47 protein-coding genes and 1 tRNA gene (2 of these 48 only partly in view) are annotated in these 57,671 nt (G+C 65.4%); 34 read left to right on the top strand and 14 right to left on the bottom strand.

Annotated elements, in window-relative coordinates; translation table 11 throughout:
• The 13 genes from G452_RS0106990 to G452_RS18510 form a co-directional block, all read left to right on the top strand.
• Window positions 1–356, top strand: partial view of an ABC transporter permease gene (locus G452_RS0106990; protein ID WP_022661549.1) — the final stretch only. 898 nt of this gene lie to the left of the window's left edge; the window shows 356 of its 1,254 coding nt (coding positions 899–1,254); its start codon lies off the left edge, out of view; it ends in the stop codon at window positions 354–356.
• Between the two features lie 19 nt (window positions 357–375).
• Entirely contained in the window at window positions 376–1,125 is a 750-nt protein-coding gene (locus G452_RS0106985) for an outer membrane lipoprotein-sorting protein (RefSeq protein WP_022661548.1), read from the top strand.
• 14 nt (window positions 1,126–1,139) lie between these two features.
• Window positions 1,140–2,522 (top strand): hypothetical protein, encoded by a 1,383-nt coding sequence (locus G452_RS0106980; RefSeq protein WP_027189090.1) that lies wholly within the window; start codon window positions 1,140–1,142, stop codon window positions 2,520–2,522.
• A gap of 146 nt (window positions 2,523–2,668) precedes the next feature.
• Window positions 2,669–2,743, top strand: a tRNA-Glu gene (locus G452_RS21415).
• Between the two features lie 120 nt (window positions 2,744–2,863).
• Window positions 2,864–4,069, top strand: a complete 1,206-nt coding sequence (locus G452_RS0106975; RefSeq protein ID WP_022661546.1) for an MFS transporter — start codon at window positions 2,864–2,866, stop codon at window positions 4,067–4,069.
• 78 nt (window positions 4,070–4,147) lie between these two features.
• Window positions 4,148–6,448, top strand: a complete 2,301-nt coding sequence (locus tag G452_RS0106970) for a xanthine dehydrogenase family protein molybdopterin-binding subunit (RefSeq protein ID WP_022661545.1) — start codon at window positions 4,148–4,150, stop codon at window positions 6,446–6,448.
• Window positions 6,445–6,948 (top strand): (2Fe-2S)-binding protein, encoded by a 504-nt coding sequence (locus G452_RS0106965; RefSeq protein WP_022661544.1) that lies wholly within the window; start codon window positions 6,445–6,447, stop codon window positions 6,946–6,948. The genes G452_RS0106970 and G452_RS0106965 overlap by 4 nt, the downstream gene beginning before the upstream one ends.
• Window positions 6,945–7,790, top strand: a complete 846-nt coding sequence (locus G452_RS0106960; protein ID WP_022661543.1) for an FAD binding domain-containing protein — start codon at window positions 6,945–6,947, stop codon at window positions 7,788–7,790. The genes G452_RS0106965 and G452_RS0106960 overlap by 4 nt, the downstream gene beginning before the upstream one ends.
• Before the next feature lie 585 nt (window positions 7,791–8,375).
• A complete protein-coding gene (locus G452_RS18515) occupies window positions 8,376–9,755 on the top strand; it encodes a sigma-54-dependent transcriptional regulator (RefSeq protein ID WP_051141999.1) in 1,380 nt (459 codons plus the stop codon).
• Between the two features lie 43 nt (window positions 9,756–9,798).
• Complete coding sequence (locus G452_RS0106950; RefSeq protein ID WP_022661542.1) at window positions 9,799–10,743, top strand: UDP-glucuronic acid decarboxylase family protein; 945 nt, start codon at window positions 9,799–9,801, stop codon at window positions 10,741–10,743.
• Between the two features lie 220 nt (window positions 10,744–10,963).
• Window positions 10,964–12,355, top strand: a complete 1,392-nt coding sequence (locus G452_RS0106945) for an undecaprenyl-phosphate glucose phosphotransferase (protein WP_022661541.1) — start codon at window positions 10,964–10,966, stop codon at window positions 12,353–12,355.
• A gap of 50 nt (window positions 12,356–12,405) precedes the next feature.
• Window positions 12,406–13,707, top strand: a complete 1,302-nt coding sequence (locus G452_RS0106940; RefSeq protein ID WP_022661540.1) for a B12-binding domain-containing radical SAM protein — start codon at window positions 12,406–12,408, stop codon at window positions 13,705–13,707.
• 18 nt (window positions 13,708–13,725) lie between these two features.
• Window positions 13,726–14,505, top strand: a complete 780-nt coding sequence (locus G452_RS18510; RefSeq protein WP_022661539.1) for a WecB/TagA/CpsF family glycosyltransferase — start codon at window positions 13,726–13,728, stop codon at window positions 14,503–14,505.
• Here G452_RS18510 and G452_RS0106930 read toward each other — a convergent pair.
• Both G452_RS0106930 and G452_RS0106925 read right to left on the bottom strand, forming a co-directional pair.
• On the bottom strand, window positions 14,502–15,380 hold the full coding sequence (locus G452_RS0106930) for an endonuclease/exonuclease/phosphatase family protein (RefSeq protein ID WP_022661538.1): 879 nt from the start codon (window positions 15,378–15,380) through the stop codon (window positions 14,502–14,504). The two genes, G452_RS18510 and G452_RS0106930, sit on opposite strands and share 4 nt — an antisense overlap.
• Before the next feature lie 10 nt (window positions 15,381–15,390).
• Window positions 15,391–16,296, bottom strand: a complete 906-nt coding sequence (locus G452_RS0106925) for a tetratricopeptide repeat protein (RefSeq protein WP_155887581.1) — start codon at window positions 16,294–16,296, stop codon at window positions 15,391–15,393.
• A 347-nt stretch (window positions 16,297–16,643) separates the two neighbouring features.
• Here G452_RS0106925 and G452_RS0106920 point away from each other — a divergent pair, with 347 nt between their 5' ends.
• From G452_RS0106920 to G452_RS0106880, 9 genes are all read left to right on the top strand, one after another.
• Window positions 16,644–17,354: a PilZ domain-containing protein gene (locus tag G452_RS0106920; RefSeq protein WP_081650522.1), complete on the top strand. Its 711-nt coding sequence runs from the start codon at window positions 16,644–16,646 to the stop codon at window positions 17,352–17,354.
• 4 nt (window positions 17,355–17,358) lie between these two features.
• Window positions 17,359–17,952, top strand: a complete 594-nt coding sequence (locus G452_RS0106915; RefSeq protein ID WP_022661535.1) for a cysteine peptidase family C39 domain-containing protein — start codon at window positions 17,359–17,361, stop codon at window positions 17,950–17,952.
• Window positions 17,953–17,988: 36 nt separating this feature from the next.
• Window positions 17,989–18,681, top strand: a complete 693-nt coding sequence (locus G452_RS0106910; RefSeq protein WP_022661534.1) for a hypothetical protein — start codon at window positions 17,989–17,991, stop codon at window positions 18,679–18,681.
• 122 nt (window positions 18,682–18,803) lie between these two features.
• Complete coding sequence (locus G452_RS20505; RefSeq protein ID WP_022661533.1) at window positions 18,804–19,880, top strand: polysaccharide biosynthesis/export family protein; 1,077 nt, start codon at window positions 18,804–18,806, stop codon at window positions 19,878–19,880.
• A 3-nt stretch (window positions 19,881–19,883) separates the two neighbouring features.
• Window positions 19,884–22,091, top strand: a complete 2,208-nt coding sequence (locus G452_RS0106900; protein WP_022661532.1) for a GumC family protein — start codon at window positions 19,884–19,886, stop codon at window positions 22,089–22,091.
• 4 nt (window positions 22,092–22,095) lie between these two features.
• The gene (locus G452_RS18500; protein ID WP_022661531.1) at window positions 22,096–22,872 is read left to right on the top strand and encodes a tyrosine-protein phosphatase; all 777 of its coding nucleotides are present in this window, start codon (window positions 22,096–22,098) and stop codon (window positions 22,870–22,872) included.
• Between the two features lie 16 nt (window positions 22,873–22,888).
• The gene (locus G452_RS0106890; protein WP_022661530.1) at window positions 22,889–25,102 is read left to right on the top strand and encodes an O-antigen ligase family protein; all 2,214 of its coding nucleotides are present in this window, start codon (window positions 22,889–22,891) and stop codon (window positions 25,100–25,102) included.
• An 88-nt stretch (window positions 25,103–25,190) separates the two neighbouring features.
• Window positions 25,191–26,603: a lipopolysaccharide biosynthesis protein gene (locus G452_RS0106885; RefSeq protein ID WP_155887579.1), complete on the top strand. Its 1,413-nt coding sequence runs from the start codon at window positions 25,191–25,193 to the stop codon at window positions 26,601–26,603.
• A 50-nt stretch (window positions 26,604–26,653) separates the two neighbouring features.
• A complete protein-coding gene (locus tag G452_RS0106880; RefSeq protein ID WP_022661528.1) occupies window positions 26,654–28,138 on the top strand; it encodes a hypothetical protein in 1,485 nt (494 codons plus the stop codon).
• Here G452_RS0106880 and G452_RS18495 read toward each other — a convergent pair.
• From G452_RS18495 to G452_RS0106820, 11 genes are all read right to left on the bottom strand, one after another.
• A complete protein-coding gene (locus tag G452_RS18495) occupies window positions 28,095–28,871 on the bottom strand; it encodes a substrate-binding periplasmic protein (protein WP_022661527.1) in 777 nt (258 codons plus the stop codon). The two genes, G452_RS0106880 and G452_RS18495, sit on opposite strands and share 44 nt — an antisense overlap.
• Before the next feature lie 291 nt (window positions 28,872–29,162).
• Window positions 29,163–30,464: a (Fe-S)-binding protein gene (locus G452_RS21080; RefSeq protein ID WP_081650519.1), complete on the bottom strand. Its 1,302-nt coding sequence runs from the start codon at window positions 30,462–30,464 to the stop codon at window positions 29,163–29,165.
• A 7-nt stretch (window positions 30,465–30,471) separates the two neighbouring features.
• The gene (locus G452_RS18490; protein WP_022661526.1) at window positions 30,472–31,824 is read right to left on the bottom strand and encodes a (Fe-S)-binding protein; all 1,353 of its coding nucleotides are present in this window, start codon (window positions 31,822–31,824) and stop codon (window positions 30,472–30,474) included.
• Window positions 31,825–31,921: 97 nt separating this feature from the next.
• On the bottom strand, window positions 31,922–32,869 hold the full coding sequence (locus G452_RS0106855; protein ID WP_022661525.1) for a universal stress protein: 948 nt from the start codon (window positions 32,867–32,869) through the stop codon (window positions 31,922–31,924).
• 4 nt (window positions 32,870–32,873) lie between these two features.
• Window positions 32,874–33,821, bottom strand: coding sequence for a CoB--CoM heterodisulfide reductase iron-sulfur subunit B family protein (locus tag G452_RS18485; protein WP_022661524.1), 948 nt, complete (start codon window positions 33,819–33,821; stop codon window positions 32,874–32,876).
• Entirely contained in the window at window positions 33,818–34,354 is a 537-nt protein-coding gene (locus G452_RS0106845; RefSeq protein ID WP_022661523.1) for a 4Fe-4S dicluster domain-containing protein, read from the bottom strand. Before G452_RS0106845 ends, G452_RS18485 begins: the two co-directional genes overlap by 4 nt.
• Window positions 34,354–37,854 carry an FAD-dependent oxidoreductase gene (locus G452_RS18480; protein WP_022661522.1) on the bottom strand — a complete coding sequence of 1,167 codons (3,501 nt, stop codon included), beginning with the start codon at window positions 37,852–37,854 and terminating at the stop codon, window positions 34,354–34,356. Before G452_RS18480 ends, G452_RS0106845 begins: the two co-directional genes overlap by 1 nt.
• A gap of 18 nt (window positions 37,855–37,872) precedes the next feature.
• A complete protein-coding gene (locus G452_RS0106835; protein WP_022661521.1) occupies window positions 37,873–39,018 on the bottom strand; it encodes a 4Fe-4S dicluster domain-containing protein in 1,146 nt (381 codons plus the stop codon).
• A gap of 17 nt (window positions 39,019–39,035) precedes the next feature.
• Complete coding sequence (locus G452_RS0106830; protein WP_027189086.1) at window positions 39,036–39,470, bottom strand: hydrogenase iron-sulfur subunit; 435 nt, start codon at window positions 39,468–39,470, stop codon at window positions 39,036–39,038.
• Between the two features lie 85 nt (window positions 39,471–39,555).
• Complete coding sequence (locus tag G452_RS18475; protein ID WP_022661519.1) at window positions 39,556–41,592, bottom strand: CoB--CoM heterodisulfide reductase iron-sulfur subunit A family protein; 2,037 nt, start codon at window positions 41,590–41,592, stop codon at window positions 39,556–39,558.
• Window positions 41,593–41,605: 13 nt separating this feature from the next.
• Window positions 41,606–41,875, bottom strand: coding sequence for a transposase (locus tag G452_RS0106820; RefSeq protein WP_022661517.1), 270 nt, complete (start codon window positions 41,873–41,875; stop codon window positions 41,606–41,608).
• A 627-nt stretch (window positions 41,876–42,502) separates the two neighbouring features.
• Between G452_RS0106820 and G452_RS0106815 the strand changes: the two genes are divergently transcribed.
• Complete coding sequence (locus tag G452_RS0106815) at window positions 42,503–43,897, top strand: sigma-54-dependent transcriptional regulator (RefSeq protein WP_022661516.1); 1,395 nt, start codon at window positions 42,503–42,505, stop codon at window positions 43,895–43,897.
• An 86-nt stretch (window positions 43,898–43,983) separates the two neighbouring features.
• Window positions 43,984–44,583 carry a molybdenum cofactor guanylyltransferase gene (mobA, locus tag G452_RS0106810; RefSeq protein ID WP_235619591.1) on the top strand — a complete coding sequence of 200 codons (600 nt, stop codon included), beginning with the start codon at window positions 43,984–43,986 and terminating at the stop codon, window positions 44,581–44,583.
• 5 nt (window positions 44,584–44,588) lie between these two features.
• Here the strand turns inward: mobA and mobB are convergent, their stop codons facing one another.
• Window positions 44,589–45,098, bottom strand: a complete 510-nt coding sequence (mobB, locus tag G452_RS0106805; protein WP_027189084.1) for a molybdopterin-guanine dinucleotide biosynthesis protein B — start codon at window positions 45,096–45,098, stop codon at window positions 44,589–44,591.
• 126 nt (window positions 45,099–45,224) lie between these two features.
• On the opposite strand from mobB, the gene fdhD reads away from it, so the two are divergent.
• The 10 genes from fdhD to G452_RS0106750 all read left to right on the top strand — a co-directional run.
• Window positions 45,225–46,007 (top strand): formate dehydrogenase accessory sulfurtransferase FdhD, encoded by a 783-nt coding sequence (fdhD, locus tag G452_RS0106800; protein WP_022661514.1) that lies wholly within the window; start codon window positions 45,225–45,227, stop codon window positions 46,005–46,007.
• Between the two features lies 1 nt (window position 46,008).
• Window positions 46,009–47,304 carry a molybdopterin molybdotransferase MoeA gene (locus G452_RS0106795; protein WP_022661513.1) on the top strand — a complete coding sequence of 432 codons (1,296 nt, stop codon included), beginning with the start codon at window positions 46,009–46,011 and terminating at the stop codon, window positions 47,302–47,304.
• A gap of 191 nt (window positions 47,305–47,495) precedes the next feature.
• On the top strand, window positions 47,496–48,380 hold the full coding sequence (locus G452_RS0106790) for a formate dehydrogenase accessory protein FdhE (RefSeq protein WP_022661512.1): 885 nt from the start codon (window positions 47,496–47,498) through the stop codon (window positions 48,378–48,380).
• A gap of 23 nt (window positions 48,381–48,403) precedes the next feature.
• A complete protein-coding gene (locus G452_RS0106785; protein ID WP_022661511.1) occupies window positions 48,404–49,285 on the top strand; it encodes a transposase in 882 nt (293 codons plus the stop codon).
• A gap of 193 nt (window positions 49,286–49,478) precedes the next feature.
• On the top strand, window positions 49,479–49,712 hold the full coding sequence (locus tag G452_RS0106780; protein WP_022661510.1) for a hypothetical protein: 234 nt from the start codon (window positions 49,479–49,481) through the stop codon (window positions 49,710–49,712).
• A 34-nt stretch (window positions 49,713–49,746) separates the two neighbouring features.
• Entirely contained in the window at window positions 49,747–52,800 is a 3,054-nt protein-coding gene (gene fdnG / locus G452_RS0106775; protein ID WP_022661509.1) for a formate dehydrogenase-N subunit alpha, read from the top strand.
• 10 nt (window positions 52,801–52,810) lie between these two features.
• Entirely contained in the window at window positions 52,811–53,533 is a 723-nt protein-coding gene (locus G452_RS0106770; RefSeq protein ID WP_022661508.1) for a 4Fe-4S dicluster domain-containing protein, read from the top strand.
• Window positions 53,534–53,735: 202 nt separating this feature from the next.
• Window positions 53,736–53,969 (top strand): hypothetical protein, encoded by a 234-nt coding sequence (locus tag G452_RS21410; protein WP_155887577.1) that lies wholly within the window; start codon window positions 53,736–53,738, stop codon window positions 53,967–53,969.
• A gap of 34 nt (window positions 53,970–54,003) precedes the next feature.
• Window positions 54,004–57,021 carry a formate dehydrogenase-N subunit alpha gene (fdnG, locus tag G452_RS0106755; RefSeq protein WP_081650517.1) on the top strand — a complete coding sequence of 1,006 codons (3,018 nt, stop codon included), beginning with the start codon at window positions 54,004–54,006 and terminating at the stop codon, window positions 57,019–57,021.
• A 10-nt stretch (window positions 57,022–57,031) separates the two neighbouring features.
• Window positions 57,032–57,671 carry the 5' portion of a 4Fe-4S dicluster domain-containing protein gene (locus G452_RS0106750; protein WP_022661506.1) on the top strand. The gene runs 92 nt beyond the window's last position, so the window shows 640 of its 732 coding nt (coding positions 1–640); it begins with the start codon at window positions 57,032–57,034; its stop codon lies off the right edge, out of view.

Raw genomic sequence — 57,671 nt, 5'->3', positions numbered from 1 at the left:
TCAACGTGATGCTGATGTCGGTCTTCGAGCGCGTACGGGAAATCGGAACCATTGCCGCCATGGGGACATCCCCCGGAACGATCATGTCGCTTTTCGTGGCCGAGGGCGTGCTCCTGGGCGTGCTGGGGACGGCGCTCGGCCTGATTCTGGGCGTGGGCGGTTTGTTGGCCTTCAAGGCGGCGGGAGTTGCCTTCTCCTTCGGACGGATGGACAACCTGATCGTGCGCCCGGACATCAACCCCGGCGAAATGCTCTTTTTGTCGGCCATCGTCCTGGTGGCATCCGCCCTGGCCGCGCTGCAACCCGCGTGGAAGGCGAGCCGGATGGAACCCGTCGATGCGCTCGGCCACGTATAACCCCATGAGGATACCGCATATGCACTCTTTGAAATATGTTCTGTTCGTTGCTGCCGTCTGCCTCGTTTTGGGCGGCGGCAATCAGGCTTCCGCCATGGATGCAGGGGAAGTGCTCCTGGCCGTGGACCGCAACCTGGCCCCAGTCAGCTACGAATCCTACCGCAAGCTCATCAACATCGAGCCGGACGGGAGCAAAAGGGAATACGTCCTCTACACCATCAAGAAAGGCCAGGATATGGTGGCCTCCGTCTTCCTGGAGCCTTCCAGCGACAAGGGGCGCGGGACCTTGCGCCTGGGCGACAACATGTGGCTCCACATTCCGAGCGTGGCCAAGCCGGTCAGGATAACCAGCCTCCAATCGGTGACGGGTGGCATCTTCAACAATGCCGATATCATGCGCCTAGACTACAGCGCCGAATATACGCCCGAATCCTTGGAGGAAAGCGGTGACGCCTATTTGCTTCGCCTGAAGGCGAAGACCAACGAGGTTGCCTACGACAGGCTGGAGATGCTGGTGGCCAAGGACCGGTTGGTTCCGACAGAGATCAAGTGTCTCGCGGCGTCCGGGATGCTGATCAAAACCCTGCATTTCAAGAAGATGACCGACTTCGGCGACGGATTCGCCCGTCCGGCCATTGTCGAGACGGACAGCCCGCTTCACAAGGGGTACCTCTCGGTGATGATTTTCGCCGCGATGAAGGCCAGAGACTTTTCGGATGAAGTCTTCACCCTCAACTACCTGCCCCGGATAGAAACCCTTCGTCAGTGATGGCGGGAAACGGAATGACGAAAGCCGGTACATGGCTCGGGCCGTTCTTCTGCTTGGCGCTCATCCTGGCTGCCTCGGCTTCGGCCCTTGCCCAGGATGAGCCCCTGTATGATGCGGACTTTGACATTCCTGCAGCGGATGAACAGCACTTCGAGTTCTGGGGACAGGCCGAGTTCCGGATGTACGAACGGCTCCTGAATAGGGATTCTGCGGTCTACGCGCAACGCTTCTACAACTCCCGGCAGGATGAACTCCAAGCGGACATGCTGCTCCAAATCAAGCCCGAACTCTCCGTGAAATACGAAACGTTCGGGTTCTATGCCCGCCCGCGCGCCGACGTCGGATGGAGCCAGTTGCCCCTGTCGGCGGCCAGTGAGCCGGACGAACCGTCGGAACGGTATTTCAAGGACGACAAGCATTGGGCCGGGGAGGTCATGCTTGAGGAAGGCGTGGCCGCCTGGAGGCCGGACCCGAGATTCACGCTGGAAGCCGGGAAAAAGGTTCTCAAATGGGGCAAGGGATATGCCTGGAACCCCGTGAGCTTCGCCAGCCGTCCGAAGGATGTGGACGATCCGGACCAGACCCGAGAGGGCTACGTCATGGGCGTTGCCGACGCCATTTTCAGTTTCGACGGCCCGTTGCAGACGTTGGCGTTCACACCGGTGGTCGTTCCTGTGTGGGAGCGGGCGAACACGGGATTGGCATCGGACGAAAGCGTTCTCTACGGAGGAAAGCTCTACCTCCTGCTGTCCGATGTGGACGTGGACGTCATGGCCATGGCTGGCGATCATTACGATACGTCCCTCGGTTTCGACTTTGCCGCAAACATCACCGACAATTTCGCCATCCACGGCGAAACCGCGGTCCGGCTGGGCCATGAGAAGACTGTGTTCCACGATGACGGAACCCGCAGCGTCCACACATACGACGCCTGGAGCTTTCTTCTTGGCGCACGATACCTGACAGAGGACGAAACGACCTACCTCCTTGAATATTACCACAACGGGGAGGGGTACACCGCTTCACAACTGGAAACCTACTACGACTATGTCCACACGGCGTACGACACGTATCAGACCACGGGAAACGCCGCCGATCTTAACAAAAGCAAAAAGGTGTCGTCCGAATACAACCGGAGCAGCGTCGGACAGGACTATCTGTATTTCCGCGTGTCCCAAAAAGAACCTTTCGACATCCTCTACCTGAACACGACAGCGACCGTGATCATGAACCTCGGGGATCGAAGCCTCTCCCTCAACCCCGAAGCGTCCTACATGCTCACGTCCGACATTGAGTTGAGGCCCCGGCTCATCCTGCCGCTCGGTTCCTCCGACACCGAATTCGGCAACAAGCTCAACGCAGCCAGGGGCGAACTCCGGTGTGTGTACTATTTCTGAGCCGAACACCAAATTGTTGAGCTTGCACCAATTCCCCCCCCGTTTCTCTTTCCGGCAAATTTTGCGTGTCACCCAAGTGTCATTTTCAACGGCAACTATGGTTTTTGTGGTGAATATGGCGTTTTCAACCCATTGAAATAACGGAGGTAAGCGACCTTCCGGTTGATTGTTTACGGCCTTTCACGCCGTTAACAGGGGTTCAAATCCCCTTGGGGACGCCACGTCGATTCGAGGAGCCGCTTTTGCGGCTCCTTTTTTTTGCCGCGGCCGCGTGCCCGGTTCCGCCGTTCCTGCTGGCAATGCGCCGCGATCCGGCGTAGGGGAAGCGTAGAGGAAGGCCCATGACCGACACGACCGCGCCGCGACCGCCCCTGTTCACCTACCCGTTCCTGACGCTCAGCCTGACCACGCTGATCGGCTTCGCCAACATCGCCGTATTCTATGGATTTTATCCCTACCTGATCAACATCGGCATTCCGCCGTTCTGGGCGAGCCTGCTGCTGGCCCTGGAACCCATGACCGCGTTCTTCCTGCGGCCGGTGATCAGCCCCCGGCTGTCCGCCTCCAACGCCCTCTCCGTCATGCGCGGGAGCATGGTTGTCATCGCCCTGGCCCTGCTCGCCTACCCCTGGGCCAAGACGGTGCCCCTGCTTCTGCTCCTGCGCGCCGCCCACGGCGCGGCCTTCGTGCTGCTCGTCTCGGCCACGACCGCCCTGCTGGTCCATTTCGTCCCGCCCGCGCGCAGCGGCCAAGGCTTCGGCATCTTCACCCTGGCCACGCTGCTGCCCTTCGCCTGTGTGCCGCCGATCATGGAGCTGCTGCTCCGCGTCCTGCCCTCGACCGCGCACGCCTACGCCTGGATGTCCGTCCTGTCCCTGCCCGCGCTGCTGCTCATGTCCCTGCTCGGCCCCCATGCGCGCCGGGCCGCCGCAGCTGCCCCTCCCGCCGGGAAGAATTCCGGCCTGTCCGAAATCAAGACCGCCCTGCGCGCGCCCGGAGTGCGTCGGACCCTCGGCGTGGCCCTCTGCGTCTTTTTCTCTTCCTCCCTGCTGTTCTTCTTCATGAAGGGCTTCGCCCTGGGCATCGGCATGGCCAACGCGGGCCTGTTCTTCACGGTGAGCACGGGCGCCACCATCGCGGTACGTCTGCTCGGCAACAGCTTCTTCGACCGCGTGAACAAGAAGCGCGCGCTGGTGCTGAGCCTGCTCTTTCTGGCGGGCTGCTACGGCTCCTACTCCCTGGTGCGCGCCCCCCTGCCGTTCCTGCTGGCCGCCGCGGGATTCGGCGCGGCCATCGGCGTGGCCCTGCCCCTGCTGCAATCCACGCTCTTTCTCCAGTCCGACCCCGGCAAGCGGGGGCTGACCACCAACCTGTTCCTTTCGACCATGGACGCGGGACTCTTTCTCGGCCCCTACATCGGCGGACTGCTGCTCGACGCGGGCCTGTCCCATTCCGGTCTGTTCCTGATTTCCGCCGGGCTGGCCCTGGTCGGCGGCGGCCTGGTCGGACGCAGCCGGATTCCGCTTCCCGCCGCCTGCGCGAACTGACCTGCCGCGCTCGTGTTGACACAAGGGCCGGGGCCGCGCACAAAGAAGGTATCCATCCCAACATCCAAGGAAAGTTTCATGCGCAATGCGCCCTACGAAATCGGCACTTCGAGCGCACGCCTGGACGCACTCTCCAAAGCCACGGGAGAGGAACGCTTCGCAGCGGACCTGTTCCCGCCGGATACGCTCTGGGCCGGAGCCAAGCGCGCCGGGATTCCCCACGGCGAACTGCGGGAACTGGATGTGGACGCGGCCCGACGCCTGCCAGGAGTGCATGCCGTGCTCACGCGAGCGGACGTGCCCGGCTCCAACCGCCAGGGCATCGTCCACAAGGACATGCCCGTGCTCTGCGGATCGCGCATCCGGCACGCGGGAGATCCCGTGGCCCTGGTCGTGGCCGGGAGCCGTGAGATCCTGCGCCGCGCCCTGGACCTCATCCAGCCGCGCATCGAGCCGCTGCCCGTAATCGCGGACCTGGACGCGGCCCTGGCCCAGGACGCCCCCCTGGTCCACGAAGCGCACGGCTCCAACGTGCTCCTGGCCGCGCGCATCAACAAGGGCGACGCCGAATCCGCGCTCAAGGACTGCGCCGTGGTCCTGGAGGAGACGTTTCACACCCCGGCCCAGGCCCACGCCTTCCTGGAAACGGAAAACGGCACCGCGCGCCTGGACGAAAACGGGATTCTGCACCTGACCGTCTCCTCCCAGGCTCCGTTCCGCGACCGTTTCGAGGTGGCCCACGCCCTGGGGCTGTCCCCCTGGACCGTCCACGTGGTCAGCCCGTTTCTGGGCGGGGGCTTCGGCGGCAAGGACGGCGCCACCGTGCAGTGTCTGCTGGCGCTGGCGGCCCTGCGCCTGCCGGGGCGGACCATCAAGATGTGCTGGGATCGCGAGGAGAATTTCCTGGCCGGATACAAGCGCCACGCGGCGCGCATGCGCTACCGCCTGGGAGCGGACGCGGACGGAGCCCTGCGCGCCCTGGACTGCCGCCTCTGGTTCGACACCGGAGCCTACGCCCATCTCGGCGGCGAGATCATGGAACTGGGCATGGAACACGCGGCCGGTCCCTACAACGTGGAGCACGTGGATTGCCGGGGCTGGTGCGTCTACACCAACAATCCCATCGGCGGGGCCTTCCGCGGCTTCGGCGTGGCCCAGGCCAGCTTCGCCTTCGAGGGCATGATGGACCGGCTGGCCCGCAAACTGGGCCGCGACCCGCTGGAACTGCGCCGCCAAAACGCCCTGCACCGGGGCGACCGCAACGGCGCGGGGGTCAGCCTGACCACGTCCACGGGCCTGGACGAATGCCTGCGCACGCTGCGCGACAGCGAACTCTGGACCGGGCGCAAGGCCTGGAAGGACGCGGCTCCAGCCTTCACCCGCCGGGGAGTCGGCCTGGCCGCGGTCTTCAACGGCATGGGCTATGGCCGGGGATTGCCGGACAACGCCATCGCCCGCATCGAGCTGACGGAACAGGGCCGGTTCCTGATCCGCAGCGCCGTGCCGGACATGGGCCAGGGCAATGCCGCGACCTTCGCGCAGATCGCAGGGGAAATGCTCTGCCAGCGCGCGGAGCGGCTCGAAGTGGCCCAGCCCGACACCGATTCTTCCCATCCTTCGGGATCGGCCTCTGCCGGGCGCACCACCTACACTTTCGGCAAGGCCCTGATCCAGGCCTGCGAAATGATGACGTCCAAGCTGGTGCGCCGCGCCGCGCTGATGCTCATGGTCGACGAGCCGGACGGCTTCGCCCTGGTGCCCGGAGCGGTGCGGCACCTGCCCACGGGCCGCGACCTGCCGCTGGAAGCGCTGGCGTCCATGCTTCCCCGCGAAGACCGCATCTGCGTGTCCGAATATCTCATGCCCGTGACCCGCGAGGTGCCGGACACGGGCAAGGAATTCGCCCTGGGATTCCCGCACCTGATCTTCGCCTATGCCGCGCACCTGGTCCGCGTGGAGGTGGACGAGCTGACCGGGCTGGTCCGGGTCTGCGACTATCTCGCGGCCACGGACGGCGGCAGGGTGCTCAACCCGCAGAACTACCACCAGCAGATCGAGGGCGGCGTGGCCCAGGGCCTGGGCTTCGCGCTCATGGAAGGCCTGGAGACCTCGGAGGGCCGCCTGCTGACGAAGGATCTGTCCACCTATCTGATCCCGGCGAGCATGGACCTGCCCGACACGCGCTCCCTGGCCGTGGAAACCATCGAGCACAGCGGTCCCTTCGGGCTCAAGGGCGTGGGCGAGGTGGGCATGAACGGCCCGCTGCCCGCCGTGGCCTCGGCCCTGTCCGACGCCCTCGGCGTCCATGTGAACCGCGCGCCCGTCTCCCCGGAAACCGTATTGCGGATGCTGCAACCCCGCTCCGGAGCCAGAACATGATCATCCGATTCGAACTCAACGGCCAGAGCACGGAACTGGACGTGCGCGGCGACGAGCGCGCCGTGGACCTTCTGCGCGAGCGCCTCGGCCTGACCGGAACCAAGGAAGGCTGCGGCACCGGGGAATGCGGGGCCTGCGCCGTGCTCCTGGACGGGCGCGCGCGGCTCTCCTGCCTGACCCTGGCCGCCCAGTTGGACGGCAGAAGCCTGACCACCATCGAGGGGCTGGGCACGGCCAAGGCCCCCCACGCGCTCCAGGCCGCCTTTGCCGAGCACGGAGCCGTGCAGTGCGGCTTTTGCTCGCCGGGCATGATCGTGGCCGCCGCCGACCTGCTGGAACGCAGCCCCGACCCCTCGCGCGAGGAAATCCGCGAGGCGCTTTCCGGGAATCTCTGCCGCTGCACCGGGTACGGCCGGATTCTCACGGCGGTGGAACGGGCGGCCGCCGAACGCGGGGAAGCGCCGCTCCCTTCCCGGCCCCAAAGCGGAGGCGAGGCATGAGCGTGCATCTGCCGACCTCTCTTTCGCAGCTCTGGCCCCTGCTGGCCGAGCCGGAAGCCAAGGCCATGGCCGGAGGCACGGATCTGCTGGTGCGGCGGCGAGCCCGCAGCGAATCCGGTCCGATCTGCTGCCTGGAGCGAATTCCGGAATTGCGCGGCGTGGAAATCGTCGCGGACGCGCAGGGCGAGGCGCTGCGCATCGGCGCGGCCACGCCCCTGACTGCGCTGCTGGACGAGGAAGCCGTTTCCGCGCGCCTTCCCCTGCTGCACCAGGCCCTGCGCCAGCTCGGCTCCCCCTTGATCCGCAACCAGGCGAGCCTGGGCGGCAACCTCTGCACGGCCTCCCCGGCCGGAGACGGCCTGCCCCCGCTCCTGGCCCTGGACGCCGTGCTGGAGCTGGCCTCCGAACGCGAAACGCGCACGCTGGCCACGGAAGAGTTTCTGCTCGGACCGGGCCGCACGGCCCTGAAGCAGGGCGAAATCGTGCTGGCCGTGCGCATTCCCCTGCCGCCCGAAGGGACGCTCCAGCGCTTCGAGAAGGTCGGCAAGCGCCGCTCCCTGGCCATTGCCGTGGCCTCCCTGGCCGCGTGCCTGCGGCTTGAGAACGGGCTGGTCGCCGAAGCGCGGCTGGCCTTCGGCAGCGTGGCTCCCACGGCCATGCGCTGCCGCGCGGCAGAGGCCGAGCTCGCAGGGCGGCCCCTGGGACGCGAAACGCTGGCGGCGGCGGCCCGGCGCGTGCGCGAAGCAGTGCGCCCCATCAGCGACGTGCGCGCATCCGCCGAGTATCGCAGGGAAGTGGCTGGAAACCTCGTGCTCCGGCTGGAAGCCGCGCAGAAGAGCTGAGCCCAGGCGCTGCCGCGCACAAATTCCGCACGCCCCCCAACCGGGAAAGCCCCCCGGTTTCCCCCTGGGATGAGGGCATTCCACAACATCCCGAATCCATGGTCAATTCCATGGCTTTCCCGTATTCGACCGACGAAATCCCCCCTCGCACAACAAAATCTCATTTGAACCTCGGGACAGAATCCCGATTTTGCTCCTCCTTCTTCTCGACGGAATTGGGGGAAGCCCGGATTGACCTTGCCGACCGCCGATGCTTGTATACGATCTTATGCACCTTATTCTGGATTTTCCAGAATGTATGAAAAAACAAGACTGCGTGAGGACGACCTTTTGTAACGCCACAGGCATGAGCGGTACTTCGGATATGTCGGCGAGCAAAGGAGAATAGAAACACGTACATTACCGCATACCATTTCAACAGCTCCGTACAACGAAGCGTTTTCGAAGGACAACGGCTCCGCAGGTCGAACACCTTCCGAAAGCCGGAACAGGCAACCCTATGGCACAATTCCTGATCATAGAAGACGATGCCGAAAGCGGCGCCTCCATACGCTCCCTGCTCGAAAGGCAAGGCAACGTCTGCATGTGCTGCGAAACGCTCCACGACGGATTCGCCACGGCCCGCGACAGCCGCTTCGACATGGTCTTCATCAAGCCGTTCCTGCCGGACGGCAACGCATCGACCAGATTCCCGACCTGCTCTCCCTGCCCAGCCATCCCCAGGTCATCGTCATTTCCGACAGCAAGTCCGCGGACCACGCGGAATCCGCCATCATGCACGGAGCCTGGGACTACCTCATCAAGCCCTGCTCGAACCGCCAGATCGAAATCACGGTCACGCGGGCCATGCGCTACCGGGAAACCAAGAACGGCAACGGTTCTTTCGGCAAGAGCTGCAAGTTCGAGCGGTTCGGCATCATTGGCGACAGCCTCAAGCTCGAAACCACCCTGGACGCGGCGGCCAAGGCGGCCAGCGGCAAGATCAGCGTGCTCATCAGCGGCGAAACCGGCACGGGCAAGGAGCTGCTCTCGCGGGCCATCCACGGCAACAGCCCGCGCAAGGACGGTCCCTTCCTGGTCATGGACTGCACGAACATTCCGGACACCCTGGCCGAAAGCATCATGTACGGCCACGTCAAGGGGGCCTTCACCGGCGCCACCGAGGCGCAGGAAGGCCTCTTCAAGCTTGCGGACGGCGGCACGCTCTTCCTCGACGAAGTCGGCGAGCTCAAGCCCTCGCTCCAGAAATCCCTCCTGCGCGTGCTTCAGGACCGCCGCTTCCGCCCTGTCGGCTCGGCCAAGGAATACACCAGCGACTTCTGCCTGATCTCGGCCACCAACCGCGACCTCAAGGCCATGGTGGAGAAGGGCAAGTTTCGCCAGGATCTCTACTACAGGCTCACCGGGATCAGCATCAACATCCCGCCGCTGCGCAGCCGCCCCTCGGACATCAACGCGCTGCTGGACCATTACATCCAGCGCGTCTGCGACGAGCGCAAGGGCCAGTGCAAAACCGTTTCCAATTGCTACCGCAAGGCCATGACCAACTACCCTTGGCCCGGCAACGTGCGCGAACTCATCAACGCGGTCTATTATTCCATCGAAAGCGCGCTGCACGAGGACGTGCTCCTGGTGCAGCACCTGCCGCTCGAAATCCGCGTGCACAACGTCCGCAACAACGTGACGGACCCGCATGTCCGCATGGACGCGATTCTCCCCGACGGCAGGGAGTCCGGGACGCTCGGCATCGACATTTCAGACATCCTCGCGGACAAGGAATCCCTTCCGGACTACAAATACACCCGCAACGTGACCGTGGAGCGGGTCGAGGATCATTATTTCAAGGCGCTCATAGAGGCGAGCGAGGGCTCGCTGGAAAAAGCATGCGAAATATCGGGGTTGTCCAAGGCGCGGCTGTACGAGCTGCTCAAGAAGCACGACATGAGACTCAAGGCCAGGGTTTGAAGCCGGGCCGGCGACCAGGGCGGCGACGTCCGCAGGAGAGGAAATGAAGAAGCGTATTCTCGTGACCGGGGGCGGCGGCTTTCTCGGTTCTCACCTCTGCGAAACGCTGCTGGAGCAGGGGCACGAGGTGCTCTGCGTGGACAACTTCTACACCGGATGCAAGAAGAACATCTCACACCTGCTGTGCAACAATGAGTTCGAGTTCATGCGACACGACGTCACGTTCCCGCTGTACGTGGAAGTGGACGAAATATACAACCTCGCCTGTCCTGCATCGCCGATACATTATCAGACGGATCCGGTGCAGACGACCAAGACCTCGGTGCACGGCGCCATCAACATGCTCGGCCTGGCCAAGCGCGTGAAAGCCCGCATTCTCCAGGCGTCCACCTCCGAAGTCTACGGCAGCCCCACCGAACACCCCCAGACCGAAGCCTACTGGGGCAACGTCAACCCCATCGGGCCGCGCGCCTGCTACGACGAAGGCAAGCGCTGCGCGGAAACGCTCTTCTTCGACTACCATCGGCAGCACAGGCTGCGCATCAAGGTGGCCCGCATTTTCAACACCTACGGACCGCGCATGGCCCTGAACGACGGGCGCGTCGTCTCCAACTTCATCATCCAGGCGCTCAAGAACGAGCCCATCACGGTCTACGGGAACGGAAAGCAGACCCGCTCCTTCTGCTTCGTGGACGACCTGGTGCGCGGACTGATCCGGCTCATGGACACGAAGGACGACTTCACCGGGCCGGTGAACCTCGGCAATCCCGGCGAATTCACCGTGCTGGAACTGGCGGAACGCATCATCGCCCTGACCGGCTCCTCGTCCAGGATCGAGCACCTGCCCCTGCCGGAAAACGACCCGACGCAACGCAAGCCGGACATCCGGCTCGCCAGGGAGGTCATGGGCTGGGAGCCGACGGTGAATCTCGAACAGGGACTGGCCGTTACCATCGAATACTTCAGGCGGATGCTCGGAGCGATGTAGAATCTGGCGGTACGGAAAAATCGAACTCCATTGTCGGAGAATTTCGATCTCTCCGAGAATTTCAGAATGCACAGGGAGGAACGGAGCGTTTAGTAACAGCAGCAATACGACATAACAGCGGCTTATGAGAATATAATTTAATCGCCAGCAACAAACAACTGGCACAGTAGTTGCTCATTCCATGTATGATGCAAGCGCATTACACAGGGGGGAATGAGTAATGCTCAAGAGAAATAAAGATGTAATATCGTTTTTGAATTACATGCACAAGGTTTTGGAAGGCTCTATTGCCATAGTGACATACTTTGCCATCACATATTTATATCTTGGAAGATCCAGCATACCGAACCAGACGGCAATGCTCTTGCTCATCTTCTTCGTCGTCCCGATCACGCTCGACCTTGTCGGAGCGTATCGCATCTGGCGCGGCACACCGCTGCTCGCGGAATACAAGAACGTCTGCTTCGGCTTTCTCCTCAGCTGCCTTTTCTTCATCGTCCTCGGATTTTCCTTCAAGATTTCGCATGAATACTCGCGCGTCGTCTTCTACAGCTGGGCCTTGACCACGCCGGTTCTGCTCTGCCTGGAGCGCTTCGCCAAGCGAATGACGCTCCGCTGGCTGCGGCGCAACGGCAGGAACATGCGGACCGCCGTGATCATCGGCGCCGGAGACATCGGATCGCGCCTCGGCAAGTGGGTCACGGGCAACGCCTGGCTGGGCATCGCCCTGCGCGGGTTTTTCGACGACGAGAAGAACGAGTCCAACGGGTTCAGCTATCTCGGCAGCACGGACGAGGCTCTGGACTATATCCGGAAGAACGGCATCGACATCGTCTACCTCGCCCTGCCCATGACCGCGGGCGAAACGATCAAGAAGCTGACCGCCGGACTGAGCGACACCACGGCTTCGGTCTTCTTCGTGCCCGACGTGAGCTGCTTCGCCCTGCTCATTTCCGGCCGGGGCGTGCACCTGGGCGACATTTCGGCCATCGCCCTCTGGGAGTCACCGCTCGTCGGCGTGAACCTGGCCTTCAAGCAGCTCTTCGACTTCATCATCTCCCTGACCATGCTCATCCTGCTTTCGCCCCTGCTGCTCGTGGTCGCCCTGCTGGTCAAGCTCTCCTCGCCCGGCCCCGTGCTCTTCAAGCAAATCCGCTACGGACTCGACGGCAAGACCATCAACGTCTTCAAGTTTCGAACCATGCGCAACGACCTCTGCGACACGGGCGACGAGTTCCGGCAGGCCACCAAAGGCGACCCGCGCGTGACCCGGATCGGCGCGATTCTGCGCAAGACGAGCATCGACGAGCTGCCGCAGCTCTTCAACGTGCTTCAGGGGACCATGTCCCTCGTGGGGCCGCGCCCGCATCCCATCAAGCTCAACGAGCATTTCCGCACCCGCATCAACGGGTACATGCTCCGCCACAAGATCAAGCCCGGCATCACGGGCTGGGCCCAGGTCAACGGCTACCGCGGCGAAACCGACACGCCCGAAAAGATGGAAATGCGCATCAAGTACGACCTGGAATATCTGCAACGCTGGTCCCTGGCCCTGGATTTCAAGATCATTTGCAGGACCGCGGTCTGCATGATCGGCAGCAACGCGTATTGACCGCGTATTGACGGGGCGGGTTTAGACGCGCGCCGAACAAAGGGTGAAACATGAAAATCCTGCTCATCAACTCCGGCGAACCGCAGGTCCGCTCCAAGAAGACCACGCTGAAACAGGCATTCCCGTTCCTGGAGAAGTTCAAGCCTTACAGCGTGCTCATGCCCCGGCCCGTGATCGACGGCGTCATCGGCGGTTTCGGCATGTCCGAAAAGCGCTTCCCCGTGGGCCTCGGCTACCTCTCCTCCATGCTGAAAAACGCCGGGCACGAAGTCGAGCTGCTGGACCGTTTCTGCGACAACACCGCCATGGTCGCGGACTTCTCCGAATTCGACTTCATCGGCATCTACGCCAGCACGCCCTGCTTTTCCGACACCCTGGCCCTGGTGGAGGCCATCGACGCTTCCGGATTCCAGGGCAGGATCTCGGTGGGCGGCCCCCATGCGACGCTGTTTCCCGGCTCCATCCCCGACAGCGTGCATTACGTTGTCCAGGGCGAGGGGGAATACGTCATCAACGACGTCGTCGAAGGCAAGTATCCCTCCCACAGCATGATCCGCACCCAGCGCATCAAGGATCTCGACCAGCTTCCCCGGCCCGACTACGAGCTGTTCCTGGACAGGCCCCGCCCCTACAACTACGGGTTCAACTTCGCGGGGGTCAGCAAGGTCTACAACATGAACACCTCGCGCAGCTGCCCCATGAGCTGCTCCTTCTGCTCCGTGCGGGACATCTGGGGCAACCTCTGGACCCACCATTCGGCCGAGCGCGTCGTGGACGACATCCACTACCTGCAACGGACATACGGGGTGGACGGCATCTACTTCCGCGAGGATTTCTTCCCCGCGAGCAAGAAGCGCCTCGTGGAAATCTGCGAGCTGATCATCCGCGACGGGCTGAACATTTCCTGGGCCTGCGAAACGCGGGCGGACACCACCTCGGACGAGGAGATCGTCCGGCTCATGGCGCGGGCGGGCTGCGTCGGGCTGTACATCGGCGCGGAAAGCGGCAGCGACAAGATGCTCAAGGTCTTCAACAAACGCATCACCAGCCGGAACATCGTCCGCACCTGCGCCAACGCCCACAAGTACGGCATCGCCATCGCCATGTCCCTCATCGTGGCCCACCCCGAGGAAACCTACCGGGACAAGCTGGACACCTTCTCCGTGATCCGGACGACGAAACCGGAAACGCTCTACATCAACGTCTACCGCGACGAATTCGCGCGGCACGGGATGCTCGAAGGCGACCGGCCCTGCACCCGCAGGATCTACAACGAGGAGTACGCCAACGGCACCTGGGCCGCCCAGCGCGACCGTTTGCGCGTCTTTTCCACCCAGGACGCCGTCAACTAGTCGAAGGCGGCGATCCACATGCCCGAATCGCGCGACATTTCCATCCTCGGCGTCAAGATCAGCCTCTTGCGGGGCGAAGAGCTTCTCGAACGCATCGGCGAGAGCGTCCGGACCCGCTCCCGGCTCCTGGTCGCCTCCGGGAACGTGCAGTCCCTGAACCTGTGCTGCTCGGACAAGGCCCTGCGCGAAACCATCAACGCCGCGGAAATCGTCCGGCTGGACGGAGCCGGCGTGGCCCTGGCCGCCAAGATTCTCGGCCATCGCCCCACGGAGCGGCTGACCTGGGCGGACTTTGGGCACAGTCTGGCCCGCTTCTGCGCGCGGAAAGACTTCTCGCTCTATCTGCTGGGCAACGCGCCCGGCGTGGCCCGCAGCGCGGCGGACGTGCTCCACGCGGCCAATCCCGGCCTGAAGATCGCGGGAACCCGGCACGGCTATTTCCAAAAGGAAACCGACTCGCCGGAAAACCAGGACGTGGTCCGGGAAATCAACGCCAGCGGCGCGGACATCCTCGTGGTCGGCCTGGGAATGCCCTTGCAGGAGCGCTGGATCGCCGAGAACCGGGACGCGTTGCAGCCTCCGGTGATCATGACCGCCGGGGCGGCCTTCGAATGGATCGCGGGCCTCAAGCCGCGCGCCCCGGAATGGATGCGCGAGAACGGCATGGAGTGGCTCTGGCGACTCCGTCTGGAGCCCCGGCGACTGTTCCGGCGCTACGTGCTCGGCAATCCTCTTTTCCTGCTGCGCGTGCTCGGCGAAAAGATCGGCCTTTCCCGAAGCGGCCGAGCCGGAGCCTAGGGACCGGTCCGGTAGAGGACCGCCCGCACGGGATAGTGGTCGCCGGGCGATGCGCCCAGGATGGAGGATTCCCGGCAGCGCCAGTCCCGGGAATGAAAGATGAAGTCGATGCGCGGCTTGATGGGAAAATCGATCTTCCGGAACGTCCCACCCAACGCCTCCAGGCCGTAGCCCAGGGTGTCCTCGTACTCCTCGCGCACGGCGCGGATGGTCCGCGACGGCCCGATGGTGTTGAAGTCCCCTCCCAGGATCACCGAGGACGCGCCGGACTCGCGGATCAGTGCGAGAATCCGGCGGATCGAGGCGGTGCGGTGCGTCTCCCGGAACAGCTCGCCCCAGATCAGCCGGAAAAGGCGGACGAAGTCCGTTTCCACGACCTGGTCCGCGCCTCTCTGAAACGCGGCCACGTGCTCCAGATGCACCGAGCAGGCCAGGCACGGCTCCCCTTCGATCTCCAGCAGGGCGCAGGTGGCCACGTCGCGCCCCTCGAACGTGCCGTCGAAGGGCACGCCCCAGACCTTGCGCACGGGGTAGTCCGTGAGCACGGCCGGGCTCCAGTAGGCGGGCTCGCCGGAAGCCCCCACCACGGCGTTGCCGTAGCCGTAGAAACGGCGCATTTCCCCGGCGGTCATGCGCGGCTCCTGAAGGAACACGATGTCCGGCCGCCCCTGCCCGCGCAGGATCTCCCGCACAGCTTCATAGGCGCTGGTCTCGGAATTGCCGTCCCCGCAATTCATGGTCACGATCTTGATGGTCATGTCGGGATACAGGGTCGCACGCAACGGCACCAGCAGCAAGACCAGCGCCAAGACGCCGGACAGCCGGAAAAGCGCGCGGCCTCGCGCCGCTCCTGTCCACGCCTTGCGGTTTTCCACTTTGGGACGCTCACTCCCCTTCCATGAATTCGCCTTCCACGATGATGCCCGCGTTCATGATTCCCGAACAGCGCGTTATCTGACCGTTGCTTTGCGAGCGGAAGGAAAGCGTGCCCCGGCCCGTGGCAAACCCCTCGGCATCGCAGATCCCGTCCCAGCGGACGAATTCGTCGCCCTGGGGTTCCTGAAACCAGATCAGGCAGGTGCTGAACGGATCCACGACCCAGCGCGACTGGCGCGTCAGTCCCGAATTGAGCTGCTCGGCCAGCCTGCGGCGGCGCGAGAGGATCTCGCCGTGGTTCCCGTCGCTGCCCGTTTCCGGCGCTCCCGCGCCCTGCATGCGTTCCGCGTAGTCGGAACGCAGCACTTGCAGCAGCAGAACCTCCTCCTCGGACAAGCGCACGCGCGCGTTCCCGTCCCTGCTCCAGGTTCCCGCGGTGTGTTGCGTTTCCGCAAGTCCGGAGTGCTCGGAATTGACGAGACGGGCTGCCCAGAGCGCGGCCTTCCCCGGATCAGGGGGCCGAAGTCCGGTTCCATGCGAATAGATATGCGTCAGGAGCAGAAAAGCCGGAGCGAACCCCTGCTCGGCCGAGCGTTGCAGCCAGTAGATGGCCTGGGCCTCGTCCTGCGCGCCCCATTGGCCGGAAAGATGCAGGCTGGCGATCTCGAACTGGGCGCGTCCGTCCCCGGCCCTGGCCGCCGCCAACCAGGCCGAGGCGGTCCCCGGAGGTGCAGAGGCGTCCCGCTCGGCGCATTGCCCAGGCAAAACCGCCGGACCAATCCATGCGGCGGCCACCAGCGCCGCCAGGACGCACAGAACCCCGCCGCGCGCGGCATACCTCCCCGGAGGCCGGGAAGCCTGCGCCCCCCCTGCCTCAGAGCGCATCTTCGCCACCATGATGACCCGAAAAATCATGCGCTTGCCGTGGAGCAACCTTGCGGAAACCGCAACCGCCCCGTTGAGGGTCCGATTTTCCCGGACGCGTTCGACAATTTCGGAACGCTGAAAACCGCTGCATAACGGGAGGTTGCATCCGATACTCCGGCATCTGCGAATTATTCCTGTTTTTTCGTCTTGCGATTACGAGCTCAAATCCGAGGATACGTAAGGACATCCCAAAGGTTGACCCCCCTGAAACAGGCGTCTCGCAAGGGTTCGCCGCCGGCTTCGCTTTCCGCCCCCCCTGCCCGGTCCGCCCGGAACAGCTCTTGCTTATCTTACCGTAAATTGAACGGCGCATCTGTTCAGGGATCGAGATATTCATGCGGATCACGACATCGCCTTACGCAAGGACCATTCCAACCCTGCCCGCGCTCCTGAAAAAAGGGGCGTGGATTCTCTTGGCCGTTGTCCTGCTTTCGGGCGCGCCCGCGCAGGCGCTGGCCCAGGGCAAATCTTTCGACCCGGCCGAGCTTCAGCAGCTGGAGCAGATGGAGCAGCAGAATCCCGTTTCTTCGGTTTCCGGCGGGGATTACGCGCTGACCCCGCACATTCTCAGCACGCTGTTCCAGATCGCCTTCTTCCTGTTGCCGCCCTTCGTGCTCGGCTACGCCGCGGCGCGCCGCCGGTCCATCGTCGAGACGGTCAGCAGGATCGCCGCCCAGGTCTGGCGGCCGGACGGCCGACGTTTCGCCCGGATCACGACCGCCCCGGACACGGCCAAGGTCAGCCTGCTCGGCGCGGACAACCAGGTCGTCTGCGAAGGCTGCCTGGTGGACATCAGCAAGGGCGGAATCGGCATCAAGCTGGCCAAGGGACAGGCTCCGCCGCCGGAAGTGACGCGCCTTTCCCTGGAAATAGAGGTCAACGGCAAAAAGAAAATGCAGCTGTCGGAAATCCCGGCGGCATTGTCATGGATGGTGGGCGACAAGATCGGGCTTCAGTTCGAGCGCGCGCTGAGCTTCAGCCAGGAAACCCTGGCCGAGCTGTTCTCCCCGCGCGAGCTGGCCATGGCCACGGTTCGCAGCAGGTAGGACGATGCGCGGCGCCGTCCCCAAAACCGCCCTGCTCTGCGTCCCGGCATTGCTGCTGGCCCTGCTCTGCCTGGCGTCCACGGACGGAATCGAACTCGCCTTTCACAAGCAGGTCGAGAGCTACAGCTGCGGGGCGGCCTGCCTGCAAAGCCTCCTGGAATACTGGGGGGTGGAGGCGGACCAGCGGACCATCCTGGACAAGACCCCGCCCCGCAACCGGAGCACGGGCTACACGGTCGGCGAGCTCAAGGACATCGCGGCCGGCACCGGGCTCCAGGCGTTCGGCATTACGGGGAACATCAACTTTCTGGAGGGACAGCTGACGAAAAAGCGCCCGGTGATGGTGCCGATCATGATCAGCTACAACGAGTACCGCATGCAGTTCGCGGCCCGCGCGCCCCTGGTGGGGCCGGCCTACGAGACCCTGAAGAACGTCGCCATCCTCGAATACAGCCACTTCGTGCTCGTGATGGAGGTGGACGAGGACTCCGTCCGGGTGCTGGACCCCATGTACGGCAAGGTCAGGATTCCGCGGCCGAGGTTCGAACAGATGTGGGCCAAGCGGGAGAACGCCATGCTCCTGGTGGCGTCGAGATAACTACGGAACGAGCCATTCCTCAAAAGGAGGGAATCCATGCATCATAAGAGAAAACGGATCAGCGCCACGACGGCCTTCGGCGTCGTCCTGCTGCTGCTCTTGTTCACGGGGGCGGCCCTGGCCGCGACCCAGGCGGAGGTGGACAGCGCCGTATCCGCCGCGCAGCAGGCCGTGAACAACGCAGCCGTCTCCGTGGAAGCGGCCCAGGCCGCCGTGGACAGCGCCGTTGCCGCCGGAGACGCCATGGCCGCCGAAGAGGCGCAGGCCGCTCTTGATTCCGCCAAGGCCGCCATGGCCGCCGCGCAGAGCGAACTCTCCACGGCCCAGGGACTCGCGGCTTCCATGGCCGCCGCGACCACCCCCGAAGAAGCCGCTGCCATAGGCGACGCGGCCGTGGCCCACGCTGCCGCAGCCCAGGCCAGCGCCGTTTCCGGCCAGGGCTTTGCGCAGGCAGCCGGAGGATTCGCCAGCGCCACCACCCAGGCCGAAGTGGACGCGGCCACCGTGGCCAGCTTCTCCGCGGACGCCATGGCTTCCATGGCCCAGGCCGCTGCCAGCCAGGCCGCCCAGGCCTCGGCCAGCCTCGGAGCCGGTGATTTCGGCGCCGTCGCCGCCGCCAGCCAAGCCGCCCAGGGCTCGCTGGCCAACGCCCAGGCCGCCGCGTCCATCGGCGGCACCAACGTGGCCGGCGCTGGTCTCGGCGCCCCCGGCGGGACGAGCGGAGGCTAGACCATCCCGGTCGCCGCCCGCGCATGGGGAAAACGCCTTCCCCATGCGCGGACTGTTCCGCCGCGTCCGCTTCGGCTCTCTTTTTCTTTTCAACGGCACCACAAGATCATTGGATGCGTACGATGAACATTGCCCGCCTGCTGATCCTCTCCGCGACTTTGCTGATCCTGCCCGGGATCATCGCCTGTTCCGGTCCGACGCTCAAAGTCCTCAAGCCCTCGGACTCCTCGCTCGCCGCCCTGGACCCCGCCGAATGGGAAGAGGTCGAACGCATCCGCCAATCCCAGGGAACCGACGACGCCATGCCTCCGCAGGTGCGGAGCTTCGTGGCCAAGGCCGTGCCCATGACCGCGCTGGAATACGTCAATTCCGACTATTACAGCCACACCGTCGTGGAGGAGAACTACCGCGTGGGCGGCAACGACGTGCTCCGGGTGGACGTCTACGAGGAGCCGGACCTCTCCCGCGAGACCGTCCCCGTGACCTCGGACGGAACCATCACCCTGCCGCTGCTGGGCCAGATCAAGGTGGCCGGGCTGACCACCCCGGAGATCGAACGCAACCTGGAAGGCCTCTACGTGCAGCGCGGCGTGCTGGTGGACCCGCAGGTCAGCGTTTCCGTAGCCGAATATCTCAGCCAGCACGTCCTTGTGCTGGGCAAGGTGCCCTCGCCGGGGCGCTACCCTCTGACCAGTTCCGTCAAGCTGCTCGACGTGCTGGCCGAGGCGCGCAAGAACGCCTACCAGCAACGCGACGCGCACGACATCTTCAAGGCCACGCTGATCCGCAACGCCGACGCCTTCCAGCCCGGCCTGCGGCTGGCCATCGACATCGACGTGCGCCGCCTGGTTTCCGGGCAGGATCTCTACGCCAACTTCCCGCTCCAGGACAACGACATCATCTACGTGCCCAAGCCGGACAAGATCTTCGTGCTCGGCCAGGTCAACACGCCCGGAGAATACGTGCTCGAGGAGCCCGAGCGCCGGATCACCATCGTGGAAGCCATCGGCATGGCCGGGGGCTACACCTACAAGGCCGAGCCGAACCGCTCCACCATCGTGCGCCTGCAGGACGGCAAGCAGGAGGTGCTGCGGGTCCGCGTCGGCGACATCGCGGAAAAGGGCTACGACGGCGGCGACATCTTCATCCGGCCCAACGACATCATCCTCGTTCCGGCCTCCTACACGAGCAGAAGATAGTCCATGAGCACAGAAGTATTCAACGATTTCAATATTCTTGAGCATTTCCTCGTCCTGCGGAAACGCCGCAGGCTCATCGCGATCACCACGCTCTTCGTCGTGGTCGTCGTGACCTTCCTCTCCTTCGCCATGACCCCGGTCTACAAGGCCGTGACGCGCATCGTCATCGAGAAGGACAACCCCAACGTGGTCTCCTTCGAGGAGATCATGTCCGTGGAAGGAAGTTCGAGCGACTACTACCAGACCCAGTACGAGATCATCCGCAGCCGGTCCGTGGCCCGGCAGGTGGCCCGGCAGCTCGACCTCTACCACAGCGAGGAGTTCTTTCCGGACAAGCTCGTGGACTTCTCCAAGATCAGGGATTTCTTCAACTTCAGCATGACCGAGGCGGAAAAGACAGCGGCCAGGCTCGCGCGGGTGGAAGAAGACCTGCTGGAAGCCATGGAGGACAACCTGGACGTGTCCCCGATCCGCAACAGCCGCATCGTGGACATCGGCTTCGTGGCCAAGGATCCCAAGGCCGCGGCGGACATCGCCAACGCCTTTGCCCGGGCCTACATCGACCATAACCTCGGCGTGCAGCTCGAAGCGGTCAACGACGCCGTGAACTGGCTGAACCAGCGCATCCAGGAAGAACGCGACAAGGTGGACGAGGCCCAGAAACGCTTTCAGGCCTTCCGCGAAAAGCACGACATCATCACCGACTTCACCGAGGACGAGGAAAACGTCACGGCCCAGAAGCTCGCGGAGATCAACACCCAGGTCATCGAGGTCCAGGGCCTGCGCGTCGAAGCCCAGACCCGCTACGAGCAGACCCGGCTGGCGCTCGAAAAGGGCACGCCCATCGAAGCCATTCCCGAAGTGCTGAACAACGACTTCATCCAGTCCATCAAGGAAAGCGAAGTCGAGCTGGTCAAGACTCTTTCGGAACTCTCACAGAAAAAGGGGCCGAACCATCCCCAGATCAAGGCCATCAAGGCCGAGCTGAGCAATCTGCGCTCGCGGATGCGTCTGGAAGCGCAGCAGGTGGTCGCCTCGCTGAAGAGCGAATACGACGCGGCCCTCGCCCGCGAACGCTCGCTCATCGAGGCGCTGGACAAGCAGAAGATGGCCGCCTTGGGGCTGAACAAGCTCTCCACCGAGTACAACGCGCTCAAGCGCGAGGTGAAGACCGCCGAGGAAATGCACGACCTGCTCATCAAGCGCTTCAAGGAGGCCTCGCTCGAAGAGAGCATGAACACCGGCAACATCCGCATCGTGGACAAGGCCGAGGTTCCCCAGGAAATCCACCGGCCCAAGAAACTCCTGAACATGGCCCTGGGCCTGATTTTCGGCCTCTCCCTCGGCGTGGGGCTCGCATTTTTCGCCGAATATCTCGACGACACATTGAAGACCCCGGACGACGTCAAGGACGTGCTCAAGATCCCCTTCCTGGGACACATCCCCGCCTTCGAGATCGATCCCCTGCTCGACGGTCCGGAACCGCTGATCACCATCACGGAACCGCGATCCGTATGCAGCGAAGCCTACCGGGGCCTGCGCACGAGCATCCTCTTCTCCAAGGCCGAGGTCGCGCCCAAGGTCATCCAGGTTTCCAGCTCCTCGCCCGGCGAAGGCAAGTCCACCACCTCGGCGAACCTCGCGGCCACCTTCGCCCAGACGGGCGCGCGCACCCTGCTCATCGACTGCGACATGCGCAAGCCGAGGCTGCACCGATTCTTCCAGCAGCAGGCCCCCCAGGGGCTGACGAACATCCTGACCAACATCCAGGGGCAGAAGACCGTCAGCTTCGCCACGGAGCAGGAAAACCTCTTCTTCTGCCCGGCAGGGCCGATTCCCCCGAACCCGACGGAGCTGCTCAGCTCCCCGCGCATGGCCCAGTTCATCGAATACGTGCGCCAGCGCTACGACAGGATCATCATCGACACGCCCCCGGTCACGGCAGTGGCCGATGCCGTGATCCTCGCCGCCCAGGCGGACGGGGTCATCCTGGTCTGCCACGCGTTTGAGACCAGGCGCGGCCCAGCGCGAAACGCCATAGAAAAAATCCGCGAATCCGGAGCCAACATTCTCGGAGCGGTCCTAAACAACGTGGATCAGACGCAAGGCGACTACTACTACAACCACTACTACTATTATTACTACGGAGACTCCTCCGGGGATACGGAACGTGGCGGACCAAAGAAGACACACTACATCACACGAATTTGACGGCATGATAGACCTGCATTCGCATATCCTTCCCGGCGTGGACGACGGCCCCTCCGACATGGAGGAGAGCCTGGACATGTGCCGCCGGGCCGAAGCGGACGGCATCACCACCATGGTGGCCACGCCGCACTGCTTCGACGGCATCTACGGCATCAGCAGGGAGGCCGTGGGCGAGCGCGTCCGGGAGCTGAACGCACGGCTCGACGCCGAAGGCATCCGCATCACGGTGCTGCCCGGCGCGGAAAACCACGCCTGCACGGAGCTGCCGCTCCTTTTCCGCGAAGGCGGGCTGTCCACGATCAACGACACCAATTACGTGCTGGTCGAATTCCCCGTTTTCGGGATTCCTCAGGGCTTCGACGCGCTCTTCTTCGAGCTGCGCCTGCTCGGCGCGCGCATCGTCATCGCGCATCCCGAACGCTATCACGAGGTCCAGCGCAATCCGGAGGCGCTCCGGACCCTGGTGGATCTCGGCGCGCTGGTCCAGGTCACGGCCTCCAGCCTTTGCGGCCAGTTCGGCCGACCGGCCAGGAAATGCGCCCAGTCCCTGCTGCGCAGGCGCATGGTCCACCTGCTCGCCTCGGACGCCCACTCGCGGGACGGCAGGCCGCCGGAGCTGCTCCGGGCCGTGAACGAAGCCGCCGCGCTCCTGAAAAGCGAGGAGGAAGCCTGCCTGCTCGTCCGCGACAACCCCCTGGCCGTGCTCCTGGGCGAGGAGCTGCCGCAGAACCGCGGCGCGCCCGCCAAGGCCGCGGGCAGCCCGATCCGTCTTGCGGTCTGAGCAGGGTCCAGACACGATGTCCGCCCCGCGCCGAACCCGCAGACACGTCGCCGCGCCGCGCCCGCCGCTGCCGCTCGTTCTCGCCGACTCTCTGCTGTTTTACGGAATGCTCGCCATCCTGGCATTCAACCAGCTGGCCTTCGGCGGCGTCTACCTGAACGCGCAGACGCCCACCTCCATCGGCTGCGCCGCGCTTCTGCTGGTCCTGTTCGCCTCGCGCTGCTGGATAGCGCGGCTGCCCGACGAAAGAGCCGTCGTCTTCCGGCCCGTCGTCGTGCCCGCCAGGCTGGCCGTGCTGCTCCTGCTCTTCGGCCTTCTGCCGCTGCTCCAGCTCGTGCCCCTTCCGCCCTGGCTGGTCCGGGCGCTCTCCCCTGCCGGGGCAGCCCGCTGGGATCTGCTGACGCTCAACGGCGTCACGGACGGGCCCGGCTGGATTCCTCTTTCCATCGACCCGCAACGCACGCTGGACGACATCGTCAAATACGCTCCGGCGCTGTTTCTCTTCTTCATCGCCTGCGCCACGCTGCGCACCACCGAGCGCGTCCGGACCCTGGCCTTCTGCATCGTGGCCATGGGCCTCTTCCAATGCTTTTACGGCACCTACCAGACCTTCGGTCCGCGACAGAGCATCTGGTGGTGGGAAAACACCCTGCATCCCGGCTTCGTCACCGGAACATACCTGAACCGGAACCATCTCGCGGGGTTCCTGGAACTCTGCATCCCGGTTTCCCTGGCCCTTGCCGTCTGGCTGCGGGGCCGCGTCCGGCACAAGGCCCGCGCCCGCTCGCGAAACGGCGTGCCGCTGGTGGTGCGGCTGCAAGCCGACGCCGGATTCCTGGTTCCCGTCCTGCTCATCACGACCCTCTTTCTGACGGGTTCCAGGGGCGGCATGATCAGCGCGCTCCTGGCCGGAGCCGTCCTGGCCCTGGCGGGCGCGGCCGCCCGCTCCCGCATCCGGGTCACGCGGTTCGCGCTCCTCGGCTCCATCCCGGTGCTGCTGGCCCTGGCCTTCATCGGCACGAGCCACGTCCTGCAACGCTTCGTCAGCTTCGAGGAGCTGAAGATGCGCCTGGACATCTTCAGCTCCAGCCTGCCGCTGCTCCGAGACAACCCGCTCACGGGCGTGGGCCTGGGCAACTTCAACGAAGCGTATTCCGCCGTGGCCATGCCAAAATTCGCAGGGCTGACGAACCTCTTCTACACGCACAACGACTGGCTTCAGATCGGCATCGAACTCGGTCTGCCCGGCCTTCTCCTGGCCGCCGCCCTCAGCGCGGCGCTCATCGCCGCGTGCTTCCGGTCCTGGGACATGCCCAGCCGCGCCTTGAACCGGGGCATGGCCAGGGCCGTGTCCTTCTTTTTCGTGAGCATCGCCCTGCACAACCTCGTGGACTTCAACTTCCACGTCCCGGCGAACCTCTTCTGCTTCGCGGCGGTCTGCGCGCTGCCCCTGCTCTTTCTCACGGCTCCGCTCCAGAGCGCGGAGGAAACCGCGCCGGACCAAGGCCGCAGCGCCCGGCGGGGACGCGCGCTACTCCAGCCGGGCTTGGCCCTCGGGCTGCTGGCCCTGGCCTCGGTCTGCGCCTGGCAGGCCGATCTTCGGCTGCGGGCGGAGACGCTCCACCCCGTGCGGGAAAACATGACCAGACCCCTGGCCGTGCTGCCCAAGGAGCGCCTGACCCGCTCCCTGGAGGTCGAACCCGGAAACCCGAACCGCATCCGCGAACTGGGCAAGCTCTACCTCTTCGCCGCGTCGGGCGACCCGCGCCTGGACGCCTTCACCCTGCGCACCGCCGCAGGATACTTCAAGCAGGCGGCCCGGCTCCAGCCGAGCAACGAGGAGAACTGGTTCTATCTCTACCTCTGCGCCATCAACGCCCCGGACCTGCTCTATGAGGAATACAAGGCCGCGGAGCATTATCTGGACACGGTGCTGATGCTGGCCCCGCGCAATCCGCAGATATTCTTCTCCCTGGCCCTGGCCAACTACGCCCTGGAGGAGCGGGCCTACTTCGAGGAAGACAAGCGGCGCTACCACGCCGCGGCCTTCGCCTATCTCCGGCGCGCGGCCGCCGGGTCCGAGGAATGGAAGGATCTGGGAATCTGGCGGGACCACAGGAACATGCTTCCCGCGCTGGTCCGAACGGACCGGGAAAGAGCGGAGCTGACAGAGGCGGCGGAGCACGAGTGGCTGGTGCGCTCGCTGAGGCATTGGTTCAGGGCGCAATGAACCGGCCTTGGCCCGGCCGGGCAAAACCGCCGCAGGCACGGAACAAAAATCGAACAGGCAGGGCAGCCGCAGGGAACAAGCCGAGAGCATGCACAGAAACTTTCTTCTCTATTTCCTGGGACGCGCCCTGCCCTCGGCGTGCGGCCTTCTGCTCATCGTCTTCTACACCCGGCTGCTGAGCCCGGAGGAATACGGCCGCTACACCTTCATCGTGGCCGTGATCTTCTTCGGCAACGCCCTCTTCTACCACTGGATCCGCATCGCGCTGCTGCGCTTTTCCCTGAAGGGAGCCGGAAACCGCAAGGTCAAGCGCATCGCGGCCAAGGCCTTCGTCCTCTCCAGCCTGATCTCCCTGGCCTACACCGCGCCCATCTGCCTGGTCTCCCTGGGGGACTATTCCCTGCCGACCCTGCTGCTGATTCCCCTGCTGCTGATGCTGCACGCCTGGTTCGAAACGCATCTCGAACTCCTGCGGGCCTCGATCCGCCCGCTGGAATACAGCGCCATGAACCTGACCAAGTCCCTGCTCGGTCTTCTCCTGGGCACGCTGCTGGTCTACTGGGGCTACGGCGTGGCAGGAGCCCTGGTCGGGCTGTTCGGCTCCCTGGCGGCCATCGCGGCGATCTCGATCTTCCGCCACTGGCGGCCGCGCGAGGTGCTGCGCGGCATTTCCGGCACGGCGATCCGCCACATCTTTCTGCTGACCTTTCCCATGTCCTGCGGGGTGGTCTTCACCTTCTTCATCATCTGGCTGGACAGGTCGCTGCTGATCTACTTCCACGGCGAGCAGGCCAACGGGCTCTTCTCCGCCGTCCACGACCTGACCCGCTTCTCCATGAACGTCATCTTCGTCTCGGTGCAGCTCGTGGGCTTTCCCCTGGCCATCAACGCCTTCCGCAAGCACGGGCTGGACCGCTCCAACGAGCAGCTCAACCTCAACCTCGACCAGCTCCTGCTGTTTTCCATCCCCATGTTCTTCGGCATCGTGGCCCTGCGCAGGGAAATCTGCTTCGTGCTGCTCGGACCGGAATTCGCGGCCTTCGGCGCGTCGCTGATCTCCCTGGTGGCGGTCAGCTCGTTCCTGGAACAGCTCAAGTCCCAGTATGTGGACATCCGTTTCCTGATCCAGAAAAAACCCAGGGAATTCTTCAAGGCGTTCCTGGTCCTGGTGCTCGTGGCCCTGGTCTGCAAGCCCCTGTTCATCAGCCGCTGGGCCGGGCTGGGCGCGGCCCTCTCCACCATCGCGATGCACGCCCTGGGCCTGGGCATCAGCTTCGCATTTCTGGGCGCGCGCCTGGGGCTGCGGCTCGACCTGCGCAGGACCGCGGCCTATCTCCTGGCGGCCGGGGCCATGTACGCCACGATTCAGGCGCTGCCCGGAGGCGGAGGAGCCGTCCGGCTCGGGCTGCTGGTCGCGGCGGGCGCGGCCGCATATTTCGGGACGCTCGCGCTGCTGTTCATCTCCAACAGGCAGGCGCGCAAGCGCACGCGCTGCCGATAGGCCGGGATTCCCGGAAAGAAACGCACGGCTCCAAGGCCGGGGCAGGAAGGATGCAAAGAACCGTCTCCGTCAACATCGCTGCGCTCATGGCCTTCTGCGGCCTGCTGATCACCGCGTTCACGGCCGTGAACATCTTTTCCGGCCCGCTCGGCATCGCCGTGACCTGCTTCGCCGTGACCATGCTCTTCTTCGTCAACCTGACCTCCTCCGTCATCTTCCTGCTGATCTGCATCATCTTCCAGAACCTGCTCTATACCTTCCTCTCGCCGTTCATCTCGACCAAGGCGGACCTGACCCTGCTCCAGGGCGTGCATTTCGCCATCATCGCCATCATCGGAACCCTTTCCCTGGCCGTGGTCGCGCTCAAGGGCATCCTGGACCGGAAAACCCTGCTCTACATCCTGGCCACGCTGGCGATCCTCTGCGTCTACGGCGCCATCGGAACCTCGCGTTCCTCCTTCTCCTCCGCGGCTTCCTACTTCCGCTACTACGCCAACGGAATCTTCCTCTTCTGCATCGGCGCGCTCTTCGGGGAGAAGCATCCTTTCGAGTATCTCGTCCGGATTCTCTACCGGCTCCTGCTCGTCTCCCTGTTCATCTGCCTGCTGGAGCTGCTGCTGGACAACGCCTGGTACGAGTTCAGCTCCTCCTACGAGTTCCTGAAGGTCAAATACGTGGACTGGGAATTCGGCACGGACGTTTCGCAGTGGCTGCATTTCCGCTTCATGAACCTGCCGGGAATCCACGACATCTATTCCAGACGGCTGCTTGGGACCGTCATGCACCACGTCAGCCAGAGCTACCTGCTCTCGCTGCTGGCCCTCATCGCGGTCTACCTGCGGCGCCATGCCCTGGCCGCGCTGGTGCTGCTCCTGGCCGTGGTCACGGGGGTCAAGGGCGCGATCATCACCACCTTCTTCGCCTTCGCGCTCGTGGGGTGCAGGCGCGCGCTCGGCCAGCGCCACTTCCCGCTCTCCTTCGCCCTGCTGGCGGGATACGTGGTCGCGGCGGTGATCTACGGCACCGCCGTCAAGGACTGGCACGTCATCGGACTGACCACCTCCCTGAAGATGTTCCCGCAGCATCCGCTGGGGAACGGCCTCGGCCTGGGGGGAAACCTGTCCCAGCAATACATGCTCATCAAGAAGTTCGGGATGCCGGGCTGGTCCGCCTGGCAGGATCTGGGCAGGGCGGACTTCGCCCTGGAAAGCGGACTGGGAGTGCTGCTCTATCAGGTGGGGGTCTTCGCCGGGGTCTTCGTGGCCTTCTACAGGAGGGTCGCCGTCGAGCTGCACCGCCTTCTGGAAACGGCGGGCGGAGCGCTGCGCGAATACGTCTTCATTCTCGCGCTGGTGGTCATCCTCGTCAATTCCCTCTTCCAGGAGGAGGCCTTCTCCCCGTATGCGAGCGGCCTGCTCTTCCTGCTCGCCGGGTGCCAGTACCAGGCCCTGGCCCGGCGCGGCAGAGAGGAGCCCGCCGCGCAACACTCGCCTAATCCCCATCCGGCGGCTGCTCCCGAAGGTACTCGGCCTTGAGCCGTTGGCGGGCTCCCTCGGCCAGCAGTTCGGCCATGACCTTGTTGAACTCCTCCAGGCGTGGAGCGAACCGCGACTTTTTGGAAAGGACCACGTGCACCTCCTGCGATTCCACGTGCACGTACTCGGCCTTGCCGATCTCGGCCTGGAAGCCGTCGGCGGCGACGCGGTAGTCGCCCACCTCCTCGTTCATGGCCACCGCGTCCACGCGGCCCGCGATCAGACGCTTGAAGTTCATCAATCCGGCGCGCACCGCGTCCTTGTCCAGGCGGGCATCCGCATCGAAGCGGGGATAGTAGCGCACGTCGATGCCCGTGCCGATCCTCAGGCCGTAAAGATCCTCGTGGCGGCGGATGCGCCCTTCCTCGCCCTTGCGCACGTAGAACGCCGTGGACACGCTCTTCTGGTAGGGCGGCTGCACGAAAAAGAGATATTTTTCCCGCTCCGGACGGCGCAGCACGCCGATCATCAGATCGATCTCGCCGGTTTCCATGAGCCGCAGGCCGCGCGAAAACGGATAATGGTGGTATTCGATCCGCAGGCCGAGACGCTCGGCGAGCAGTTCCAGCAGGCGGATGTCGTAGCCCTGGGGATTGCCGTCGGCGTCCACCGTGACCGCGGGCGGATAGGGGTTGAAGGAGACCTGGATCGTTTCCTGCGCCTGGGCCGGAGAGGAACAAACGAAAAAGACCAGGACAGCGGCAAGAACCGCAATCGAGACAAGATTACGCAAAACAGCTCCGAAGATTGTTGGAGAACACACAAAAAAAGCCACCGCATCGCCAGGAACGGCTGTGCAGCGGAAAAGAAGTCCGGCGTTTCGAAAAACGGCGATACAGCAATATCGCCGCCAAGGGAAGCGCCCCGCCCCCTCTGAAACGGCGTTCACACCCTGCTTGATTTCCCGGATGAAGGCAACCCCCCGTACACATGCGCGAAAAAAAATGCTCATCCCCGCCGGAAAACCGAGCACGAAAAGGGCCGGTTCCGAAGAACCGGCCCTTGGACGCACAGGGGAGCCGTTCTACAGCCCGACCTCGGCCAGGTCGTCGCCGAGATAGCCGCGCTCGTTTTCACCCAGACAGCCCATGGACAGGCAGATCAGGGTCCAGAGGTGGACCACAGGGAAATGCCGCCCGGAGTGCTCCGAGAGGTCGTGAATCTGGGAGTGGCAGTTGTGGCAGGGCGCGATGCAGTAATCCGCCTTGGTTTCCAGAATCTGCCGCAGCTTGCGGTCGCCGTACTTGCGGCGCTCGTCCGTGAACCCGGACTGGAGATACCCGCCGCCCCCGCCGCAGCAATAGTTGTTGGACCTGTTCGGGGCCATGTCGATGAAGTGCTCCTCGCCCACGACGGACTTGACCACGAAGCGCAGGTCGTCGGCCACGGGGTCGCCGTAGCCCTTGCGCACGAGCTGGCAGGGATCCTGGACCGTGAAGGTCACGCCGAGATCCTTGTTCCAGTCGGAGCTGACCTTGAGCTTGCCCTCCCGAATCCAGCGCGCGTAGAGCCGGATGATGCTTTCGATCTCGAACTTGGGCTTGATCCCGAACTTTTGCAATCCGGACCGGATTGCGAAGAGTTCGTGCCCTCACTCCGTGTTCAGCCAATATCGGCAGCCCAGCGCCTCCACGGCCTCGACCTTGTTGCGGACCACGGCCTCCCAGGAGGCGTCGTCCGCCAGGAACATGCAGTAGTTCTCCGCGGCCCAGCCGCGCGTGGAGTAGGTCCAGTCCGCGCCCACGGTGTGCAGAATCTTCCAGAGCGGAATCATTTCGTCCGGCTCGGTCACGGGCTCGCGCGAGTTCTGGTTCAGGAAGTATTCCGCGCCCTCCCGGTTGAAGCTCACGGCCAGGTCGGCCCAGTCGGGCTGCTCCTCGCGGACCTCCTCCAGGATATCCTCGACCACGAACTGGAAGTCCTCGCTGCGCGCGCCCATGGCCGAGTTGCCCTCGGTCTTCAGGGCCTGCTCGCAGGAGCCGAGAATGCCCTTGGGCCGCGACTCGCGCGGCCAGGCGGCCCGCGCCTCGTAGACCAGCCGGGGAATGTCGATGTGCATGGGACAGGCGTAGATGCAGCGCTGGCACATGGTGCACATCCAGACCCACGGGGTCGTGGTCACCTCCTCGTCCTGGCCCCAGGCGCAGAGCCGCAGGAACTTGCGCGGGTCCATGTCGTGCAGCCCGGAGGCCGGGCAGCCGGACGCGCAAAGCCCGCAGGTCAGGCACATGGAGAGGTTGCCCCCCTGGGGCAGCAGCTCCTTGACCCGGTTCAGGAACCGGCTCTCGCCGGGCACCACCAGCGGCTTGTCCCCGGACGTGTTCATCGTCGCTTCAGGCATGGTCTTCCCCCTTTATGGCCGCGGTTTCCCCCAGCCCCACCCGGGCCAGCTCCGGTCCGAGGTAGGCCCGCTCGTTTTCTCCCAGAACGCCCAGGCTGAGGCAGAGCATGGTCCAGAGATTGACCGTGTGCCAGCCGCCCTCGCAGGCCTCGGACAGATCCTCGATCTGCGCGTGGCAGTTGTGGCAGGGCGTGACCACGTACTGCGCGCCCGTGGCCAATATCTGCCGGGCCTTGACCTGGCCGTAGCGCCGGCGGGCCTCCTTGAGCCCGGCCTGCAGGAATCCTCCGCCCCCGCCGCAGCAATAGTTGTTGACCCCGTTGGGGACCATGTCCACGAAGTGCTCCTCGCCCACGCAGCGCCGGACCACGAAGCGCAGATCCTCGGCAAAGGCCATGCCCATGGACTTGCGCACGGCCATGCAGGGATCCTGCACCGTGAAGGTCAGCCCCAGCTCGCGGTTCCAGTCGCTGCTGGGGTTCAGCCTGCCCTCGCGGATCCAGCGCGCGTACCAGCGCACGATGTGGTCGAACTCGATGTCCAGGTCGATGTGGAAGCGCTGCAACCCGGCCCAGACCGAATAGAAGGAATGCCCGCATTCGATGTTGATCCAGGACTTGCAGCCCAGCTCGCGCACCCCGCGCACCTGCTTTTCGAGCACGGCCTTCCAGTTCTCGTCCTCTGCCGCGAACATGCAGTAGTTCTCCGCGCCCCAGCCGTGGCTGCCGTAGGTCCAGTCCGCTCCGGCCAGATGCAGGATCTTCCAGAGCGGCACCATCTCCTCCGGCTCCTTGACCGGCTCGCGCGAGTTCTGGTTCACGAAGAAATACGCCCCGGCCTTGTCGATGGGAGCCTTCAGCTCCGCCCAGTCCGGCTGGTCCTCGCGGACCTCCTCCAGCACGTCCCCGACCACGAAGGCGAAATCCTCGCTAGAGATGCCCACGGCGCTGGCCCCCTCGGTGCGCAGGCCCTGGTCGCAGGATCCCACGATGCCCTTGGGCTTCTTCTCCCTGGGCCAGGAGGCGCGCGCCTCGTAGACCAGCTGCGGGATGTTCACCTCCATGGGGCAGGCGTGCACGCAGCGGTAGCACATGGTGCACATCCAGACCCACGGGGTCGTGGTGGCCTCCTCGTCCTGGCCCCAGGCGCAAAGCCGCAGGAACTTGCGCGGGTCCATGCCGTGCAGCCCCGCCGCCGGACAGCCCGACGCGCAAAGCCCGCAGGTCAGGCACATGGAGAGGTTGCCGCCCTGGGGCAGGATGTCCTTGACCCTGCTCAAAAATCCGCTCTCGCCGGGAATCAGGGGCGGGATGGTCCCGGTGGCGCTCTGCGTGGCTTCCTGCATCGATTCACTCCTTCCGCTTCCGTGTCCAAGCGGCATTCCGGGCGCGGATGGGGGAGGGCGGGACTCGCGGTCCCGTCCTCCCGTCCGCAGGTGTTCATCAGCCCGCGGCGGCCGCGGCCCGTTCCGCGGTCACGGATCCGTCCTGCTCGTACATCAGCCCGCAGCGCAAATCGAAGTGGCGGTTCACGCTCATGGTCGGGCAGGTCGCGTTCAGGGCCACCTGGGTCACGGTGGAGCCCAGGAAGGCCTTTTCCGGATCGATCTCCTTGGAATGGTGGGCCATGAGGATCAGGTCCGCGCCCGTGAGCCGCGCGGCCTTGAGGATGTCCATGGCGGGCTTGCCCGCGACGCACTCGTACTCGCAACTGGCCACTCCCTTGAGCCGGTCGGCGTACTCCTCTTCCATGCGTTCGCGGTTCTGGGCCACCAGCCGCTTGAGCTCCTCGTCGGGCATCTGCCCGGCCAGCCCGTCCGTGTTGACCACGTGCAGCAGGGTCATGGCGGCCTTGTACTGGCGCACGAGCTGGCCGCCGTAGTTCACGGCGCATTCGGCCTGCTCGGAGAAGTCCGTGGCCACGAGGATCTTCTCGAACTTGTGCTCGCCGTAGGGGGTGGCGCGGGTCACGATCATCACCGGACAGCGGGCCTTCTGGCTCACGCGCTCCAGGGTGCTGCCCGCCATGCCCCACATGGCCGAACGCTTCTCGGCGTGTTCCTTGGTGTGCGGGCCCATGATGATCAGATCCGAATTGACCTTGCGGGCCAGGCGCAGGATCTCGGCGTGGGGAATTCCCGGCACCACGTGCACCTGGAGCTGCTCCACGCCCTTGAGCTTCTCGGCGTAATGCTCCAGGATGCGCCCCTTGACCCGCTCGGTCTCGCCGGACGGCTCCAGGTGACGCATGTCGCCCCAGCTGCTGTCCATGCCCGCCACGTGCACCATGTAGAGCTTGGCCTCGAAACGCTGCGCGAAACCGATGGCGGCTTCCACGGCACACTCGTCCACTCCGCTCGGAGTCACTCCGACTACGATGTCCTTGAACATGATCTCACCCTCCTGTTCCGGGTGTTTGAATGTCTTCCTCTCCGCCCCTGCCCTGCTCCGCGTGCGCCGCCATGGGCATGTCCACCCGTCGCAGCTTGGCGCGCAGACGTTCCGTCAGCGCCAGATTCTTGCCCATGCCCAGCTCCTTCTGATCCAGCCCCAGGCCCAGGCCGATGAGCTGCGGCAGGTAGAGCACGCTGACGCGCTCCCCGCCGCCGATGCGGGCCAGGGCCTCGCCCTGGTAGGCTTCCAGGTTCATCTGGCACATGGGGCAGACCGTGACCACGGCGTGGGCCCCGCGCACCGCGCCGAGGATCGCCCCAACGGCCTCCAGCGCGGCCTCCTTGTGCGTGACCATCAGCGAGGCCCCGCAGCAGCGCGCGCCCATGTCCCAGTCCAGCGGCTCCGCGCCCAGCGCCCGGATCAGCCCGTCCATGCTCGCGGGCCTGTTCGGATCGTCGAAGTCCGCATAGGGCCTGAGCGCCTGGCAGCCGTAGTACGGCGCTATGGCCAGGCCCGTGAGGTCGCGCGTGCAGGCCGCCTTGATCCGCTCCGGGCCGATGTCGTTCGCGAGCACGTCCAGCAGGTGGCGCACCGGAGCCTGGGCAGTGAGGGTCAGCCCCTCGGCGTCCAGGGCCTCGCCCAGCTCGGCGGCGACGGCCCTGCTGGAGCGGGCCTGCTCGTGCGCCCGGCGCAGGTTCAGGTAGCAGGAGCTGCACGGCGCCAGAATCTCCAGGCCCGGAAGGTCGCGCTCGGCCAGGGCCAGATTGCGCGCCGGCAGGGCCAGGGACATGAGCCGCCCCACGTTTTCCGCCGAGCCGGCCCCGCAGCAGGTCCAGTCCGGAATCTCCTCCACCTCGGCCCCCAGGGCCGCGAGCACCGCGCGGGTGCTCATGTCGTATTCCACCGCGCTCGAAGTCAGCGAGCAGCCGGGATAGTAGGCGTACTTCATGGCCGGGCCTCCATTTCGCGGACCTTGTTCAGCAGCGGGCCGAGCCGTCCCTTGTGCCCGCCGCGCGGCAGGTGCATCTTGCCCCGGCGCAGCAGCTTCCAGCCCAGGGGCGCGAAGGACAGCGCCAGCAGCGGGTTGGCCTTGCGCCGCAGATAGGTGTTCATGAGCGCGCCCTCCTGCACCCGGCCCCAATGCTCCAGATTTTCGGCAAAGGCGCGGTAAAAGGCCTGGCGCGACCTGGCTCCGGGGGCGTCCGTCCGCGCGGCCAGCCGCTTGAGCGCGTACATGGTCTCGGTGGTGGGCAGCCCGCGCGGGCAGCGCAGCGTGCACATGTAGCAGGCGCTGCACATCCAGAAGGTCCGGCTGGCCGCGACCAGGTCCATGCGGTTCAGCTGGGCCAGCCGCCAGAGCCTGCGCGGGCTCACGTCCATGAACGCCGCGTTGGGGCAGGAGGCCGAGCAGGTGCCGCACTGCATGCAGGCGGCCATGTGCTCGCGGATCTCCGCCGCGGGATCGGCATGCTTCGCGTTCATCAGTGCTGCTCCTTTGCGGCGGCGGAATAGCCCTTGGCCGGGCCGAAGGGCTGCTCCAGGGCCGCGTCGATGAGCGCCATGACAGGCGCGTCGTGGTATCCGGAAAGGACCGTGGCCGAGTTCGGGCAGACCGCGGCGCACGCGCCGCAGCCCTGGCAGAGGATTTCGTCCACCAGGATGCGCCCGTGTTCCAGGTCCACGCTGCGCGCGCCGTAGGGGCAGGCCTCCACGCAGCGCTGGCACAGCGAGCAGAGCGAGTCGCGCACCTGGGCCACCACGCTCTCGCGGGCGATGGTCTCCGCGCTGAGGATGCGCAGCGCGCGCTGGGCAGCGGCCTGGGCCGAGGCCACGGCCTCGCCCATGTTCATGGGCGAATGCGCCAGCCCGCAGAGGAACACGCCCTGCTTGAGGAAGTCCACGGGCCGCCACTTGGACTCGGCCTCCTGGAAGAAGCCGTCCTGGTTGGTTTCGACCCCGAAGATCTCCACGAGGTCGTCCACCTCGGCCGGCTCGACCCCGCTGGACAGCACCAGCAGGTCCGCGCCGAGCTCCACGTCCCGGCCGAGAATCGGGTCCGGGGCCGTGACCACGGGCTTGCCTTCCACGAACGCGACCGCGGGTTTGCGCTCCGGGTCGTAGCGCACGAAGATGGCCCCGGCCCTGCGCGCCTCGGTGTAGTAGGCCTCCTTGAATCCGTAGGCCATGATGTCCCGGTAGAAGACCACGATCTCCAGCTTGGGATTGCGGGCCTTGAGGGCCAGCACGTTCTTGAGCGCCTGGGAGCAGCAGACCCGGCTGCAATAGTTCCGCTCCTCCTCGCGCGAGCGCCAGCACTGGATCATGACCACGCGCTTCAGCTCCGTGACGTCCAGGGTTCCCGTGGCCAGGGCCTCTTCCAGGCGCAGCTGGGTCATCACGGACTTGTGGACCTTGAAGCCGTAGTCGTAGACCTTGGCCTCGCTGCCGCCCGTGGCCAGAAGGGTCACGCCGTGCTCGAAGGTGACCGGGCCGCGCGGGGTGAACAGCGCGGTGCGGAAACGGCCCGCGCTGCCCTCGGAAAGGGCCACCCGCGTATCCTTGAAGACCTTGACGTTGGGATGCTTCTCCACCTGGGTGACGAGATCTTCCATGTGCTTACGCGGGTCCGCGCCCTCCAGGGTGGAGTACAGCCGCATGGACATGCCGCCGAGCTGCTCCTCCTTTTCCACGAGGCAGACCTCGAAGCCGTGGTCCGCGATGGCCGCGGCAGCGGTCATGCCCGCGACCCCGCCCCCGACCACGAGGGCGGCCTTGGTCACGTTCACCGTCACGGGCGGGGGAACCGGGTCCGCGCCTTCCAGCCGGGCCACGGCCGTGGCCAGCACGGCGTAGATCTCCCGCTCCATGCGCCGCTTGTCGTCCACGCCGCCGGGGAAAGTCGGGGTGTAGATGTCCACCACGTCCATGAGCGCCGGGTTCAGGCCCACGGCGCGGCCCAGCTCGCGGAGCCGGGGCACGTAGGCGTAGGGCATACACGCGCCGATGAGGATGCGGTTGGGCTTCAGCTCGCGGGCCAGCCGCTCGACCTCGCCCCAGCCTTCCGCCGTGCAGGAGGAGCCCACGCGGGCCACGCTGACCACGGAATGCAGGGCTTCCAGCCTGCCGAAAAGCCGCTCCAGATCCAGGCGCTGTTCCAGGGTCGGGCAGGAGGAGCAGACCGCCACGAGCACGCGCGGTTCCTCGCGGGACACGTCCGGGTACTCCGGCGCGGCCTCCTCGTGCAGCCCGGCGAGCACGTCGTGGATCTTGATCAGCCTTGCCGCGCCCTGGGCCGCGGCTCCGGCCATGATCACGGATTCCGCGATGTCGCGCGGGGCGGAAAACGCGCCCGCCGCGAACACGCCGTGGCGGCTGGTGCGGGCCGGGGCCAGGGGCCGGGTGGCCACGAAGCCGTGCTCGTTCAGCTCCACTCCGGCGGCGCGGGCCAGCTTGTCCACGCCCTTCGGGGGCTTGGCCCCCACGGCCAGCACGACCATGTCGAAGGACTCCTCGTGCTGGACGCCGTCGTCCCCGAACCAGCCCACGCTCAGGCCGCCGCCCTCGGCCGGAATGATCGAGTGCGGACGGCTGCGCACGAAGCGCACGCCCTGCTCGCTCTCGGCCCGGTCGCGGTAGCGCTGGAAATCCTTTCCGAAGGTGCGCATGTCCATGTAGAAGATCGTGGCCTCGGTGCCCTCGCCCAACGCCTTCCGGGCCAGCAGCGCCTCCTTGATGGAGAACATGCAGCAGATGGAGCTGCAATAGTTCACGCCCTTCTTGAGATCGCGGGAACCCACGCACTGGAGCCAGGCGATGCGGCGCACGGGCGCGCCGTCGGGCCGGACGACCTTGCCGCCTGTCGGCCCGGAGGAGGAGAGCATGCGCTCGAACTCCACGGCGGTGACGATGCCGGGATAGTTGCCGTAGCCGAGCACGTCGTTCTTCGGGCCGGGATCGTGGCAGTCGAAACCGCCCGCCAGGATCACCGCGCCCACGTCGAAGGTCAGGGTCTCGTCCGAGGCCAGGCGCACGTAGAGCTTGTCCAGCCAGGGCACGAAGGTGCCTTCCTCGATGGGCTTCGCGATCCACTCGCGGGCGTTCTTGCCCGTGGCCGCGCCCGGAGGCGCGCTCGCGGACTGCTCCACCAGCTCGACGGCCTTTTCCGCCTCGTCCGGTCCGGCCAGCAGCACCACGGGCATCTCCGGCCGCAGCTCGGCGGCCCGGCTGAGCACCCGCTCCACCCCGCTCTCGCCCAGGGCCATGTCCAGGAGCAGCAGCCCGGCGGGTTCGCCGTCCGCGAGCATGTCCAGGGCCTTGTCCTGGTCCCGGGCGAAGAGGGCCGGGAACCCGGCCTGGTCGAGCAGGTTCAGGAGCAGCTGGGAATCCGTGGCGTCCGGCACCACGGCGAGAATGCGGAAGCCCCCGCGCTCGTCGAGCTTGAAGTCGATGGCCCCCGTGGGGCAGGCCTCGAAGCACTTCCAGCAGCGCGCGCAGTTGTCCAGGTCCACCACGTAGTGGTTGGGAATGGCGTGGGGCACGGGCAGGTACACGGCGCTGCGCTGGGACAGCCCGGCGTTGAATTCGCTGGGCACCCGCACCGGGCAGACCGCGGCGCACGCGCCGCAACTGATGCACTTCTGCGGGTCCACCAGGGGCGAACGCCGGGTCAGGGTGGCCTGGAACTGGCCGGGGTCGCCTTCCAGCGCGGTCAGCTCCGTGTTCAGCCAGATGTCGATATTGTCGTGGAACAACCCCTTGCGCAGGCAGTACTGGCTGGAGGAGTCCCGGGCCATGAGCGGCAGCATCTTGCACATGCCGCAGTTGTCGCTGGGAAATTGATGGTCGAGCTGGGTCAGGATGCCGCCGTGGTTGGGCCTGCGGTCCACCAGGGCGACCTTGTGCCCGGACACGGCCAGATCCAGGGCCGCGCGGATGCCGCCGATGCCGGCTCCGACCACCAATGCTCCGTATTCCTTGCGCATCGCGTCCTCCATTGCAGCCTAGGCCATGTGCGAGACGACCTCGTTGAACTCGTTTTCCTTGAACACCGAGAGGGGCGGGGCGTCGTCCATGCTCCGGCCCGGCTCGTAGCCGAAGCCCTGCTGCGTGCGCGCCGCCACCGTGCGGAACAGCTCCATCACGGGCACGTCGTTGGGGCAGGCGTTGGAACACTGGCCGCAGCCCACGCAGGCGGTGCTCATGTGGGCCATGCGGGTCAGGTGGTAGAAGACCGTGTCCGTGGGCATCTTGAGCATGCCCTTCTGCTTGGCCCAGCCGAGGTATTGCCAGGGCTTGTGGTCGAACACGTCCGTGACGAAGACGCACTCCCGGCAGTAGCAGACCGGGCAGGCCACCCGGCAGTTGTAGCAATTCACGCAGCTGGAAAGGTATTCGGCCAGGTCGCCCAGGCTGCCCGTGGCCGCGGCCGTGCGCTCGAACATGGCGTCGCGCTCGGCCGTGCGCTTTTCCACGAGCCTGCCCAGGGCCTCTGTCCTGGCGGGCTGCGGTTCCCAGTCCTCCAGGCCCAGCGAGGCCAGCAGGGCCTCGCCCCGCGCCGTGTTGGCCATCACGGGCAGGGCCTCGGTCAGGTTCACGCCCGCCAGGCCCACGCTCACGTCGGCCATCTGGGTCGCGGGGTGTTCGCAGACCCGGCAGGCCCCGGCCACGTCGTACCCGCCGCGCGCGGTTTCCTTGCTCCCCCCGACCTTGCCGAGAAAGCCCAGGGTGCTCTGGATCGGGTCGTCCTCGCCCTTGAAGCGGAGGTAGTCCGTGTTGCCGTATGCGCCGAGGCAGTCCACGGAGACGAGCAGCACGTCGTCCAGGCTGCCCTGGTTGAGCTTGCAGAGTTCCACAAAGGCCCGGACCTCGCAGGGCCGCATCACCGCGGCGATGCGTTCGTCGCCGTGCCCCCTGGTCAGCCGGGCGAGCATCTTGGCCCCGTTCATGGGAAAGGCCGGAGCCAGCGGGTCGGCCCGGACCAGCTCGTCCGGGTCCGTGACCAGGCTGGGCATGGGCATTCCTCCGCCGAGATGCAGCGGGGCGAGCACGCCGCCCACCCCCCCCGATTCCAGCATCTTGCGCATCATCCGCTGCAACGCGGCCACGGGATCGTTGTTTTGCACTTCGAGCTTCGCCGTCGTGGTCATCTTCTTTCTCCCCCTGCCTAGATCGCCCTGAGGCTGCGGCTTTCGATGGGCCCCAGCTCACGAATTTCCTCCACCAGCGAATTCACGGTGGCCGCGAATTCGTTGCCCTCGCTGGCCCCGACCCAGGTCAGGCGCAGGCGCCGGGTGTCCACGCCGAACTGCGGCAGGATCTCCTTGAGCAGCTTGACCCGCCTGCGGGCTTTGTAGTTGCCGTTGATGTAGTGGCAGTCGCCGGGGTGGCAGCCGCTGATGAGCACGGCGTCCGCGCCGGAAAGCAGCGCCTTGATGACGTATTTGGGATCCACCATGCCCGTGCACATCATCCGCACCAGCCGCAGATTCGGCTTCTGGATCATGCGCGAGGTTCCCGCCAGGTCGGCGGCGGTGTAGGTGCACCAGTTGCAGACAAAGGCCACGATGGTGGGCTCGAACTGCTCCCCGGTCCCGGTCATGCCCGCGGTCCCGGTTTCCATTGCCTCGGCCTGCGCCGCGTGAGCGTCCATATCGTCCTCCCCTTGCTTCAGATGTTTCCGTGGTTCAGGTCGTCATCTTGTCGCGCGCGCCGTCTTCCACCTTGATGCGCACCGCCGGGCCTCCGGCCCCGCGCAGTTCCGAGAGCAGCCCCTCCAGTTCGCTGAAGACCTGCGGCTCGTTGAAGTGCTTGATCTGGGCCGCGCCGGACGGGCAGTAGCCCGCGCAGGAGCCGCAGCCCTTGCACATGGCCTCGTTGACCACGGCCACCTTGCGGCGCTCGTCGAAATCGATGGCGGAATAGGCGCAAAGCCCCACGCAGACGCGGCAGCCCGCGCAGACGTCCGGGTTGATCCAGCTCGTGGTCGGCGAGATGGACACGCGGCCGCGCGCGGCCAGGGCCAGGGCCTGGGCTGCGCCGCCCGAGGCGTGGGCCACGGCGTCCGGGATGTCCTTCGGCCCCTGGCAGGCTCCGGCCAGGAACACGCCGTCCGTGGCCGTGGAAACCGGGCCGAGCTTGGGATGCTCTTCCAGGAAGAAGCCGTCCTGGCCCTGGGAGATGCCGAAGACGCGGGCCACTTCCGAGGCGTCGTCGCGGGCCTGCATGGCCGTGCAGAGCACGACCATGTCCACGGGCACGCGCAGGGGCAGCCCGGAGAGCGTGTCCTCGGCCACGACGATGAGCTTGCCCCGCTCTTCCGGGGTGCGCGCCTGGTCCGTGACCTCGGCCGGACGGCCCCGGACAAAGGTCACGCCCTCCTTCTGGACCCGCTCGTAGAATTCCTCGTAGCCCTTTCCGAAGCAGCGCATGTCGATGTAGAAGTTGGTCACCTGGACGTGGTGCCCGACCTTATCCTTGATCAGGTGGTCGTACTTGAGCGCGTACATGCAGCAGGTCCGGGAGCAGTAGGCGTGGTGGTTCTTGTCCCGCGAGCCCACGCAATGGATGATGGCCACGGATTCGGGCTTTTCCCCGTTCTTCATCAGTATCTTCCCGCTCGTGGGTCCGGTGGCGTTGTTCAGCCGCTCGAACTGGAGCGCGGTGTAGACTTCCGGGTAGCGGCCGAAGCCGTATTCGGTCATGGGCGTGGGATCGAGGGTATCGTAGCCCGTGGCCAGCACGATGCTGCCGACCTCAAGCTCCATGAAGCGTTCCTGCTGGTGGTAGTCGATGGCCCCGGTGGGGCAGAACTTTTCGCAGGCTCCGCACTTGTCCTTGGTGATCTTCTTGCAGTGCAGCGGGTCGATGACCGGGGTGTTCGGCACGGCCTGGGGCGAGTTGCGGTAGATGGCCTTGCGCAGTCCCAGTCCCTCCTCGAATTCGCTCGGCACGCGGGTCGGGCATTTTTCCAGGCAGGTGCCGCAGCCCGTGCACTTGTCCACGTCCACATAGCGGGGACGCAGCCGGACCTTGACCTTGTAGTTGCCCACGAAGCCGGAAACCTCGCTGACCTCGGCGCAGGTGTGCAGGCTGATGTTCGGCTCCTGGGCCACGGCGACCATCTTGGGCGTGGAAATGCAGGCCGCGCAGTCCAGGGTCGGGAAGGTCTTGTCGAACTGGGCCATGTGCCCGCCGATGGACGGCCCCTTTTCCACGAGGTGGACCATGTGGCCGGACTTGGCGATGTCCAGGGCCGCCTGGATGCCCGCTATGCCCGCGCCGACCACGAGCACGTCCGGGAGCACGTCCACCTCGCGGGAATGCAGCTCCTGGTGCCGCCCGACCCGGTCCACGGCGGCGGCCACGAGCATCATGGCCTTGGCCGTGGCCTCGTCCGGATCCTCCGTGACCCAGGAACAGTGCTCGCGGATGCAGGTGTGCTGGAGCATGTAGGGATTCAGCCCGGCGCGGGCCAGGGCCTTCTGGAAGGTCTTCTCGTGCAGCCTCGGCGAGCAGGAGGCCACCACCACGCGGGTCAACCCCAGATTGCGCACGTCGCCGATGATCAGATCCTGTCCCGGATCCGAGCACATGAACTGGTAGTCGCGGGCCACGACCACGTCGCGCAGGCCGCCGGCATACCTGGCCACGCCGGAGCAGTCGACCTTGCCCGCGATGTTGCTGCCGCAGTGGCAGATGTAGACCCCGATGCGATTGGACATCTTCGGCTCCCTCCTAACTGTTGCCCTTCTGGTTCAGTTCCAGGGTCAGCTCGCCCACGAGCCTCTTGAGCTTTTCGTTTTCGGCTGCGAGCGCCGCCGCTTCCGGGCTGCGCGGCGTCTCCTCGAAGACCCTGGCGCAGTGCGTGAAGAAATAGTCACGCCATTTGTAGTACTGGCCGGGGCGAATGTTGTACTCCCGGCAAACCTCGCTGACCTGCCCGTTGAGCAGCCCATCGAGCACGACCTTGGCCTTGGTTTCCGGATTCCATTTTCTTCGCTTCAAGGCTCCCCCTCCGGTCGGCTGTCTCCACTCCCGCGCGTTTCGCCCTGGGGACTTGGAGAATGTTCCGCCTGCGGCCCCTTTCCCGGCGAAAACGCGCATCATCCGGGCTTTGCAGCGACTTTTTCCCGCCGGGGCGGCCAAGCCTGCGCCGACCCGGTCGCGGCGTTCTCCTGCTCCCTATCTCAAGAAGCGTGCCCGGAAGGGATTCGCCCGATAATCCGGGTCCGTGTCCGTGAAACGGGTCTGCCGGGAGGCGCGACATATTGAAAAAACGGGGATTTCCCATCTCGTCGGGAAAGACCTGTCTTGCTGCGCAAGACGGATGGTGAATGCTTGGAGAGTCCGGAGCGAGGAGGCGCCCCCTGCCAGGGCGCGCCGGGAAAAGACCATCACCTGCGCCGAGCTTGCCGGGGTGCACCGGGCTGTCTTGCCGCGCAAGAATATGGCTCAAAACAGTGTTCACAAGTCGATTTCGAGCGCTTTTGAAACAGCTTCGAACCAATTTTCTACGTGCATTGACAATTCACGGACGCCGGAGCATAGCATGTATCATGCTCATTCATGCCGGGGCTCTCCCCAGGGGAGGCCCGGCAAGCCGAGGACCAGCCCGCCGCGAGGGAGGTTGCCGTGGCCCGAGTGCTGATCATCGACAAGGACAAGTCCTGCGTGGAGCGTCTCGCCTCGTCTTTCCGCAAGAACGGGATCGAGGTGGACTGCGCCTCCGACCGCACGAAAGGGCTGCGCATGGCCCAGCTTCATTCCTACTCCGCCGTGTTCCTGGCGGACAATCATCCGGACGGCGACGTGCTCGCCACCCTCTCCCAGCTCCGCCACAGCGAAGACGCGCCCGAAGTGGTCGTGCTCGCGGAATCCGGCGACCACGACCTGGCCCAGGAAGCCATCCGGGCCGGAGCCTGGAACGTCTTCGCCAAGCCGCCGAGCCTGGAGCGGCTCCTGGTGGTCATCAGCCGCATCGAAGGCTTCCGCAGCTCCCGCCGCAGCATCGCCGTGGCCCTCAAGCGCAAGGAAATCATCGGAAACGGCCCCGCCCTGCTCGCGGCCCTGGACCAGGTGGCCCAGGCGGCGGGCAGCGAGGCCAACGTGCTCGTGACCGGGGAAACAGGCACGGGCAAGGAGCTTTTCGCCAGGGCGGTGCATGAAAACAGCCGCCGCTGCGACAAGGCCTTCATCGTGGTGGACTGCGCGGCCCTGCCCGCCTCCCTGGCGGAGTCCGTGCTCTTCGGGCACGAGCGCGGCGCGTTCACCAGCGCGGATTCCCGCGCCGTGGGACTGGTCAAGCAGGCCCACGGCGGGACGCTTTTCCTGGACGAGGTGGGCGAGCTGCCCCCGGCGGTGCAGCGGGTCTTTCTGCGCGTGCTCGAAACCCGCCGGTTCCGGCCTGTCGGGGCCACGCAGGAGGAAAGCTCGGACTTCCGGCTCGTGGCCGCCACCAACCGCGACCTGGGCAAGATGGCCCAGAACGACGGGTTCCGCAGCGACCTGCATTTCCGGCTTCTGGGCATCGGCATCGAGCTGCCGCCCCTGCGCGAGATCACCGAAGACATCAACCAGCTCGCCTGCTACCAGATCAGCCGGGTCTGCAAGCGGCTCTCCCTGCCGCGCAAGGGATTCTCGCCCGATTTCCTGGACACGCTCATGAACTACGACTGGCCCGGAAACATCCGCGAGCTTTTCCACGCCCTGGAGCGCGCCGTGTCCATGGCCGGAAGCGAGCCCCTGCTCTACCCACGGCACCTGCCCATGCACATCCGCGTGCAGATGGTCAGCGCGGGCATGGGCACCCCGCAAGCCAAGCGGAAACCCCAGGCCGAGACCGTTCCCCCGGAGAAGCTCACCCCCCTGCGCGACGCCCGCGCCAAGGCTCTTTCCGATTTCGAGCGCGGCTACCTGCGGACCCTGCTGCTGCATACGGACGGCGACATCCGCGACGCCTGCCGCATTTCCGGGCTTTCCCGCGCGCGGCTCTACGCGCTGATGAAGGAACGCGGCATCAACCGCTGACGCGGCGCAAGCCGCAGGTCAAAACGGCGTCCGCGCTTTTCTTTCCGTGCGGACTGCTCTATCCTCAAGCGATGAAGCGAAACGACGTGGCCGGAGTGATCCTCGCCGGAGGATTGGGAACGCGCATGGGCAACGTGCGCAAGGCGTTCGTGGAGGTGGGCGGCAGGAGGATCCTGGACCGCCTGCTCCGGGTCTACGGGGACATCTTCGAGGAAATCGTCATTGCCGCGCGCGAGGCCGAACCCTATGCGGAATACGGCCTGCCCGTGGCCCTGGACCTTGTGGACGCGCGCAGCTCGCTCACGGGCATCCACGCCGGACTGAGCGCCGTGCGCGCCCAGCACGCCTTTTTCGCCGCCTGCGACGTGCCCTTTCTCCAGCCGGGGCTGGTGCGCGCCCTGCTGGAGGAATTCCGGCCCGAACTGGACGTGCTCGCCCCCCTCAAGGAGGACGGCTACCGGGAGCCGCTCTGCGCGGTCTACTCGCGCCGCTGCCTGCCCCACATCAAGGCCCAGCTGGACCGGGGCGACTTCAAGATCATCCGCTTCTTTTCCGAGGTGCGCGTGCGGGAGGTGCCGGTATCGCTCCTGCGGCCCCACGACCCGGACCTGCTCTCCTTCCGAAACCTGAACACCCCGCAGGAACTGGCGCGCGCCGAGGCCCTGGCCAGGGAACGCGGACTCTAGCCTGCTCAGATTCCGAGCAGCCGGTCCGCGATGAGCCGGGCCACCTCGCGGGCCTGGTCCAGGCCGAAAAACGGCACGCCGAGATCCTGCTTCGTGTCCGAAACAAGGGCCAGGAGCTTCTTCTCCGCCGCGTTTTCCGCGTTGCAGAGCGGTTCGGCGTGGGCTTCGGAGCGATGCACCTCCACCTTGGGCATGTCCGAGCGGAAATAGCCCTCGGCCAGGACGACCTGCCGATCCGCGAAGAATTCCAGGGCCAGCTCGGGCAGGCCCAGCTCCCGGTCCACGCTCTTGATCAGGGCCAGCTGCGTCGGCGAGGAAACGGCCACGCTGTCCGCCCCGGCCCGGCGATGGCGCCAGGAATCCTTGCCCTCATGGTCCATGTCGAAGGAATGGGCGTCGTGCTTGACCGTGCCCACCCGCAGGCCCAACTCCTTGAGCGCCGGGACCAGCGCTTCGAGAAAAGTGGTCTTTCCGGATTTCTTCTTGCCCACGATGCAGACGATCTTCGGCCCCATGCTCCTCCCCCGCGAGCGGTGCAAAACCGCTGGGATATGATTTTACGTTGCAACTCTTCGCGTCGGCCAGCTATATATGAAAATGAACCGACTATCCATCGGGAGCGCGGAAAGCAGGAGAGACGCATGGATTCAGAGCGCTATGAGGTCATGGAGTATTCCGGAGGCGGCTTTGCAAAGGCCCCCGTGGAATCCATCCGGGAAATCCCCCTGACCATCCGGCTCAACGGACGCGAGGTGGTCACGCTGCTCTGCACGGGCAAGCAGCCCGAATACCTGGCCGTGGGCTTTCTCAAGTCCGACGCCTTCCTTTCCAGCCCGGAGCAGATCACCGACCTGCACGTGCGCGAGGAGGACGGACGCATCCTGGCCGACGTGGAAACCTGCCACGATCCCTGGAAGGACAGGCTCATGGAGCGGTCCATCACTTCGGGATGCGGCAAGGGCACCAACTTCGGGCGCAACGTGCAGACCATTTCCAAACGGCGGCTGAACGGCGACGTGCGCGTGCGGCCCGAACAGATCCTCGCCCTCGCGGAGGAGCTGCACAACCGCTCGGCCCTCTACGGGCGCACGCGCGGCTGCCACAACTCCTCGCTCTGCACCCCGGACGAGATGCTCCTCTTCCGGGAAGACATCGGCAGGCACAACGCCATCGACATGATCTGCGGCGAATGCTTCCTGAACAACATTTCCGTGGACGACAAGATGATCGTGACCACGGGCCGCGTGGCCTCGGAAATCCTGCTCAAGGTGGTCCGCATCGGCATCCCGGTGCTGGTCTCCACCGCCGTGGCCACCAGCTTCACGGTGAAGCTGGCCCGCCAGACCGGAATCACCCTGGTGGGCAATGTCCGGGGAGGACGCTTCTGGGTTTACAACGACAAGGGCCGCGTCCTACAGTCCTGAGGTGAATACGCCGCACGCATCTACCACGCCGGACCGGAAAGAACGCCCCACCCGCGCGCAGGCCGTGGCCCTGCTGCTGCGGAGCGCTCCCCGGCCCGCGCCCCTCCGCCTCCCCCCCTGGCAGGCAGTGGGCCGCGTCGCTGCGGCGGATCTCCGCGCAGAGATCGGCGTGCCGGAATGCGCGGTTTCCCTGCGGGACGGCTATGCCCTGCGGGCCGAGGACACGGGCGCGGCAAGCGCCGAGACCCCGCTGCGCCTCGCCACCCAGGGACGCCTGACCGCGGACGCCCGCCAGCCGCAAGCCCTGGCGCGGGGCAAGGCCGTCCGCATCCTCACGGGAGCCCCCCTGCCGCCGGGAGCCGACGCCGTCATCCCCTTCGAGAACCTTGCCGAGCCTCCCGGCCCGCAAGACCAGGCCATTCTTCTTTCCGAACCGGCGCAACAGCATGCCTTCATCCTGCCCCAGGGCGGCGACCTGCCCGCAGGCAGCCTCCTGGCCCGCAGCGGAACGCGCATCACCTCCCAGGCAGGAGCCGTGCTCACGCGCGCCCGCGTGGAAGAACTGCCCGTGCACCCGCGCCCGGCCTTCGCCATGTTCGGCCTGGGCAGCGAGCTGGCCGCGCCAGCGCCGCACGGCGACCCGGACCGCATTCCCGCGGACAACGTGGTCCTGGTCGCGAACCTGCTGCGCTCCTGGGGCCTGGAAGCGGCGCATTGCAGCGTGCTGCCCGACGACCTCGCCGCCGTGACCGCGGCCCTGCGCGAGACCGTCGAGTTCAATCCGCGCCCCGCATTGATCGTGACCACGGGCGGCACGGGCCGCAGCGAGCGCGACTACGCCCGCAAGGCTGCGGAACAGGCGGGATTCAAGACCCTTTTCGCGGGTCTGGATGTCCGGCCCGGGAAAAACGCCTTTGCCGCGCTGCGCCGCGACGCGGGCAAGGCCAACGTGCTGCTGCTGGGCCTGCCCGGCCCTCCCGCCGCGGTCTTCGCCTGCCTGCACGGCCTGGCACTGCCCCTGGCCCGGCAACTCTGCGGCCTGCCTCCGGACGCGGGACTGCGCGCCGCGCTCCGCACGGGGCTGCGCACGCGCCGGGGCAGCGAGTGGCTGCTGCCCTGCTCCCTGAACCTCGCTGACGGGCAGCTCGCCGCGGTCCCGCTGCACGGGGACGAGTGGCCCTCGCTGCGCGCCCTGGCCGAGGCCCACGCCGTGGCCGTGCTGCCGCCGGACAGCGAACTCCGCCCCGGCCAATGCCTGGAACTGCTCTGCGGCGATCTCGGCCTGATCGGATTATAACACTCCCAACCCGCCGGATTCCCCAGGTTTTGGTTTGCGCAAACCCTTCATCATGTTTTTCATGGCACAATAACATCCTTTTTTTGCTTCACTTTGATTGGATCAGTGTCAAACTGTGGGTAGGTAGAAAAAGATGGGCAGCCGTCGTTCTTCCTCATAGTTTCACACCACCACATCAACCTGGAGCGCACATGAGCTACGACCGACCCGAATTCGAAAAACGTCTCGACGCCACCCTGGCCCTGATCCGCAACCGGAATCTCCTGCCCGGGAGTCTGGTGGATTTCCTGGAGCGCGTGACCCGTTTGCAGCTCGCCTCCCGTGAAGCGGCGAACATCGTCCTGCCCTCGGCGGACCAGCTCGCCTCGCCCGATGAGGTTCTCCAGGGCAAGCCGCTGCTCGGCCGCGAGCGCTTTCCCGTGGACGAAAAGCAGGCTGCCGAACTCTTCGACCAACTGCTCGCGCTGACCTGCGAGGCCGAAGGCCCCCTGGCCGAAGCGGCCCAGGCCCTGCGCGCGGAACTCGAATCCGGCGAATTGAGCGCGCAGACGCTTTTCGACAAGGTGCTTACGGACGACGCCTTCTTTGCCCAATGGGCCGAGAAGTGGCCCGAAGCGCCGCGCACGGCGTATTTCCTGGCGTATTCCGCCCTGGCGCCAGGCATCTGGTCCGCGGCCGAGGCCCTGGCCGAAAACCTGCCCAAGGCCGGAACCTGGAACCAGCCCGCCTGCCCCATCTGCGGCGAAATGCCTCTGATCTCGACCCTGCGCCAGAAGGAAGGCTTCCGCCACGTGACCTGCTCCTTCTGCCGCCACGAATACCGCGTGCGGCGGCTGGCCTGCCCCGTCTGCAACGAGGACGACCAGACCAAGCTGACCTTCTTCACCGTCAAGGAAGAGCCGGGATTCCGCGTTGACGTCTGCAAGACCTGCAAGCACTACGTCAAGACCATCGATTTCCGGGAGCTGGACCGCGCGCCCCTGCCCGAATTCGACGACCTCGATTCCATGGCCCTGGACTTCGTGGCCCTGGACCAGGGCTACACCCGCGCCACGCTCTCGGCCTGGGGCTTCTAGGGCGAGATGGCGAGGCGAGGCGCATGAACCGCTGCGATCTTCCCGCGTTCACGGCCCTGCCTCCGGATTACGAGGCCCTGGTCGAGGACGAGGACCGGGCCAGGGAACACCTGCTCAAGCGCTGCTGGCCCGACGGCGAGCCGGAGTGCCCGCGCTGCCGCGTGCGGCGCATCTACAGCCTTTCGGGCGGCAGGCTGCGCTGCTCGGCCTGCAAATACACCTTTCAGCCCTTCAGCGGGCGCTGGATCAACAACGGCGCCCTTTCCTGCACGGAGTGGCTCAAGCTTACGGAGCGCTTCGTGCGGGAGCTTTCCCCGCACCAGATCAAGGAGGAACTGGGCCTATCCTACAATACCGTCTACAAGGCCCTGACCGCGCTGCGCTTCGCCATTCTGGCCCACTCGGCGGACGCGGCCCAGCTGCTCGGCCCGGAAACCGGGCTGGATTCCTACCTCAAGGGCAACCGCCTCACGGGCGGTCCCAAGCAGATGCGCCAGGACACCATCCCCGTGTTCGGGCTGCTGCGGAAGGACGACCTGGTCTTCATCGACCTCATGCCCGGATTCCAGGCCGAAACCGTGTTCCACTTCCATCTCAACTTCCACCTCAAGCTTCAGCGGGCGGGCAACCTCGTCTACACCGACCGCTACCGCGACTATGCGGCCCTCGTCTTCTGCGGCAACGAGAGCCTGCCCTACGGCATCATCCGCCGCTCGGACGAACCGCCCTTCATCGACGCGAGCCAAGACGAATTCTGGTGCATGGCCAAGGAGCGGCTGCGCAGCTTTCGCGGCATCTCCTGCCAGCGCTTCGCCCTCTATCTCAAGGAACTGGAATTCCGCTTCAACAACCGCACCCGGCCCATCTTCGACCAACTCCTCGGCTTTCTCTGCGACCTGGTCTGACTCCCTGACCTTTATCCCGCCGCCCCGACAATTATAACACCGCGCCGGCAGCTCCAACCCGCCTCGACCACTGCGTTTTCGCCTTTTATTATGTCAAATAAGACATGTTCAACCCGTTGTTTTGACTGGTTTTCCGTTGTCTCCGCCCGATTTTCCGGTACAAGGGAAATAGCAGAAAAGGAGACGCTGTATCGTGAAGAACACCTTCCACCCTGCGAAACCGGACACGGACACGGAACGCACCCTGCCCTTTCTCGGGCTTGGGCACGTGCTGGCGGACGTTCGCCGGGTCGCCGCGACGATGCGCCTGCGCCGGACGGAAACGCCGCCCGGCAAGGGAGTGCGGCATCGCGCCCCGCCGCTGCGACGACACGTATCGGGCTATGGGCTGCTTGTGGCCCTCGGCCGTGAAATCCGTGGCCGCTGAACGTTCCACAACTCACAGGCTAAGGAGGATCTGAATGCGCATCAATCGAAGACATTTCATGAAACTCTCCGCGGGCGCGGCAGTATTGGCCGCCTTCGGAGGGATAGGCCGGGCCCAGGTCGCCCTGGCCCAGGACCGGGCCGCAATGCTCACTCCCAAGTGGAGCAAGCAGACCACCAGCGTATGCTGCTACTGCGCCGTGGGCTGCGGGCTGATCGTGAATACGTCCCTCAAGACCGGGCGCGCCGTGAACATCGAAGGCGACCCGGACCATCCCGTGAACGAGGGCGCCCTCTGCCCCAAAGGCTCGTCCATCTGGCAGCTCGCCGAGGGCAGCAAGCGCGTGCTCAAGCCCATGTACCGCGCGCCCCACAGCGACAAGTGGAAGGAAGTGAGCTGGGACTGGGCCTTGGGCGAAATCGCCAAGCGCGTCAAGAAGTCCCGCGACGAGAGCTTCACGGTCAAGAACGCCAAGGGACAGGTCGTGAACCGGACCAACGGCATCGCGTCCGTGGGCTCGGCGGCCATCGACAACGAGGAATGCTGGACCTACCAGGCCATCCAGCGCGCCCTGGGCATGGTCTGGGTCGAGCACCAGGCCCGCATCTGCCACAGCTCCACCGTGGCGGCCCTGGCCGAGTCCTTCGGCCGCGGGGCCATGACCAACCACTGGTGCGACATCGGCAACAGCGACTGCATCCTGATCATGGGCAGCAACGCGGCCGAGAACCATCCCATTTCCTTCACCTGGGTCGAGCGGGCCATGCGCAAGGGCGCCAAGCTCATCAGCGTGGATCCGCGCTTCACCCGGACGTCCTCCAAGGCGGACCTCTTCTGTCAGATCCGCGCGGGCACGGACATCGCGGTGCTCGGCGGTCTGATCAAGTACATCCTGGACAACGACCTGATCCAGAAGGACTACGTGGTCGCGCACACCAACGCGACCTTCATCGTGGGCGAGAAGTACGGGTTCAAGGACGGCCTCTTCTCCGGCTACCTCAAGAACCCGGACGAGCAGGACTACGTGGGCCGCTACGACAAGTCCCAGTGGGCCTTCGAGATGGACGCCGAAGGGCTGCCCAAGAAGGATCCGAGCCTGAAGCACCCGCGCTGCGTCTACCAGCTGATGAAGAAGCACTACGAGCGCTACGGCGTGGACAACGTGGTCGCCACCTCCGGCGCGGACAAGGCCGCGCTGCTGGAATTCTACAAGCTCTTCGCGGCCACGGGCAAGCCGGACAAGGCCGGGACCATCATGTACGCCATGGGCTGGACCCAGCACACCGTGGGCGTGCAGTACATCCGCACCATGTCCATCGTGCAGCTCCTGCTCGGCAACATCGGCGTTTCCGGCGGCGGCGTGAACGCGCTGCGCGGCGAGTCCAACGTGCAGGGCTCCACGGACCACGCCCTGCTCTGGCAGAACTATCCCGGCTACCTGGCCACGGCCAAGGCCGCCTGGGACAGCCTGGACGCCTACCTCAAGACCGTGACCGCGCCGCACCTGGCCGGAGCCAAGGATCCCAAGAGCGCGGCCTGGTGGCAGAACTATCCCAAGTACATGGCCAGCTTCCTCAAGGCCATGTATCCGGACGCGGACCCGGCCACGTCCTACGGCTGGCTGCCCAAGGTGGAGGACGACAAGACCTACACCTGGCTCCAGCTCTTCAACTCCATGCACAAGAAGGAATTCACGGGCTTTTTCGCCTGGGGCCAGAACCCGGCCTGCGGCGGAGCCAACGCGGGCAAGAACCGCGAGGCCATGGCCAACCTGGACTGGATGGTCAACGTGAACATCTTCGACAACGAGACCGGCTCCTTCTGGCGCGGGCCGGGCATGGACCCGAAAAAGGTCAAGACCGAGGTCTTCTTCCTGCCCTGCTGCGTTTCCGTCGAGAAGGAAGGCTCCGTGACCAACTCCGGCCGCTGGATGCAGTGGCGCTACCAGGGGCCGAAGACCATGGGCGAGACCATGTCCGACGGCCACATCATGACCAAGCTCTACGACGAGGTGAAGAAGCTCTACGCCAAGGAGGGCGGGCCGATGCCCGAACCCATCCTGAACCTCTCCGTGGACCTCTGGAAGGAAAAGGGCGAATACAGCTCGACCCAGGTGGCCAAGCTCATCAACGGCTACTTCCTGAAGGACGTGACCATCAAGGACAAGACCTACAAGAAGGGCACCCTGGTCCCGAGCTTCGCCATGCTCCAGGACGACGGCTCCACCAGCTCGGGCAACTGGCTCTACTGCAACTCCTTCACCGAGGACGGCAACATGGGCGCGCGCCGCGACAAGACCCAGACCCCGGAACAGGCCAACATCGGCCTCTTCCCCAAGTGGAGCTGGTGCTGGCCCGTGAACCGCCGCATTCTCTACAACCGCGCCAGCTGCACCATGGAAGGCAAGCCCTACGCCCCGCAGAAGCCCGTCATCCAGTGGGACGCGGCCAACAAGAAGTGGTACGGCGACGTGCCGGACGGCGGCTGGGCTCCGGGCGAGAAGTACTCGTTCATCATGCTGCCCCACGGCCACGGCCACGACTTCGGCCCCGGCCGCAACGACGGCCCCTTCCCGGAACACTACGAGCCCATGGAGAACCCCTTCGGCAAGCATCCCTTCTCCAAGCAGGTCACCAACCCGGCGGCCCTGCGCTTCGTGGAGGAGAAGATGGCCGTGGCCGATCCGAAGTTCCCCTACGTGGCCACCACCTACCGGCTCACCGAGCATTGGCAGACCGGCTGCATGACGCGCCATGTGCCCTGGCTGCTGGAGGCCCAGCCCCAGATGTTCGTGGAGATGAGCACGCAGCTGGCCGAAAAGCTCGGCATCGCCAACGGCGAGAAGGTCCAGGTGGAAAGCGTGCGCGGCAGCATCTGGGCAGTGGCCATCGTCACGCCGAGAATCCAGCCGCTCACCGTCATGGGCAAGACCGTGTACCCCATCGGCATGCCCTGGTGCTTCGGCTGGCAGTTCCCGGAAGACGGCAGCGGCGGCGACTCCGCCAACCTGCTGACGCCGTCCGTCGGCGACGCGAACACCGGCATCCCAGAGACCAAGGTCTTCATGGCCAACGTCCGCAAGCTCTAAGGAGGATCACATGGAAGGCAAGTCCTTCTTCGTAAACCTGACCAAGTGCATCGCCTGCCGGGGCTGCCAGGTGGCCTGCAAGCAATGGAAAAAGCTCCCGGCCGGCAAGACCGAAAACCACGGGACGTACCAGAATCCCATGGACATGAACGACCACACCCTGAAGATCATCCGCTTCTCGGAAAAGATGATCGACGGCAAGCTGCGCTGGCTGTTCATGCCGGATCAGTGCCGCCACTGCCTGATCCCCCCCTGCCAGATGGCCACCCAGAACCCGGACGCCATCACCCAGGACAAGGAAACCGGCGCCGTCATCCACACCGAGCTGACCGCCAAGGAGAACTTCCAGGACATCCGCGACGCCTGCCCCTACGACATTCCGCGGCAGGATCCGAAGACCAAGGCCAGCATCAAGTGCGACATGTGCCTCGACCGGGTGCGCATCGGCCTGGAGCCGGCCTGCGTCAAGACCTGCCCCTCGAACACCATGCACTTCGGCGACCGGGCGGAGATGCTCAAGATGGCCGAGGAAGCCCTGGCCGAGGCCAAGGTCAAGTTCCCGCAGGCCCAGATCGTGGACCAGGACGACGTGCGAGTGGTCTTTCTCGCGGCCTTCCCGCCCGCGAATTACTACGAGTTCCTCACGGCCTACGCCGAGAACGGCCCGCGCAAGCTGAACCGCATGGAGCTGCTCGCCACCATGGCGCGGCCCGTCAAGGCCATGCGAAGCTGATCCCGACGCCTCCACCGCGCCGACTCCCGGCAGGGGCATGCCGGCGCGGACAAACCGGCCCCGGACTTCGGTCCGGGGCCTTTTTGTTTGCGCCGATTTATTATGCTCAAAATAGCAGTGTAGAACCCAACGGATGATCGCCTTGTTTGTATTCCCATCGAAATTCTCCGAAGGGAGAATCAGACAAGGAGAGATTTTGTCGATGCGTAGATCTCCCAAACCAGCGAAAGCGGTCCGAGCCGAAGCGACCCCCCTGCCTTTTGCCGGGCTGGGGCACTCGCTGACAGGCGTTTCCTGGGCAGCCGCGAACATGACCCTCCGCCCGGCAGCGCGTTCGGACGAGGGGCGCGTGTTCGCGCGCGGCATGGAACGCCCCCGGCCCGTATCCGGCTATGGTCTGCTCGTGGCTCTCGGCCGCGAGACCCGCGGCCGCTGACCGTTTCGAAACATTCAGGCAAAGGAGGATTTGGATGAGCATGAATCGAAGGCACTTCCTGAAGCTCTCCGCGACCGCGGCCGCGGTCACGGCCTTCGGGGGCCTCGGGTGCAGGCACACCGTCCCGGTCGTAGACCGCGCGACCATGCTTTCCCCCGAGTGGAGCAAGCAAAGCACCACGATCTGCTGTTATTGCGCCGTGGGTTGCGGCCTGATCGTGAACACGTCCCTCAAGACCATGAAGGCCGTGAACATCGAGGGCGACCCCGACCATCCCATCAACGAGGGCGCGCTCTGCGCCAAGGGCGCGAGCATCTGGCAGCTGGGCGACAACCCCCGCCGACCGGAAAAGCCGCTCTACCGCGCTCCGGGCGCGACCAAGTTCAAGGAAGTTTCCTGGGAGTGGGCTCTGGACCAGATCGCGGACCGCGTGAAGAAGACGCGCGACGCGAGCTTCAAGACCCACAACGCCAAGGGGCAGGAAGTCAACCGCACCGACGCCATCGCGTCGCTCGGCTCCGCCGCCCTGGACAACGAGGAGTGCTGGGCTTTCCAGACCATGCTCCGTTCCCTCGGCCTGGTGTACATAGAGCACCAGGCACGTATTTGACACAGCGCCACTGTTGCGGCTCTGGCAGAGTCGTTCGGACGCGGCGCGATGACCAACCACTGGACTGACCTTCAGAACAGTGATTGCATTCTTATCATGGGCAGCAACGCTGCCGAAAACCATCCCATCTCCTTCAAGTGGGTGACGCGGGCGCAGGAACGGGGCGCGACCCTGATCCACGTGGACCCGCGCTTCACGCGCACCTCGGCCAAGGCCGACATCTACGCGGGCATCCGCTCCGGCGCGGACATCGCCGTGCTCGGCGGCATGATCAAGTACATTCTCGACAACGACCTGATCTTCAAGGAATACGTCGTCAACTACACCAACGCCGCCTTCAAGGTGGTCAAGGAATTCAAGTTCGACGACGGCCTCTTCTCCGGCTACGATCCCAAGACCCGGTCCTACGACAAGAAGACCTGGGCCTTCCAGATGGACGAAAACGGCGTGCCCGTGCGCGACGAGAGCCTCAAGGATCCCGACTGCGTCTACCAGCTGCTCAAGAAGCACTACGCCCGCTACAGCCTGGACAAGGTCGCGGCCATCTCCGGCATGAGCAAGGCCGAACTGGTCCAGCTCTACGAAACCTACGCGGCCACGGGCAAGCGGGACAAGGCCGGAACCATCATGTACGCCATGGGCTGGACCCAGCACACCGTGGGCGTGCAGAACATCCGCAGCATGGCCATGATCCAGCTGCTGCTCGGCAACATCGGCGTGGCCGGCGGCGGCGTGAACGCGCTGCGCGGCGAATCCAACGTGCAGGGCTCCACGGACCACTGCCTGCTCTACCACATCCTGCCCGGCTACCTGCAAACCCCGCTGGCGGGCGAGGATACCCTGGAGGTGCACAACACCAAGTACACCCCGGTGTCCCACGATCCCGAATCGGCCAACTGGTGGCAGAACTACCCGAAGTACATGGCCAGCCTGATCAAGTCCATGTGGCAGGAAGACGATCCGGCCAAGGCCTACCGCTGGCTGCCCAAGCTGGATAACCGCAAGGCCAGCGAATACGCCTGGCTGACCCTCTTCGACAAGATGGACGAGGGCCAGTTCAAGGGGCTCTTCGCCTGGGGCATGAACCCCGCCTGCTCCGGCGCCAACTCGAACAAGACGCGCCAGGCCCTGACCAAGCTGGACTGGCTCGTGAACGTGAACATCTTCCCCAACGAGACCGGCTGGTTCTGGGAAGGACCGGGCATGGATCCCAAGCAGATCAAGACCGAGGTCTTCTTCCTGCCCTGCGTCGTCTCCGTGGAGAAGGAAGGCTCCGTGACCAACTCCGGCCGCTGGATGCAGTGGCGCTACAAGGGCCCGGACGCCCCCGGCGACCAGCGCCCCGACGGCGACATCATGTACGAGCTGATGGAGAAGATCCGCAAGCTGTACGCCAAGAAGGGCGGCGCGTTCCCCGAGCCCATCACCAGGCTGACCTGGGACGCCATCGCTGAAAAGGGCGTCTTCGATTCCAACAAGACCGCCAAGCTGATCAACGGCTACTTCACCAAGGACACCGAGATCAAGGGCAAGCTCTACAAGAAGGGCGAGCTGGTTCCCAGCTTCGCCTTCCTCCAGGCGGACGGATCGACCATGTCGGGCAACTGGCTCTACTGCCACTCCTACACGGAGAAGGGCAACATGGCCGCGCGCCGCGACCTGTCCCAGACCCCGGAACAGGCCAACATCGGCCTCTTCCCGAACTGGAGCTGGTGCTGGCCCGTGAACCGCCGCGTGCTCTACAACCGCGCCTCCGTGGACCTCAAGGGCAAGCCCTACGCGCCGCAGAAGCCGGTCATCCAGTGGAACGGCGAGAAGTGGGTCGGCGACGTGCCCGACGGCGGCTGGGCTCCCGGCACCAAGCACGCCTTCATCATGCGCAAGCACGGCTACGGCCAGATCTTCGGGCCGGGACGCGCCGACGGTCCCTTCCCCGAATACTACGAGCCGCTGGAATGCCCGGTGAAGTCGCATCCCTTCTCCGACCAGCTGCACAACCCCACTGCCATCAGCTTCTCCGACGAGGAAAAGGCCGTGTGCGATCCGCGCTATCCCTTCGTGGGCACGACCTACCGCGTCACCGAGCATTGGCAGACCGGCGTCATGACCCGCAACCAGGACTGGCTGATCGAAACCGAGCCTCAGGTCTTCGTGGAGATGAGCCCGCAGCTGGCCAAGTTGCGGGGCATCGCCAACGGCGAAAGGGTCACGGTCGAGAGCCTGCGAGGCTCCATCTGGGCCATCGCCATCGTCACTCCGCGCATGAAGCCCTTCGACATCCAGGGCGTGGAGGTCCACCAGGTGGGCCTGCCCTGGCACTTCGGCTGGACCTGGCCCAAGGACGGCGGCGACTCCGCCAACATCCTGACGCCGTCCGTGGGCGACCCGAACACGGGCATCCCCGAAACCAAGGCCTTCATGGTCAACGTCCGCAAGGCGTAAAGGAGGAGACATGGACGGAAAGACCTTCTTTGTCGACCTGACCAAGTGCACCGCCTGTCGGGGTTGTCAGATCGCCTGCAAGCAATGGAAGAAGCTCCCCGCGGAACAGACCGTGAACCGCGGATCCCACCAGAACCCCGAAGACCTCTCGGGCAAGACCATCCGGCTGGTCCGCTTCTCGGAGCAGATCATCGACGGCAGGCTCCAGTGGCTGTTCCTGCCCGACCAGTGCCGCCACTGCGTCCAGCCGCCCTGCCAGATGGCCACGGAAAACGAGGGCGCGATCCTGCACGACGAGGCCACGGGCGCGGTCATCTACACCCCGCTCACGGCCAAGGAAGTCTTCCAGGACATCCGCGACGCCTGTCCCTACGACATTCCGCGTCAGGATCCGGAAACCGGGATCGTCTACAAGTGCGACATGTGCATCGACCGCGTGCGCATGGGCAGGCTGCCCGCCTGCGTGCAGAGCTGCCCCACGGGCACCATGAACTTCGGCGAGCGCGACGAGATGCTCAAGCTGGCCGAAGCGCGGCTGGCCGAAGCGCAAAAGCGCTTCCCCGACGCGCAGCTCGTGGACCCGGACGACGTGCGGGTGATCTTCCTGGCGGCCTTCCCGCCGGAGAAGTACCACCAGACCCTCTCGGCCT

Source organism: Paucidesulfovibrio longus DSM 6739 (assembly GCF_000420485.1).
GTDB classification, from domain to species: Bacteria; Desulfobacterota; Desulfovibrionia; order Desulfovibrionales; family Desulfovibrionaceae; genus Paucidesulfovibrio; species Paucidesulfovibrio longus.
This window is presented reverse-complemented; position numbering and strand designations above follow the sequence as displayed.

Coding starts and splice junctions, on each gene's coding strand:
- G452_RS0106985 (WP_022661548.1), top strand. CDS start 376: ATGCACTCTTTGAAATATGTTCTGTTCGTTGCTGCCGTCTGCCTCGTT.
- G452_RS0106980 (WP_027189090.1), top strand. CDS start 1,140: ATGACGAAAGCCGGTACATGGCTCGGGCCGTTCTTCTGCTTGGCGCTC.
- G452_RS0106975 (WP_022661546.1), top strand. CDS start 2,864: ATGACCGACACGACCGCGCCGCGACCGCCCCTGTTCACCTACCCGTTC.
- G452_RS0106970 (WP_022661545.1), top strand. CDS start 4,148: ATGCGCAATGCGCCCTACGAAATCGGCACTTCGAGCGCACGCCTGGAC.
- G452_RS0106965 (WP_022661544.1), top strand. CDS start 6,445: ATGATCATCCGATTCGAACTCAACGGCCAGAGCACGGAACTGGACGTG.
- G452_RS0106960 (WP_022661543.1), top strand. CDS start 6,945: ATGAGCGTGCATCTGCCGACCTCTCTTTCGCAGCTCTGGCCCCTGCTG.
- G452_RS0106950 (WP_022661542.1), top strand. CDS start 9,799: ATGAAGAAGCGTATTCTCGTGACCGGGGGCGGCGGCTTTCTCGGTTCT.
- G452_RS0106945 (WP_022661541.1), top strand. CDS start 10,964: ATGCTCAAGAGAAATAAAGATGTAATATCGTTTTTGAATTACATGCAC.
- G452_RS0106940 (WP_022661540.1), top strand. CDS start 12,406: ATGAAAATCCTGCTCATCAACTCCGGCGAACCGCAGGTCCGCTCCAAG.
- G452_RS18510 (WP_022661539.1), top strand. CDS start 13,726: ATGCCCGAATCGCGCGACATTTCCATCCTCGGCGTCAAGATCAGCCTC.
- G452_RS0106925 (WP_155887581.1), bottom strand. CDS start 16,296: ATGATTTTTCGGGTCATCATGGTGGCGAAGATGCGCTCTGAGGCAGGG.
- G452_RS0106920 (WP_081650522.1), top strand. CDS start 16,644: ATGCGGATCACGACATCGCCTTACGCAAGGACCATTCCAACCCTGCCC.
- G452_RS0106915 (WP_022661535.1), top strand. CDS start 17,359: ATGCGCGGCGCCGTCCCCAAAACCGCCCTGCTCTGCGTCCCGGCATTG.
- G452_RS0106910 (WP_022661534.1), top strand. CDS start 17,989: ATGCATCATAAGAGAAAACGGATCAGCGCCACGACGGCCTTCGGCGTC.
- G452_RS20505 (WP_022661533.1), top strand. CDS start 18,804: ATGAACATTGCCCGCCTGCTGATCCTCTCCGCGACTTTGCTGATCCTG.
- G452_RS0106900 (WP_022661532.1), top strand. CDS start 19,884: ATGAGCACAGAAGTATTCAACGATTTCAATATTCTTGAGCATTTCCTC.
- G452_RS18500 (WP_022661531.1), top strand. CDS start 22,096: ATGATAGACCTGCATTCGCATATCCTTCCCGGCGTGGACGACGGCCCC.
- G452_RS0106890 (WP_022661530.1), top strand. CDS start 22,889: ATGTCCGCCCCGCGCCGAACCCGCAGACACGTCGCCGCGCCGCGCCCG.
- G452_RS0106885 (WP_155887579.1), top strand. CDS start 25,191: ATGCACAGAAACTTTCTTCTCTATTTCCTGGGACGCGCCCTGCCCTCG.
- G452_RS0106880 (WP_022661528.1), top strand. CDS start 26,654: ATGCAAAGAACCGTCTCCGTCAACATCGCTGCGCTCATGGCCTTCTGC.
- G452_RS18490 (WP_022661526.1), bottom strand. CDS start 31,824: ATGCAGGAAGCCACGCAGAGCGCCACCGGGACCATCCCGCCCCTGATT.
- G452_RS0106855 (WP_022661525.1), bottom strand. CDS start 32,869: ATGTTCAAGGACATCGTAGTCGGAGTGACTCCGAGCGGAGTGGACGAG.
- G452_RS18485 (WP_022661524.1), bottom strand. CDS start 33,821: ATGAAGTACGCCTACTATCCCGGCTGCTCGCTGACTTCGAGCGCGGTG.
- G452_RS0106845 (WP_022661523.1), bottom strand. CDS start 34,354: ATGAACGCGAAGCATGCCGATCCCGCGGCGGAGATCCGCGAGCACATG.
- G452_RS18480 (WP_022661522.1), bottom strand. CDS start 37,854: ATGCGCAAGGAATACGGAGCATTGGTGGTCGGAGCCGGCATCGGCGGC.
- G452_RS0106835 (WP_022661521.1), bottom strand. CDS start 39,018: ATGACCACGACGGCGAAGCTCGAAGTGCAAAACAACGATCCCGTGGCC.
- G452_RS0106830 (WP_027189086.1), bottom strand. CDS start 39,470: ATGACCGGGACCGGGGAGCAGTTCGAGCCCACCATCGTGGCCTTTGTC.
- G452_RS18475 (WP_022661519.1), bottom strand. CDS start 41,592: ATGTCCAATCGCATCGGGGTCTACATCTGCCACTGCGGCAGCAACATC.
- mobB (WP_027189084.1), bottom strand. CDS start 45,098: ATGGGGCCGAAGATCGTCTGCATCGTGGGCAAGAAGAAATCCGGAAAG.
- fdhD (WP_022661514.1), top strand. CDS start 45,225: ATGGATTCAGAGCGCTATGAGGTCATGGAGTATTCCGGAGGCGGCTTT.
- G452_RS0106790 (WP_022661512.1), top strand. CDS start 47,496: ATGAGCTACGACCGACCCGAATTCGAAAAACGTCTCGACGCCACCCTG.
- G452_RS0106785 (WP_022661511.1), top strand. CDS start 48,404: ATGAACCGCTGCGATCTTCCCGCGTTCACGGCCCTGCCTCCGGATTAC.
- fdnG (WP_022661509.1), top strand. CDS start 49,747: ATGCGCATCAATCGAAGACATTTCATGAAACTCTCCGCGGGCGCGGCA.
- G452_RS0106770 (WP_022661508.1), top strand. CDS start 52,811: ATGGAAGGCAAGTCCTTCTTCGTAAACCTGACCAAGTGCATCGCCTGC.
- G452_RS21410 (WP_155887577.1), top strand. CDS start 53,736: ATGCGTAGATCTCCCAAACCAGCGAAAGCGGTCCGAGCCGAAGCGACC.